The organism is Streptomyces sp. NPDC031121, assembly GCF_055570615.1.
In genome coordinates this window covers 56,647-113,025 of sequence record NZ_JBVIGV010000018.1, presented here as the reverse complement: position 1 = coordinate 113,025, position 56,379 = coordinate 56,647, and the positions used below count along the sequence as shown (strand labels likewise).

Genomic DNA, 56,379 nt, shown 5'->3' with positions numbered 1-56,379 from the left:
GGGTCACAACGCCCGTCACGTCCGTGGTACGGAAGTAGAACTGCGGACGGTAGTTGTTGAAGAACGGCGTGTGGCGGCCACCCTCGTCCTTGGACAGGATGTAGGCCTGCGCCTCGAACTCGGTGTGCGGGGTGACCGAGCCCGGCTTGATGATGACCTGGCCGCGCTCGACGTCCTCGCGCTTGATGCCGCGGAGCAGCAGACCGACGTTCTCACCGGCCTGGCCCTCGTCGAGCAGCTTGCGGAACATCTCGATGCCGGTGACCGTGGTGGTGGTCTTCTCCGGGCGGATACCGATGATGTCGACGGTCTCGTTGACCTTCAGGACACCGCGCTCGATACGGCCGGTGACGACCGTACCGCGACCGGTGATGGTGAAGACGTCCTCGACCGGCATCAGGAACGGCTTGTCGGTGTCGCGCGGCGGGGTCGGGATCGACTCGTCGACGGCAGCCATCAGGCCGAGGAGCTTCTCGCCCCACTCCTTGTCGCCCTCGAGCGCCTTCAGCGCCGAGACGCGGACGACCGGGAGCTCGTCGCCCGGGAACTCGTACTCGGAGAGGAGCTCGCGCACCTCGAGCTCGACGAGCTCCAGGATCTCCTCGTCGTCCACCATGTCGGCCTTGTTCAGGGCGACGACGATGTACGGAACGCCGACCTGGCGGGCCAGGAGCACGTGCTCCTTGGTCTGCGGCATCGGGCCGTCGGTGGCGGCGACCACGAGGATGGCGCCGTCCATCTGCGCGGCACCGGTGATCATGTTCTTGATGTAGTCCGCGTGACCCGGGCAGTCGACGTGGGCGTAGTGACGCGCCTCGGTCTGGTACTCGACGTGCGCGATGGAGATGGTGATACCGCGCTGGCGCTCCTCGGGAGCCTTGTCGATCTGGTCGAAGGCCGAGGCCTCGTTCAGGTCCGGGTACGCGTCGTGCAGCACCTTGGTAATGGCGGCCGTGAGGGTCGTCTTACCGTGGTCAATGTGACCGATGGTGCCGATGTTGACGTGCGGCTTAGTCCGCTCGAACTTCGCCTTCGCCACGGGGGTCCTCCTGGAGAGTGGTTCTGTACGCCTTACTCATCGGCGCCAGGTGATCTTTGCTGGAAAGCCGGTCCCCGGGGCAACAGGTTTTTCGGAGAATCTCCTGCTGCCCCGGAGGTTCCGGTGACAAGCCTAAAGCGTGTACTCGGGAGAGTTACTCGCCCTTGGCCTTCGCGATGATCTCCTCGGCGACGTTCCGCGGAACCTCGGCGTAGGAGTCGAACTGCATCGAGTAGCTGGCGCGACCCGAGGTCTTGCTGCGGAGGTCTCCGACGTAGCCGAACATCTCCGACAGCGGCACGAGGCCCTTCACGACGCGGGCGCCGTGACGCTCCTCCATGGCCTGGATCTGGCCACGGCGGGAGTTGATGTCGCCGATGACATCGCCCATGTAGTCCTCGGGCGTGGTGACCTCAACGGCCATCATCGGCTCGAGGAGCACGGGGGACGCCTTGCGCGCGGCCTCCTTGAAGGCCTGCGAACCGGCGATCTTGAACGCGAGCTCGGAGGAGTCGACCTCGTGGAAGGCACCGTCGAGAAGCGTGACGCGGACGCCCGTCATCTCGTAGCCGGCCAGGATGCCGAACTGCATGGCCTCCTGCGCACCGGCGTCGACCGAAGGGATGTACTCCTTCGGCACGCGGCCACCGGTGACCTTGTTCACGAACTCGTACGCCGGACCGTCGGTCTCGGTGATCGGCTCGATCGCGATCTGCACCTTGGCGAACTGACCGGTACCACCGGTCTGCTTCTTGTGCGTGTAGTCGTGGCGCTCGACCGACTTGCGGATGGTCTCGCGGTACGCGACCTGCGGCTTGCCGACGTTGGCCTCGACCTTGAACTCGCGCTTCATGCGGTCGACCAGCACCTCGAGGTGCAGCTCGCCCATGCCGCCGAGGATGGTCTGGCCGGTCTCCTCGTCCGAGTGGACGTGGAAGGAGGGGTCCTCCTCCGCGAGACGCTGGATGGCGACACCCAGCTTCTCCTGGTCACCCTTGGACTTGGGCTCGATGGCGACCTGGATGACCGGCGCCGGGAAGTCCATGGACTCCAGGATGACCGGCTGCTTCTCGTCGCACAGCGTCTCACCGGTGGTGGTCTGCTTCAGGCCCATCACGGCGACGATGTCGCCGGCGCCCACCGAGTCGATCTCCTCACGCTTGTTCGCGTGCATGCGGTAGATCTTGCCGATGCGCTCCTTCTTGCCCTTGACGGAGTTCAGCACCGCGGTGCCGGCCTCCAGGCGGCCCGAGTAAACCCGGACGAAGGTGAGCTTGCCGAGGTGCGGGTCGCTCATGATCTTGAAGGCGAGCGCGGCGAGGGGCTCCTCGTCCGACGGCTTGCGCTTCACGACGGTCTCGGCGTCCTTGACGTCGTGGCCCTCGATGGCCTCGATGTCGAGCGGCGACGGGAGGTAGCGGACGACCGCGTCGAGCAGGGGCTGGACACCCTTGTTCTTGAACGCGGTACCGCAGAACACCGCGGTGATCGTCGAGCCCTCGCCCTTGCCGGAGCCCAGGATGATGCGGCGCACGGCGGCGTGCAGCTGCTCCTCGGTCGGCTCCTCGCCGTTGAGGAAGAGCTCCATGATCTCGTCGTCGTTCTCGGCGACGGTCTCGACCAGCTTGCCGCGCCACTCCTCGGCGGCCTCGGTGTGCGTGTCGGGGATGTCGACGACGTCGTACATCTCGCCCTTGGTCGCCTCGGCGGACCAGACCAGCGCCTTCATGCGGACCAGGTCGACAACGCCCTGGAAGTCCGCCTCGGCGCCGATCGGGAGCTGCATGACGATCGGAACCGCGCCCAGGCGGTCCTTGATCATGTCGACGCAGCGGTGGAACTCGGCGCCTGTGCGGTCGAGCTTGTTGACGAAGCAGATGCGCGGCACGCCGTAACGGTCGGCCTGGCGCCACACCGTCTCGGACTGCGGCTCCACACCGGCGACACCGTCGAACACGGTGACGGCACCGTCGAGGACGCGGAGCGAACGCTCCACCTCGACCGTGAAGTCCACGTGGCCCGGGGTGTCGATGATGTTGATGGTGTGGTCGACGTCCTCGAGCGGCCAGTGGCAGGTCGTCGCGGCAGACGTGATCGTGATGCCGCGCTCCTGCTCCTGCTCCATCCAGTCCATCGTGGCAGCGCCGTCGTGGACCTCACCGATCTTGTAGGAGACACCGGTGTAGAACAGGATGCGCTCGGTGGTGGTCGTCTTGCCCGCGTCGATGTGGGCCATGATGCCGATGTTGCGCACCTTGGCCAGGTCAAGCGAAGTGGTAGCCATAAGGCTTCAGTCTTCTCTCGGTCTCGATGTGGGTTGCGACTACCAGCGGTAGTGCGCGAAGGCCTTGTTGGACTCGGCCATCTTGTGCGTGTCCTCGCGCTTCTTGACGGCCGCACCGAGGCCGTTCGAGGCGTCGAGGAGCTCGTTCATGAGGCGCTCGGTCATGGTCTTCTCGCGGCGGGCGCGGGAGTAGCCCACGAGCCAGCGCAGCGCGAGGGTCGACTGGCGACCCGGCTTGACCTCGACCGGAACCTGGTAGGTCGCACCACCGACGCGGCGGGACTTGACCTCCAGCGACGGCTTGACGTTCTCCAGCGCGCGCTTCAGCGTGATGACCGGGTCGTTGCCGGTCTTCTCGCGGAGGCCTTCCATGGCGCCGTAGACGATGCGCTCGGCGGTGGAGCGCTTGCCGTTCAGCAGGATCTTGTTGATCAGCGAGGTGACAAGAGGAGACTGGTAGACCGGGTCGATGATGACCGGGCGCTTCGGGGCGGGGCCCTTACGAGGCATTCTTACTTCTCCTTCTTGGCGCCGTAGCGGCTGCGGGCCTGCTTGCGGTTCTTGACAGCCTGGGTGTCAAGCGCACCGCGGATGATCTTGTAACGAACACCCGGCAGGTCCTTCACACGGCCACCACGCACGAGCACGATCGAGTGCTCCTGCAGGTTGTGTCCCTCACCCGGAATGTAAGCGGTGACCTCGATGCCGGAGGTCAGACGCACACGCGCGACCTTGCGGAGCGCCGAGTTCGGCTTCTTCGGGGTGGTCGTGAACACACGCGTGCAGACGCCGCGGCGCTGGGGCGAAGCCTCGAGCGCGGGCGTCTTCGTCTTCTCGACCTTGTCCTGCCGGCCCTTCCGGACCAGCTGCTGGATCGTAGGCACTACTTCTCCGGTTTCTGTGTGCCGTGTAGTGAAGCTAACCTGGAACGTTCCCCGACCCACGCGGTCGGGTGTGTCGGATCCGGCAGACCTCCGCGCAAGCGCGGAAGGACGTGGATCGCGGCGGCTTGTGCGGCCCGCGTGCGGTTGATGGACACGCACGGGAGCCCAGGCACACCCCAGGCACAAGGTCTGAGCGTACCCACCCCATCCACTCCGGTCAAAACAAAGGCCCCGCGCCCGCCCCGCCTGCGGGCCCGCGGCCCGTGTCCCGCCTGGCCTGCGGCCTCCCGGGCGGCGCCGGGCGCCGGGGTGTGGTATGAGCCGGCCGGCTCCGGACGGTCCCCCGCGCCGGTCCCGCGCCGGTCCCGCGCCGGTCCGCGGCCGTCGGGCCGGACCCCTCCGGACCACTACACTGCCCACCGATTCCCCCCGAAAGGCACGACCAGCAGGGAGCGCGACATTGCGGACGGTCACCCCGGAGCCGACGGCGGCGGACAGCCCGGCCCGGCCGCCGGCCGCCGCCCGCAGGAACCCGGCCCTCGCCCGCCTCCCCTCCCCGCTGCTGGCCTTCCTGCTGACCGCGGCCGCCGTCTGCACGGCGTGGGCGGCCCGGGACGCCCACCCCTTCGGCACCCGCGCCCGGGCCGTCAACGACCAGGCCAACCAGTACGTCCCCTTCCACCGCGCGCTGTGGGACCTCGTCCACGGGCAGGCCGCCGGCGACCTGCTGTTCACCTGGCGCGGCGGCTTCGGACAGCAGTTCCTCTCCGACTACCACACCTACCTCGGGAACCCGTTCTCCTGGGTGGCCGTCCTCGTCCCCCGCGCCCATGTCGACCTGGCCGTCTTCGCGGTCACCCCGCTGACCACGGGCACCGCCGCCGCGGCCATGGCGGTCTACCTCGGCCGGCTCCGGCCCGGCCCCTGGTGGCAGCGCGGCGTCCTCGGCGCCTGCTACGGGCTGTGCGGCTGGGCGCTCAGCGACGCCGCGTACATCCCCATGTGGCTGTGGGGCCTCGTCGCGCTGCCGCTGCTCGGCATCGCCGTCGAATGGTGCGTCCAGGGGCGCCGCTGGCCCGGCGCCGCCCTGCTCGTCGCCCTCGCCTGGCTGGGCAACTTCTACACCGCGATGATGGCGACGATGGCCGCCTGCGTCCTCCTCGCGGTCCGCCTGGGCACCCTGGACACCACCGGACGGCAGCGGCTGCGCGCGCTGGGGCGGGCCGCCGGCGCCGCCGCCACCGGGATCCTGCTGACCCTGCCGCTGCTGCTGCCGTCGTTCCTGTCGAGCGGCGGCGCCCAGCCGACGGAGGCCGAGGCGTTCCAGCCCGTGGGACTGGACGTCCTGCTGTCCGGGATGCTCCCGGCCACGCACCTGTGGGGCGGCAGCCCCCGCCTGTACGTGGCCTCGCTGGGCACGGTCCTCGCGCTGACGTTCTTCGTCCACCCGGCGATCGCCCGCCGCACCCGCCTGGCGTGGGGCGCCGCGACCGTGCTCGTCCTCGCCTCCTTCCAGTTCCCGCCCACCCAGTACGTCTGGCACGGGCTGGCCGTGCCCAACGGCAACCCCTACCGCGAGACCTTCGTCTTCAGCGCCCTGCTGACCATCCTGGCCTGGCTGGCCCTGGCCCACCGGCCCCGGCCCCTGCACGCCGCGGCGGCGGCCGCCGTGCTCGCCGCCGCCGCGTTCCTGCTGCGCCGCACCGACGACTTCGGCGGCTGGACCTGGCCCGCCGTCCTGGGCGGCGGGGCCCTGTCCGTCCTCGCCGTGGTCCTGCTGCACCTCGGCGCCAGGCACCGCCTCCTGATCCCGGCGGCGGCCGTCCTGATGGCCGGCCTGGTGTTCGCCGAGTCAGCGGCGGCCGCCTGGAACGCCGACGTCCGCCGCGCCCGGGAGCGCTGGGCCAAGCCCGCCGCCACCAGCAGCCCGTCGATCGCCGCGCACACCGGCGCCGTCCGGCAGGTGAACGGCTGGCCCGCATACCGGACCGACTCCGGCGCGCCGCAGACCTCGTACAACGACGCGCTCGCGCTGGGCGCCGAGGGCCCGCAGTACTACAGCAGCTACCTCCCCGAGGCCACGTACCGGGCGCTGGAGCCCCTCGGCTACGGCTTCAAGAACGACGGCCGGACCTTCTTCGGCGCGGACAGCCCCGTCCTCGACGCGGTCTTCGCCATCGGCGCCCGCGTCCGCCCCGGCCCCGCCCCGGGCACCTGGACGGCCTCCCGCTTCCCCGCTCCCCCGCTGGTGACGGTCCGCACCGCCCCCTTCACCTCCCCCCACCCCGCGGACAGCGTGTACTCCCGCCAGGAGAACGCCCTCGGCGCCGCCGTCTACCAGGTCCCGGACACCGCCGCGGACGGCACGCCGCAGCAGCGGACGTACACCGCCCGCTGCACCCCGGGCTCGGAGGCCTACTGGTACTCCCCGCGCCTGACCGGCACCCTCGCCCACCCCGGCGGGCAGCGCCGGCTGGACGGCCGCATCACCGGCGTGGTCCGGCTCGGCCCGGTCCCGGCGGACGGCACGCTCACCGCGACCGTCCGCACCCAGGGCCGGAACACCGCCGCGGCGTCGGCCCCCGAATCCCACCCGATCGGGTGCCTGGACCGGCCCGCCCTGGACGACGCGGTCGCCCGCCTCACCCGTACGGGCGCCACCGCGGTCCGCGCCGGCGGCCACTCCCTCCGGGCCGACCTCCCGCCGGGCGCCGCGGGCACGGCGGTCGTCGCCACCACGGCCATCCCGGGCTGGCGGTGCACCGCCGACGACCGACCCGCCCCCCTGACCGGGTTCCACGGCCTCCTGTCCCTCCGCCTCCCCCCGGACACCCGCACCCTCGCCTGCACGTACACCCCGCCGGGCCTCCACCAGGGCCTGGCCGGCGCCGCCCTGGCCGCCCTCACCCTGACGGCCGCCACCACCCTCCCCCACCTCCGCCGCCGCCTCCGCCCCAGCGGGCGGGCGTAGCCGAGCGCCCCTGAGTCCCGGAAACGGCGAAGCCCCCCGCCGCTCCTCTCGGAGCAGCGGGGGGCTTCTTCGCGACCCTTAGCCGTTGTACGGGCCGTAGTCGTAGTCCTCCAGCGGGACCGCCTGGCCGGAGCCGGTGCCGAAGGGCGAGTAGTCGATGTCGTCGTAGCCGACGGCCGAGTACATCGCGGCCTTCGCCTCCTCGGTCGGCTCGACCCGGATGTTGCGGTAGCGGGCGAGACCCGTACCGGCCGGGATGAGCTTGCCGATGATGACGTTCTCCTTGAGGCCGATGAGGCTGTCGGACTTGGCGTTGATCGCCGCGTCCGTCAGGACTCGGGTCGTCTCCTGGAAGGAGGCGGCCGACAGCCAGGACTCCGTCGCCAGCGAGGCCTTGGTGATACCCATCAGCTGCGGGCGGCCGGAGGCGGGGTGACCGCCCTCGGTGACCACACGACGGTTCTCGGTCTCGAAGCGCGAGCGCTCGACGAGCTCGCCCGGCAGCAGCTCCGCGTCGCCGGACTCGATGATCGTCACGCGGCGCAGCATCTGCCGGATGATGATCTCGATGTGCTTGTCGTGGATCGACACGCCCTGCGAGTTGTAGACCTTCTGGACCTCGCCGACCAGGTGCACCTGGACGGCGCGCTGGCCGAGGATGCGCAGCACGTCGTGCGGGTTGGTGGCACCCGCGGTGAGCTTCTGGCCCACCTCGACGTGGTCGCCCTCGTGGACGATGACCTTGGCGCGCTTCGAGATCGGGTACGCCGTCTCGTCGCTGCCGTCGTCCGGAGTGATGACGATCTTCTTGGTCTTCTCGGTCTCCTCGATCCGCACGCGGCCGGCGGCCTCGGAGATCGGGGCGACACCCTTCGGGGTACGGGCCTCGAAGAGCTCGACGACACGCGGCAGACCCTGCGTGATGTCGTCACCGGCCACACCACCGGTGTGGAAGGTACGCATCGTCAGCTGGGTGCCGGGCTCACCGATGGACTGGGCGGCGATGATGCCGACCGCCTCGCCGATGTCGACCAGCTTGCCGGTGGCCAGCGAGCGGCCGTAGCAGAAGGCACAGGTGCCCACCGCGGACTCGCAGGTCAGGACGGAGCGGGTCTTGACCTCCTCGACGCCGTTGGCGACGAGGGCGTCGATCAGGACGTCGCCGAGGTCGACGTTGGCCGGCGCGATGACCTTGCCGTCGACGACCACGTCCTCCGCCAGCATGCGGGCGTAGACCGAGGTCTCGACGTCGTCGGCCTTGCGCAGGACGCCGTCCTCGCCGCGGGACGCGATCTTCAGCTTCAGGCCGCGGTCGGTGCCGCAGTCCTCCTCGCGGATGATCACGTCCTGCGAGACGTCCACCAGACGACGGGTCAGGTAACCCGAGTCGGCGGTACGCAGGGCGGTGTCGGCCAGACCCTTACGGGCACCGTGGGTCGAGATGAAGTACTCGAGCACGGACAGGCCCTCGCGGAACGAGGCCTTGATCGGACGCGGGATGGTCTCGTTCTTCGCGTTCGACACCAGACCGCGCATACCGGCGATCTGCCTCATCTGCATCATGTTTCCTCGGGCACCCGAGTCAACCATCATGAAGATGGGGTTGGTCTTGGGGAAGTTCGCGTTCATCGCCTCGGCGACCTCGTTGGTCGCCTTGGTCCAGATCGCGATGAGTTCCTGCGTGCGCTCGTCCTTGGTGATCAGACCGCGCTCGTACTGCTTCTGGACCTTCTCGTCCTGGGCCTCGTAGCCCGCGACGATCTCCTTCTTGGCCTCGGGGACCACGACGTCGGAGATGGCCACGGTGACGCCGGAACGGGTCGCCCAGTGGAAGCCGGCCGCCTTCAGGTTGTCGAGCGTCGCCGCCACGATGACCTTGGGGTAGCGCTCGGCCAGGTCGTTGACGATCTCGGAGAGCTGCTTCTTGCCCACCGAGTAGTCGACGAACGGGTAGTCCTCGGGCAGCAGCTCGTTGAAGAGCGCACGGCCCAGCGTGGTCTTCAGGCGGAAGCTGTCTCCCGGCTGGAACTCCTGCTCGCCCTCCTCGGCCACCGGCGGGACCCAGCCGCGCGGCGGGATGGTGCCCACCGGGAAGCGGATGTCCACCGACGCCTGGAGCGACAGCTCGCCGGCGTCGAACGCCATGATCGCCTCGGCGGTGGAGCCGAACGCGCGGCCCTCGCCCTTGACGTCGCGGAGCTCGCCGTCCGTGGTCAGGAAGAACAGGCCGAGGACCATGTCCTGGGTCGGCATCGTGACCGGGCGGCCGTCGGCCGGCTTGAGGATGTTGTTCGAGGAGAGCATCAGGATGCGCGCCTCGGCCTGCGCCTCCGCGGAGAGCGGCAGGTGGACGGCCATCTGGTCACCGTCGAAGTCCGCGTTGAACGCGGTGCAGACGAGCGGGTGGATCTGGATGGCCTTGCCCTCGACCAGCTGCGGCTCGAAGGCCTGGATGCCGAGGCGGTGCAGCGTGGGCGCACGGTTCAGCAGCACCGGGTGCTCGGCGATGACCTCTTCGAGGACGTCGTACACGACGGTGCGGCCGCGCTCGACCATGCGCTTGGCCGACTTGATGTTCTGCGCGTGGTTCAGGTCGACCAGGCGCTTCATCACGAACGGCTTGAAGAGCTCCAGCGCCATGGCCTTGGGCAGACCGCACTGGTGCAGCTTCAGCTGCGGGCCGACGACGATGACGGAACGCGCCGAGTAGTCGACTCGCTTGCCGAGGAGGTTCTGGCGGAAGCGGCCCTGCTTGCCCTTGAGCATGTCGGACAGCGACTTCAGCGGACGGTTGCCGGGGCCCGTGACCGGGCGGCCGCGGCGGCCGTTGTCGAAGAGCGCGTCGACGGCCTCCTGGAGCATGCGCTTCTCGTTGTTCACGATGATCTCGGGGGCACCGAGGTCGAGGAGGCGCTTCAGGCGGTTGTTGCGGTTGATGACGCGGCGGTACAGGTCGTTCAGGTCGGAGGTCGCGAAGCGGCCACCGTCCAGCTGCACCATCGGACGCAGGTCCGGCGGGATGACCGGCACGCAGTCGAGCACCATGCCCTTGGGGCTGTTGCTGGTCTGCAGGAACGCGGAGACGACCTTGAGGCGCTTGAGCGCACGGGTCTTCTTCTGGCCCTTGCCGGTGCGGATGATCTCGCGGAGGCGCTCGGCCTCCTCCTCGAGGTCGAAGGACTCCAGGCGCTTCTGCAGCGCCGCGGCACCCATCGAGCCGTCGAAGTACGTGCCGAAGCGGTCGCGCAGCTCGCGGTAGAGCAGCTCGTCGCCCTCGAGGTCCTGGACCTTGAGGTTCTTGAAGCGGTTCCACACCTCGTCGAGGCGGTCGATCTCGCGCTGCGCGCGGTCGCGGAGCTGCTTCATCTCGCGCTCGGCGCCCTCGCGCACCTTGCGGCGCACGTCGGCCTTGGCGCCCTCGGCCTCCAGCTCGGCCAGGTCGGACTCGAGCTTCTTGGCCCGGCCCTCCAGGTCGGCGTCGCGGCGGTTCTCGATCTGCTGGCGCTCGACGGAGACGTGGGCCTCCAGCGACGGCAGGTCGCGCTGGCGGCGCTCGTCGTCGACGAACGTGATCATGTACGCGGCGAAGTAGATGACCTTCTCGAGGTCCTTCGGCGCGAGGTCCAGCAGGTAGCCCAGGCGCGACGGAACGCCCTTGAAGTACCAGATGTGGGTGACGGGGGCGGCGAGCTCGATGTGGCCCATCCGCTCGCGGCGCACCTTGGCGCGCGTGACCTCGACGCCACAGCGCTCACAGATGATGCCCTTGAAGCGGACACGCTTGTACTTGCCGCAGTAGCACTCCCAGTCCCGGGTGGGGCCGAAGATCTTCTCGCAGAAGAGTCCGTCCTTCTCGGGCTTCAGGGTGCGGTAGTTGATGGTCTCCGGCTTCTTGACCTCGCCGTGCGACCAGGTACGGATGTCGTCCGCGGTGGCAAGGCCGATCCGCAGCTCGTCGAAGAAGTTGACGTCGAGCACTGTGCGTCAATCCCTCTTTCGGGGTCGTGTCTCAATCATGGTCTGAACGGTCCCGGGGACGGCCGGGGCTCCTCGCGGGAGCCCCGGCCAGGCCCGTCAGACCTCTTCGACGCTGCTCGGCTCGCGCCGGGACAGGTCGATACCGAGCTCCTCCGCCGCGCGGAAGACGTCCTCGTCGGTGTCGCGCATCTCGATGGACATGCCGTCCGAGGACAGCACCTCCACGTTGAGGCAGAGCGACTGCATTTCCTTGATGAGCACCTTGAAGGACTCGGGAATGCCCGGCTCGGGGATGTTCTCGCCCTTGACGATGGCCTCGTAGACCTTCACGCGGCCGGTGACGTCGTCGGACTTGATGGTCAGCAGCTCCTGGAGGGCGTAGGCGGCGCCGTACGCCTCGAGCGCCCACACCTCCATCTCACCGAAGCGCTGGCCACCGAACTGCGCCTTACCACCCAGCGGCTGCTGCGTGATCATCGAGTACGGACCGGTCGAACGGGCGTGGAGCTTGTCGTCGACCAGGTGGTGGAGCTTGAGGATGTACATGTACCCGATCGAGATCGGGTCCGGGAACGGCTCGCCGGAGCGGCCGTCGAACAGGCGCGCCTTGCCGGACGGGAGGACCAGGCGGTCGCCGTCGCGGTTCGGGATGGTGTGCTCGAACAGGCCGGCGAGCTCGTCCTCGCGGGCGCCGTCGAACACGGGGGTGGCGACGTTGGTGCCGGGCTCGACGCGGTCGGCGCCGATGGCCTTCAGCCGCTCGGCCCACTCCTCCGCCAGGCCGGAGACGTCCCAGCCGCGGCTGGCGAGCCAGCCGAGGTGGATCTCCAGGACCTGTCCCGGGTTCATTCGGGACGGGACACCCAGCGGGTTCAGGATGATGTCGACCGGGGTGCCGTCCTCCAGGAAGGGCATGTCCTCGATCGGGAGGATCTTGGAGATGACACCCTTGTTGCCGTGGCGGCCGGCGAGCTTGTCACCGTCGGTGATCTTGCGCTTCTGGGCGACGTAGACGCGGACCAGCTGGTTCACGCCCGGGGGAAGCTCGTCCCCCTCCTCGCGGTCGAAGACGCGGACGCCGATGACCTTGCCGATCTCGCCGTGCGGGACCTTGAGCGAGGTGTCACGCACCTCGCGGGCCTTCTCACCGAAGATCGCGCGGAGCAGGCGCTCCTCGGGGGTCAGCTCGGTCTCGCCCTTGGGCGTGACCTTGCCGACCAGGATGTCGCCGGCGACGACGTCCGCACCGATGCGGATGATGCCGCGCTCGTCGAGGTCGGCGAGGACCTCCTCGGAGACGTTCGGGATGTCCCGGGTGATCTCCTCGGGGCCCAGCTTGGTGTCACGGGCGTCGACCTCGTGCTCCTCGATGTGGATCGAGGAGAGGACGTCGTCCTGCACGAGGCGCTGCGACAGGATGATCGCGTCCTCGTAGTTGTGGCCCTCCCACGGCATGAACGCGACGAGCAGGTTCTTGCCCAGCGCCATCTCACCGTTCTCGGTGGCCGGGCCGTCGGCGAGGACCTGGGCCTCGACGACGCGGTCGCCCTCGTTGACGATGACCTTCTGGTTGACCGAGGTGCCCTGGTTGGAGCGGGAGAACTTCGCGACGCGGTACGTGGTGTACGTGCCGTCGTCGTTGGCGACGGTGATGTAGTCGGCCGAGACCTCCTGGACGACACCGTCCTTCTCCGCCTTGATGGAGTCGCCGGCGTCGACGGCGCAGCGGTACTCCATGCCGGTGCCGACGAGCGGGGCCTCCGCCTTGATGAGCGGAACGGCCTGGCGCATCATGTTCGCGCCCATGAGGGCGCGGTTGGCGTCGTCGTGCTCCAGGAAGGGGATCATCGCGGTCGCGACGGACACCATCTGGCGCGGGGAGACGTCCATGTAGTCGACGTCCGTGCCGGGCACGTAGTCGACCTCGCCGCCGCGGCGGCGGACCAGGACGCGGCCCTCCTCGAAGCGCAGGTTCTCGTCCAGGCGCGCGTTGGCCTGGGCGATGACGAAGCGGTCTTCCTCGTCGGCGGTCAGGTAGTCGACCTCGTCGGTCACCTGGGCGTCGACGACCTTGCGGTACGGCGTCTCGACGAAGCCGAACGCGTTGACGCGGCCGTAGGAGGCGAGCGAGCCGATCAGACCGATGTTCGGGCCTTCGGGGGTCTCGATCGGGCACATGCGTCCGTAGTGGGACGGGTGCACGTCGCGGACCTCGAAGCCGGCCCGCTCACGGCTCAGACCGCCGGGGCCGAGCGCCGAGAGGCGGCGCTTGTGGGTCAGACCAGAGAGCGGGTTGTTCTGGTCCATGAACTGCGACAGCTGGCTGGTGCCGAAGAACTCCTTGATGGAGGCGACGACCGGCCGGATGTTGATCAGGGTCTGCGGCGTGATCGCCTCGACGTCCTGGGTGGTCATGCGCTCGCGGACGACGCGCTCCATACGCGCCAGGCCGGTGCGGACCTGGTTCTGGATGAGCTCGCCGACGTTGCGCAGGCGGCGGTTGCCGAAGTGGTCGATGTCGTCGGTCTCGACGACGATCGACCGGCCGGACTCGCCGATGGTCTCGGTCTCGCCCGCGTGGAGCTTCACGAGGTACTTGATCGTCGCGATGATGTCGTCGACGGTCAGCACGCCGGCGTCGAGCGGCTCGTCGGCGCCGAGCTTCTTGTTGACCTTGTAGCGGCCGACCTTGGCGAGGTCGTAGCGCTTGGGGTTGAAGTAGAGGTTCTCGAGCAGCGTCTGCGCGGCCTCGCGGGTCGGGGGCTCGCCCGGACGCAGCTTGCGGTAGATGTCGAGCAGCGCGTCGTCCTGGCCCTGGGTGTGGTCCTTCTCCAGGGTGGCGCGCATGGACTCGTACTCGCCGAACTCCTCCAGGATCTGCTCGGTGGTCCAGCCGAGGGCCTTGAGGAGGACGGTCACGGACTGCTTGCGCTTGCGGTCGATGCGGACACCGACCATGTCGCGCTTGTCGACCTCCATCTCCAGCCAGGCACCCCGGGAGGGGATGATCTTGGCGGAGAAGATGTCCTTGTCGGACGTCTTGTCGATGGAGGAGTCGAAGTAGACGCCGGGGGAGCGCACCAGCTGCGACACCACGACACGCTCGGTGCCGTTGATGACGAAGGTGCCCTTGTTGGTCATGAGCGGGAAGTCGCCCATGAAGACCGTCTGAGACTTGATCTCACCGGTCTCGTTGTTCGTGAACTCGGCGGTGACGAAGAGCGGCGCCGCGTACGTGAAGTCGCGCTCCTTGCACTCGTCGACGGAGTTCTTCGCCGGCTCGAACCGGTGGTCGCGGAAGGTCAGCGACATCGACCCGGAGAAGTCCTCGATCGGCGAGATCTCCTCGAAGATCTCTTCCAGACCGGACTTGGTGGGGACATCGAGTCCACTCTCGAGCGCCGACTCGACGCGGGACTTCCAGGCGGCGTTGCCGAGCAGCCAGTCAAAGCTCTCGGTCTGCAGCGCCAGGAGGTTCGGAACCTCGAGCGGCTCCTTGATCTTTGCAAAGGAGATGCGCAGCGGGGCGGTGCTGGCACCGTTGTTCGTATTGGTCGAGGCGTTGCGCGAGGCGGCCAAGAGGGGGTCCTTCCGAGGGCTCGGACTCACTACGCGCGTACCGGTCCCAGCTGACACATAGACCAAAACCCCAGGTCAGGGCGCATCAATCGTGTGTGTTCCAGCGTGGGCATGCCCCTGGCGACGGGCAGGGGGCAGCTAACAGGCAGCGCAAAGGGTCAGTGTAGCCACTCGGCTCACTGATGTCCAGACCAGGTTTCCGGCAACCGGCAACAGGCCTTCCCCTTGTAGATCAACGCCGCGGCTCTCGTACACAGAGCGCGTATCAGTACTGCCCTCTTCGTAGTCGATCCATGCCTCGGATCCCCGACCGGAGCCCCGGACCGCGGATCGAGCTGGCGACGGTCCTGAGAATTGCGCGCCGCGTGCCGTTCGTCAAGGCCCCCTGCTCCGTGCGGATCATCTCGGACACCCGGCACGGGGCAACGATGATCACCCTACTCCCCAACGGGAGCTGGGCAAATCAGGCACCGCGGATACGCCGAAGGGCGACCACCCGTGCGGGTGATCGCCCTTGGCAGGGGCCCTGAGGGGCCCCGGGGTGTTACTTGACCTCGACGGAGGCGCCGGCGCCCTTGAGGGCCTCGGCGGCCTTGTCAGCGGCCTCCTTGTTGACCTTCTCGAGGACGGGCTTCGGGGTGCCGTCGACGAGGTCCTTGGCCTCCTTCAGACCCAGGGAGGTCAGCTCGCGCACGACCTTGATGACCTGGATCTTCTTGTCGCCGGCGCCGGTGAGGATGACGTCGAACTCGTCCTTCTCCTCGACGGCCTCGGCGGCCGGGGCACCCGGGACACCGGCGGCAACGGCGACCGGAGCGGCGGCGGTGACGTCGAACTTCTCCTCGAAGGCCTTCACGAACTCGGCGAGCTCGATGAGGGTCATCTCCTCGAACTGAGCGAGCAGGTCGTCCTGAGACAGCTTCGCCATGATGGGCGATCCTTCCACTAATTCGGCTGGTGCCGAGATGTATCGAAAGGCGGGCGTAACGGCCCGCTACGACCCGCGCACTAGGCGGCGCGGATCAATGCGCGAGCCGAATTACTCGGCACCGCCCTGCTCGTCCTGCTTGGCACGAAGCGCTTCCACGGTGCGGACGAGCTTCGAGGGCAGCGCCTGGAAGAGCGCGGCAGTCTGGGACTGCTTGCCCTTCATGGCACCGGCCAGCTTGGCGAGCAGAACCTCGCGGGACTCGAGGTCCGCAAGCTTCTTGATCTCGTCGGCGGACAGCGCCTTGCCGTCAAGGACACCGCCCTTGATGACGAGCTTCGGGTTGTCCTTGGCGAAGTCACGCAGAGCCTTCGCCGACTCCACCGGGTCACCGGTGACGAAGGCGACCGCGGTCGAACCAGCAAGGTGCTCGTCCAGCGCGGTGATCCCGGCCGAGTTGGCCGCAATCTTGGTCAGCGTGTTCTTCACCACGGCGTACTGGGCGTTCCCACCGAGCGAACGGCGCAGCGTCTTGAGCTGCGCAACGGTGAGCCCCGTGTACTCGGTCAGCACAGCGGCGTTCGAGCTGCGGAACATGTCCTCCAGCTCGGCTACCGCGGCAGCCTTGTCGGGCCTTGCCATAGAGCGTCGGCCTCCTTCCGGGTGATGAGGACCGCGCAGAAGGGGCTGGACAAAACAAAGCGCCCCGGGCGCAGGCGCACGGGGCAACGCTCGACCAGGATCGAAATCCTGGGAGCCTTTCCACAGTCACCTGCGCGGGTCGCCCGCTTTCAGCGGATCCTTCGGCCACCGCCCCCTTGCGGGCGCGGCAACGACCAGCGGTCTTTGGCTTCCGTGGAACTGTACGTGACCGCGTCCCGGGAGGGCAAATCACCCTCCCGGGCCGCCACCGGGCCCCGGCCCCGGGCCGGGGGCAGGGCGCGGACGGCGAGGGCCCGTACGGGCGGCGGTCAGCCCTCCTGGGCCAGCTGGGCGAGGTCCACGACCTGGTCGGCCGGCGGGGCCGGGATGTCGACCGGCTTGTTCACGTCGAGGAACTTGACGGTCATGTCCATCGGCCCCGAGGTGCCCTCGCCCCGGGTGCGGAACTGCCTGGTCTGGTGGTTCTCGTCGATCCAGATGTCCATGACGAGGCTCTTGATGCCCTGGGCCTCCAGCGCCTGCAGGTTCTTGCCCCGGCGCTCCTTGGTCTCTGGCGTGCCCGCGGCCGCCTGGGCGGCGCGCAGCTCGTCCAGCGTGACGGTGCCGCTGAGGTGGGTGGTCTTCTGCCCGTCGACGGTCTCCTCGCCGACCGTCTTCAGGTCCTTGGAGGCGCTCATGTCCCCGGCCCTGTCGCCCGGGTTCTCGCCCTGCTGGGCGCCGCCGAGCCGGTCGAGCTTCTTCGCCGTCTCCGGGTCCAGGGACTTGAGGTCGAACTTCAGGTACTTGCCCTCGGAGCCGAGGTACATGGCGCCGTCGAGGAGGCGGACGTCCACGTTCTCGCCGGGCTTCTGGGGGTTGGCCATCTTCATGGACATGGCCACGGAGGGCTTGAGGCGCATGGCGGCCTCGCCGGAGACGGCCTGTCCGCCGACCGTGCCCGCCATGGTGTAGCGGAGGGAGGTGATCTCCGCCGACTTCGCCCTGGTCTTCTCCAGGAGGGCCGCCGGAGTGACCTCGGCCGGCTTCGGCGCGGCCGCGGAGGGCGCTGCCGCGGCGCCGTCCTTCCTGGCGTCCCCGGCGCCCTTGCCGTCCCCGCACGCCGTGGCGCCGCCGGCCAGCAGGACGGCTGCCAGGACCGCCCCGACGGCCTTCTTGCGGTACGCGTTCATCTCTGTTTCCCCACCCCTGATGCAGTTGATCGTCAACCCGCAGGCCGGTCGCACCGGCCACGGGACAGCAGTGACCCTACGCCATGCCTCTGACACTCCTCGCACAGGGATCGGGCGGGAGAAAGCGGAACGGGCCCTCCGCCCCGGTGAGGGGGCGGAGGGCCCGTTCAAGGTGCCACTGGCGGGCCGCAGGGGCGGCCCGGAGCCGTCAGGCTCAGACCGCGGCCGGGTCCTCCTCGACGAGGAGGTTGCGGGTGCGGTTCGGGTCCAGCTGGATGCCGGGGCCCATGGTGGTGGTCAGGGCGGCCTTCTTCAGGTAGCGGCCCTTCGCGGCGGACGGCTTCAGGCGGAGGATCTCCTCCAGGGCCGCACCGTAGTTCTCGACCAGCTGCTCATCGGAGAAGGAGACCTTGCCGATGATGAAGTGCAGGTTCGAGTGCTTGTCGACGCGGAACTCGATCTTGCCGCCCTTGATCTCGGTGACGGCCTTGGCCACGTCCATGGTGACGGTGCCGGTCTTCGGGTTCGGCATCAGGCCACGGGGACCGAGCACGCGGCCGAGGCGGCCGACCTTGCCCATGAGGTCCGGGGTGGCGACAACCGCGTCGAACTCGTTCAGGCGGTTGCCCTTGGCGATCTCGTTGATCAGCTCGTCGTCGCCGACGATGTCGGCGCCGGCGGCAGTCGCGGCCGCAGCACGGTCACCGGTCGCGAAGACCAGGACCCGGGCGGTCTTACCGGTGCCGTGCGGGAGGTTCACGGTGCCGCGGACCATCTGGTCGGCCTTGCGCGGGTCAACGCCCAGGCGGAAGGCGACCTCGACGGTGGCGTCGAACTTGGTGGCGGACGTCTCCTTGGCGAGACGGACGGCCTCGAGCGGGGCGTACAGCTTCTCCCGGTCGACCTTGGCGTCCGCAGCGCGGAGGGTCTTGCTGCGCTTCACTTCTGCTCCTGTTTTTTCGCTTCAGGCATGGAGTCGTGGTCCGGGCCAGCGCCTGGCCCTGCCACTGGGTGGTGCGGGAAGGGGGCTGGTCAGCCCTCGACCGTGACGCCCATCGAGCGCGCGGTGCCGGAGATGATCTTCACGGCGGCGTCGATGTCGTTGGCGTTGAGGTCGGGCATCTTCAGCTCGGCGATCTCGCGGACCTGGGCGGCCGTCAGCTTGGCGACCTTGGTCTTGTGCGGCTCGCCGGAGCCCTTGTCCACGCCCGCGTGCTTCAGGATGAGGCGCGCGGCCGGCGGGGTCTTGGTCACGAAGGTGAAGGAGCGGTCCTCGTAGACCGTGATCTCCACCGGCACGACCATGCCGCGCTGCGACTCGGTCGCGGCGTTGTAGGCCTTGCAGAACTCCATGATGTTGACGCCGTGCTGACCCAGCGCGGGGCCGACCGGCGGGGCCGGGTTGGCGGCACCGGCGTTGATCTGGAGCTTGATAAGCCCCGTGACCTTCTTCTTCTTGGGAGGCATTGCTCTCTCCGGGTCCTAGTGAGAGTTTTCGCCGCCGATCCGGTCATCCGGATGGAGGCATACCGCACCACGATAGCGGGTATCGGTGCGGGGCTCGAAACCGAGCAGGTCAGACGAGCCCCGAGGGGGCTGTCTGACCTGTCCGGAAGCTGTGGTTCAGAAGATCAGTTCTTCTGGATCTGGTCGAAGCTCAGCTCGACCGGGGTCTCGCGGCCGAAGATCTCGACGAGGCCCTTGACCTTCTTCGAGTCCGGGTTGATCTCGTTGATGGTCGCCTGGAGCGTCGCGAACGGGCCGTCGGTCACGGTGACCGAGTCGCCGACCTCGAAGTCGAGGACCTCGATGGTGCGCTTGACGGCGGGCGCGGGCAGCCCGGCCTCCTCGGCGGCCTGCTTGGCGGCCTTCTCCTGCGCCTCCGGGGCGAGCATCTTGACGATCTCGTCCAGGGTCAGCGGGTACGGGTCGTAGGCGTTGCCCACGAAGCCGGTGACGCCGGGGGTGTTGCGGACGACGCCCCAGGACTCGTTCGTCAGGTCCATGCGGACGAGCACGTAGCCGGGCAGCTTGTTCTGCCGGACGTTCTTGCGCTCGCCGTTCTTGATCTGGACGATCTCTTCCTCGGGCACCTCGGCCTGGTAGATGAACTCCTCGACGTTCAGCGAGACGGCGCGCTGCTCCAGGTTGGCCTTCACGCGCTTCTCGTAGCCCGCGTAGGTGTGGATCACGTACCACTCGCCGGGCAGCAGGCGCAGCTCGTCGCGGAGCGCCTGGACCGGGTCGACCGGCTCGGCCTCCTCGGCGGCGCCGGCCTCGTCCTCGGCCGGGGCCTCGGCGGCCTCCTCGGCCGGGGCGGCCTCGTCCTCGGCCTCGACCTCGTCCTCGGCGTGCAGCGCGGCGTCCTCGGTGTCGGCGAGCTCGGCCTCGTCCGGCTCCACAGCGTCTGCCGCCTCGACGGTGTCGAGCTCGTCCTCGACGGACTCGACGGAGTCGTGGCTCGCGTTCAGGTTCGGGTCAGACACGGTGGCTGCTTCTTCCTGGATACAAAAGGTGGTGGAACATGCGAAAAGGGGCGGCACCCATCAAGGCGCCGCCCTCCGCGGGGATCAGCCGAAGACGAACTTGATGGCTTCCTGGAACCCATAGTCAATCACGGTCACCAGACCGATCATGATGACGACGAAGACAATCACCACGGTGGTGTACGTCGAGAGCTGCTTGCGGGTGGGCCAGACGACCTTGCGGAGTTCCGCGACGATCTGGCGGTAGAAGAGCGCGAGCCGGCCCAGAGGACCCTTCTTGCCGCGCTTGCCGCCCTTGCGGGCCTTCTTCTCGCGGGCTTCGTCCTCGGCGTCAGGCTTGTCGATGGAGCCCAGGGCGTCCGTCACGTCTCTCACCTGAATCCGGGTCGGGGCCGTGGCCGCGCCCGGTTGCGCCGCACGGCGTTGCATCGAAGTACGTACCTGCGCACACATCCGAGAAGGAGTGTGGAGCAGGGCCGGAGGGACTCGAACCCCCAACCGCTGGTTTTGGAGACCAGTGCTCTACCAATTGAGCTACGACCCTTTGTGCACCCCAACCTACCGCATCCGGGCGGGTGCACGGAGTGCTCACGCTCTGGAGTGGTCGGCGAGGTCCAACGACAGGTGAGTGTACGTGCTCGAGGCCCTGGCGTCGAACAGAGCGCGTGATCCGGCCGGTCGGTCCGATGTCCGGAACGGTGTGCCGCCGCCGCAGGCGGTCTGGGACGATGGCCGCATGACCTCTGCAACGCCTTCCTCCGAGCGCCGCGTGTCCGCCCGTATCGGCGCCATCTCCGAGTCCGCCACCCTCGCCGTCGACGCCAAGGCCAAGGCCCTGAAGGCCGCCGGGCGCCCGGTCATCGGCTTCGGTGCGGGCGAGCCCGACTTCCCGACCCCCGACTACATCGTCGAGGCGGCGGTCGAGGCCTGCCGCGACCCGAAGTTCCACCGCTACACGCCGGCGGGCGGCCTGCCCGAGCTGAAGAAGGCCATCGCCGAGAAGACCCTGCGCGACTCCGGCTACGAGGTCGACGCCTCGCAGGTCCTGGTCACCAACGGCGGCAAGCAGGCCATCTACAACGCCTTCGCCGCGGTCCTCGACCCGGGTGACGAGGTCATCGTCCCGGCCCCGTACTGGACCACCTACCCGGAGTCCATCCGCCTGGCGGGCGGCGTCCCGGTCGAGGTCGTCGCCGACGAGACCACCGGCTACCGGGTCTCCGTCGAGCAGCTGGAGGCGGCACGCACCGAGCGCACGAAGGTCCTCCTCTTCGTCTCCCCCTCCAACCCGACCGGCGCGGTGTACAGCGAGGAGGACGCGAAGGCGATCGGCGAGTGGGCCGCCGAGCACGGCCTGTGGGTCCTGACGGACGAGATCTACGAGCACCTGGTCTACGGGGACGCGAAGTTCACCTCCCTGCCCGTGCTGGTCCCGGCGCTCCGCGACAAGTGCATCATCGTCAACGGCGTGGCGAAGACGTACGCGATGACCGGCTGGCGCGTGGGCTGGGTCATCGGCCCGCAGGACGTGGTCAAGGCCGCGACCAACCTCCAGTCGCACGCCACCTCCAACGTCTCCAACGTGGCGCAGGTCGCGGCGATCGCCGCCGTCTCGGGCAGCCTGGACGCGGTCGCGGAGATGCGGAAGGCCTTCGACCGCCGCCGCCAGACGATGGTGCGGATGCTGAACGAGATCGACGGCGTGTTCTGCCCGGTCCCCGAGGGCGCCTTCTACGCGTACCCGTCGGTCAAGGAGCTGCTCGGCAAGGAGATCCGCGGCAAGCGCCCGCAGACCTCCGTCGAGCTGGCCGCGCTGATCCTGGACGAGGCCGAGGTCGCGGTCGTCCCCGGCGAGGCCTTCGGCACCCCCGGCTACCTGCGCCTGTCGTACGCCCTGGGCGACGAGGACCTGGTCGAGGGCGTGTCCCGCATCCAGAAGCTCCTGGCCGAGGCCAAGGCCTGACACCCCTCCGGAGCGGCGCCGTCCCCACGAGGGGGCGGCGCCGCTCCGTCGTTTCACCTCCAACCCCGCCAATCCGGCCCCGCAGGCGTTTGAGGCGCGGGGCGGGGGCGAGGCCCCGGGCATTCGAGCCCCGCCGGCGTTTGAGGCGCGGGGTCCGGGGCGGAGCCCCGGGCGGGGGCCGGGGCCGCAGGCCCCGGTTTCGGGAAGGGGGCGGGGTGGGGCACGGCTCCGCGCAGCGGCCCGGCCACCGCCCCCGGTCCTCCGTTCGGGCGGGACCCCGATCGGGAAACCCCTCCCGCAGAGCGCCGCGGTACGGCAGGATCTCCGGATGGAGCACGTACGCGACCTCACGCTTCTGCCGAAAGCCCATCTGCACCTGCACTTCACCGGGTCCATGCGCCCGTCGACCCTGCTGGAGCTCGCCGACAAGTACGGCGTCCGCCTGCCCGACGCGCTGACCGCCGGGGAGCCCCCCAAACTCCGCGCCACCGACGAGCGCGGCTGGTTCCGCTTCCAGCGGCTGTACGACGCCGCCCGGTCGTGCCTGCGGCGTCCGGAGGACATCCACCGGCTGGTGCGGGAGGCGGCGGAGGAGGACGTCCGCGATGGGGCCGGCTGGCTGGAGATCCAGGTCGACCCGACCTCGTACGCCCCGCACCTGGGCGGGCTGATCCCGGCGGTGGAGGTGATCCTCGACGCGGTCGAGTCGGCGTCGCGGGACACGGGGCTCGGGATCCGGGTCCTGCTCGCCGCGAACCGCATGAAGCACCCCCTCGACGCCCGGACGCTGGCCCGCCTCGCCGTCCGGTACGCGGACCGGGGCATCGTCGGCTTCGGGCTGTCGAACGACGAGCGCCGCGGCATGGCCCGCGATTTCGACCGGGCGTTCGCGATCGCCCGGGAGGGCGGTCTGCTGGCGGCGCCGCACGGCGGCGAGCTGACGGGCCCGGCTTCGGTGCGGGACTGCCTGGACGACCTGCACGCCGCGCGGATCGGGCACGGGGTGCGGGCCGCGGAGGATCCGGTGCTGCTGCGGCGGCTGGCGGACGCGGGGGTGACGTGCGAGGTGTGCCCCGCGTCGAACGTGGCGCTCGGGGTGTACGAGCGGCCGGAGGACGTGCCGCTGCGGACGCTGTTCGAGGCGGGGGTGCCGATGGCGCTGGGTGCGGACGACCCGCTGCTGTTCGGGTCGCGGCTGGCCGCGCAGTACGAGATCGCCCGCCGGCACCACGGGTTCACGGACGCGGAGCTGGCGGAGCTGGCCCGCCAGTCGGTGCGGGGGTCGGCCGCGCCGCACGAGGTGCAGGAGAAGCTGCTGGCGGGGATCGACCACTGGCTGGCGCAGTAGCGGCCGCGGGCGGGGTCAGCGGGCGCGGGTGAGGCGGAGGTCGCCCTGCCGGCAGTCGGCGCGGACGCGTGCGCCGTCGTCGAAGGAGAGCTCCAGGCGGGCGCGTCCGGTGCCGGGCCCGGCGAACTCGGCGACGCCCGCGACGGTGGCGCCGGCGTGGGGCAGGAGGGCGTGGTCGCCGAGGTCCTCGCCGACGTCGACGCGGCCCCACTCCCCCACGTCGTACGGCGCGTGGGGGGCGGCGGACTCGACGATGAGGCACCGGTCGGAGCCGGTGCTGATCCGGGTGGAGTCGCCTTCGCTGTCGATGAGCCAGACGTCGAGGGGGGCCTCGGAGCGCTCACCCTCGTAGACGTGCCAGGACGCGACGATCCGGCGGATCGTGCGTCCCACCAGGCGGGCGGGGTCCGTTCCGGCCCCGTGCAGTGGGCAGTGCATGGCGGCGCCGGGGCTCCTTCAGAGGCTGACGCCGACCGTCACCGGCTCGTTGACCAGGGTGACGCCGAAGGCCTCGCGGACGCCGGCGACGACCTCGCGGGCGAGGGCGAGGAGGTCCTCGGTGGTGGCCTCGCCGCGGTTGGTGAGGGCGAGGGTGTGCTTGGTGGAGATGCGGGCGGGGCCGGTGCCGTAGCCCTTGGTGAAGCCGGCCCTGTCGATCAGCCAGGCGGCGCTGGTCTTGGTGCGGCCGTCGCCGGCGGGGTAGGCGGGCGGGACGGTGCCGGTGCCGAGGCGGGCCTCGACGCGGGTGAGGAAGGCTGCGAAGGCCTCGTCGCCGAGGATCGGGTTGTGGAAGAAGGAGCCGGCGGACCAGGTGTCGTGGTCGTCGGGGTCGAGGACCATGCCCTTGCCGGCGCGCAGCCGCAGCACGGTCTCGCGGGCGGCGGCGGCCGGGACGCGGTCGCCGGCCTCGACTCCGAGGGCGCGCGCGGTCTCCGGGTACTTGATCGGCGCGGACATCCCGCCGGCATCCTCCAGGGCGAAGCGGACGCGGAGGACGACGTACCGGTCGGGCTCGTGCTTGAAGAGGCTGTCGCGGTAGGCGAAGGCGCACTGGGCGGCGGTCAGCGTGACCGTCTCGCGCAGGACGCGGTCGTAGGCGACGACCTCCGTGACGGTGTCGCAGACCTCCTGGCCGTACGCGCCGACGTTCTGGATCGGGGTCGCACCGGCGGAGCCGGGGATTCCGGCGAGGCATTCGATGCCGGCGAGGCCGGCGTCGACGGCGCGGGCGACGGCGTCGGACCAGTTCTCGCCGGCGGCGAGCTCCAGGCGGGTGCCGTCGAGGTGGAAGCCGGTGGTGGCGATGCGCAGGGCGGTGCCGTCGAAGCCGCGGTCGCCGATGACCAGGTTGCTGCCGCCGCCGATGACGAGGAGCGGGGTGCCGCTCTCGTCCGCGGCGCGGACGGTCTCGACCACTTCGGCGTCGGTGGTCGCGGTGACCAGCCGGGTGGCGGGGCCGCCGAGGCGGAAGGTGGTCAGGGGGGCGAGGGGGGCGTCGTGGAGTTCCTGCACGGGGACAAGAGTACGGTCCGTGCCCTCCGCATCCCTGCGGGGCCACGGACCGTACGGGTGCCGGGCGGCGGCGCCTCCGCCGGTCAGGCGAGGGCGACGACGGCGCGGGAGCGGCCGAGGACCTTCTGGCCGGCGGCGGTGGCGACGAGGTCGACGCGGACCTGGTTGCCGTCGAGCTTGGCGGCCACCTTGGCGGTGACGTCGATCACGGCGCCGGTGCCGTCGTCGGGGACGACGACGGGGTTGGTGAAGCGGACGCCGTACTCGACGACGGCGCCCGGGTCGCCGGCCCAGTCGGTGACGACGCGGATCGCCTGGGCCATGGTGAACATGCCGTGGGCGATGACGTCGGGCAGGCCGACCTCCTTGGCGAACCTCTCGTTCCAGTGGATCGGGTTGAAGTCGCCGGAGGCGCCGGCGTACTGCACGAGGGTGGCGCGGGTCACGGGGAAGGACGCGGCGGGCAGCTCGGTGCCGACCTCGACGTCGTCGTACTTGATCTGCGCGGTCATCGTCAGGCCTCCTCGGGGGCGCGGGAGACGAGCTTCGTCCACGCCGTCACCACGTGCTCGCCGGTCTCGTCGTGGACCTCGCCGCGGATGTCGATGATGTCGTTGCCGGCCATCGTCTTGACGGCCTCGATGGTGGAGGTCACCGAGAGGCGGTCGCCGGCGCGGACGGGGCGGGTGTAGGCGAACTTCTGGTCGCCGTGCACGACGCGGCTGTAGTCGAGGCCGAGCTGCGGGTCGGCGACGACCTGCCCGGCGGCGGCGAAGGTGATCGCGAACACGAAGGTCGGGGGGGCGATCACGTCCGGGTACCCGGCGGCCTTGGCCGCCTCGGGGTCGGTGTAGACGGGATGGGCGTCCCCGACAGCCACCGCGAATTCGCGGATCTTCTCCCGGCCGACCTCGTAGGGATCGGTGGGCGGGTAGCTCCGCCCGACGAAGGACTGGTCGAGCGCCATGGCTCCCTACCTCCTGGTTGAACAAGTGGAAATGATCGCGGAAACGACACGAGGCCGCCCCCCTTTGCAGGGGACGACCTCATGACGGTGCCTGAATCGGAGACTTCGCCGGTGTCAGCGGGTCTCGCGGTGCGCCGTGTGCGAGTTGCAGCGCGGGCAGTGCTTCTTCATCTCAAGACGGTCCGGGTTGTTGCGCCGGTTCTTCTTGGTGATGTAGTTCCGCTCCTTGCACTCCACGCAGGCCAGCGTGATCTTCGGGCGGACGTCGGTGGCAGCCACGTGAGTGCTCCTTGACGGACTAATGGACGGATCGAACGCATAAAAGAGTAGCCGATCGGGAGACCGACCCCGCAATCGGCTACTGTGGGTAGCGGCGACCGGACTTGAACCGGTGACACAGCGATTATGAGCCGCTTGCTCTACCGACTGAGCTACGCCGCTTTGATGTGATCGGCTCCCCGCCCGAAAGCGGGGGGCCTCTCTCACCAGAGCCCCAATGCGGAATCGAACCGCAGACCTTCTCCTTACCATGGAGACGCTCTACCGACTGAGCTATTGGGGCGAGCGAGGAAGACATTACACGCTTGCCAGCCGATCGCCCAAATCCATTGCCGGGGCCCGCCCGCGGGGGCGTCCGGCGCCGTGCAGCGCAGGGCCGAGGCCGCCCGCGCACCGGCCGTACGGGGGCGGCCCGCCGACACGGCGCGGCCCGGTCCCGGACGGCGTGGGTCAGGCACGATCCGCAGGAGACGCCCTAGGCTCGCCGGAACGCGTGATCTCGGACCGCGGGCCGAAGCCGACCGGTCCAGGACCGCCCCGAGCCCCCCGCAGGAGCGCGATGTCCGACAGCCAGCCGCCGCAGCCGCCCCCGTCCCCCCGCAACGGCCGCGGCGACGGCGGCGGCCAGGCCCCCCGGCCCCCGGGCGGCGGCGCGCCCTCCCCCGGCACCCCGCCCGGCCGCGGCCAGGGGGCGGGGCCGGGGCGCCCCCCGGGCCCCGCGGCGCCCGCCTCCGCCGAGTCCGCCGCCCTGCTGCTGGCCGGCGCCCGCCTTGCCGACGGCCGCCTCGTCGACGTACGGCTCGGCAGCGGCCGCATCCAGGCCGTCGAGCCCGCCGGCAGCCTGCCCTCCGGCGCGTCGGCCCGCGTCGACCTCACCGGCTGGCTGCTGCTGCCCGCCCCCGCCGAGCCGCACGCCCATGGGGACACCGCCCTGACCGCCGACTGCGCCGGGCCCGTCTCCTACGCCCCCGAGGAGGTGCAGCGCCGGGCCACCGAGGCCGCCCTGCTCCAGCTCGGCCACGGTGCCACCGCCGTCCGCTCCCACGTCCGGATCGGCGGCGCGCACGGCCTCGGGCCCCTGGAGGCCGTCCTCCAGGCCCGGCGCTCGCTGCGCGGCCTCACCGACCTGACCGCCGCCGCCGTGCCCCGGCTGCTGACCGGCACGGCCGGCGCGGACGGCCGCGCCATGCTGCGGGACGCCGTCCGCATGGGCGCCGCGGTCGTCGGCGGCTGCCCCGACCTCGACCCGGACCCGGCCGGCCACCTCGAAGCCGTCCTGGACCTCGCCTCCGAGCACGGCTGCCCCGTGGACCTGCACACCGACGGCGGCGACCCGGACCGCCTCGCCCGGATCGCGGCGATGGCCCGCGGGCTGCGGCCCGGCGTGGTGATCGGCCCCTGCGGCGGGCTGTCGCGGCTGCCGCTGGAGGCGGCGCACCGGGCCGCCGACCGGCTGGCCGAGGCGGGCGTACGGGTGACCTGCCTGCCGCAGGGCGACTGCGCGGCCCTGCAGCGGCGCGGATTGCGCACCGCGCCGGTGCGGCTGCTGCGGGCCGCCGGGGTGCGGGTCGCGGCCGGCAGCGGGGCGCTGCGCGACGCCGGGAACCCGGTCGGCCGCGGCGACCCCCTGGAGGCCGCCTACCTGCTGGCCTCGCAGGGCGGGCTGCGGCCCGCGGAGGCGTACGAGGCGGTCGGCTCGGCCGCCCGGGAGGCGATGGGCCTGGCGGAAGTGCGGGTGGAGCCCGGGGCCCCGGCGGAGCTGCTCGCGGTGCGCGGGGACCGGATCGCCGGGGTGTTGTCGCTGGCGTACAGCCGGATCGTGGTGCACCGGGGGCGCGTGGTTGCCCGTACGAGCGCCGTGCGGGAGTACTGCGACTCGGCGGTCGCGGCCGCCCTCGACCTGCCCCGCCAGGGCCGGATGGAGCCGGGCCCCTGAGCGCGCGGCGGCCGTGCGCGGGCGGCCGGGCCCGGCTCGTCGTACGGTCGCCTCATGCGCATCGTCATCGCGGGTGGACACGGTCGGATCGCGCTGCGGCTGGAGCGGCTGCTCGCCGCGCGCGGGTACGGGGTCGCGGGCATCGTCCGCGACCGCACGCAGGAGGACGACCTGCGCGAGGTGGGCGCCGAACCGGTGCTGTGCGACCTGGAGTCGGCCACCGTCGACCACGTGGCGGGCATCCTGGCGGGCGCCGACGTCGCCGTCTTCGCAGCCGGCGCCGGGCCGGGCAGCGGCGCCGCCCGCAAGGACACGGTGGACCGCGGTGCGGCGGTCCTCTTCGCGGACGCGGCGGAACGGGCCGGTGTGCGCCGCTTCCTGATGGTCTCCTCGATGGGCGCGGACGCCCGCCACGAGGGCGACGAGGTGTTCGACGCCTACCTGCGGGCGAAGGGCGAGGCGGACGACCACCTGCGCACCCGCCTCGGCCTAGAGTGGACGGTGCTGCGGCCCGGCTCGCTGCTGGACGAGCCGGGGACCGGCCTGGTGGATTTGGAGGCCGCGACGGGCCCCGGGGCGGTCCCCCGGGACGACGTGGCGGCGGTGCTGGCCGAGCTGGTGGAGACGCCGGCGACGGCGGGCCTGACGCTGGAGCTGGTCTCCGGCCAGGTGCCGGTGCCGGTGGCCGTGAAGGCGGTAGCGGGCAACTGATCGCCGTTTTCTGCCGCCTGAGGGCGGCTCAGAAGTCCGCGGTGACCTTGCCGTCGGAGCGGCCGACGGGGTCCAGCCGGTACGGCTCCTGCGCCGGCCCGCCCAGGATCGCCCCTACGATGGCTGGGATGCCCGCGCCGAGGAGAGCGGCGAGCACACCCACGGCGGGTGAAACGACCAGGGGGCGGGGACGGTGCGGACAGGCCCTGAAGGCTCCGACGTCGAACGGGCGGCGGCGGCAATGGTGTCGGTCCTGACGCCGCACGCCGGCCGGGACTGGACGGTGCGGGCGGGTTCACTCGAATGGTCGTGCTGGACGACGGCGGCGCACGTCGCCCACGACCTGCTCGCGTACGCGGCCCAGGTCGCCGCCCTCCCGACCGGCGGCTACCTCCCCCTGGACCTGCGCGTCCGGCCCTCCGCCCCGCCGGAGGAGGCGCTGCGCGCGGTGGCGGTGTCCGCCCGGCTGCTGCGCACGGCGGTCGACGCGGCAGACCCGGACGCCCGCGCCTGGCACTGGGGCCCCTGCGACCCGGCCGGCTTCGCGGCGATGGGCGTGGCGGAAGTCCTGCTGCACACGTACGACATCACGCGGGGGCTCGGCCTGGCGTGGCTCCCGCCGGCCGACCTGTCGGCGCTGGTGCTGGCCCGCCTCTTCCCGGACGCCCCGGCCGAGGGCCCGCGTCCGGACGCCCTGCTGTGGTCGGCGGGCCGCACGGCCCTCCCGGACCGCCCGCGCCGCACGACCTGGTCCTGGCAGGCGGCCCTGCCGGAGGCCGCCTACGACGTGTCCGGCGGATCAGGGCCTAGGCGGAGTCCATGACGGCCTCGACGATGTTCGAGATCCAGTGCCTGATCCGGTGCCACCGGCTGCAGAACCGCTTCGGCCTGCGCCGCCCACCGCCGACCAGCGGCTTCCCGCACCGCCGGCACAGCCCCGCCCTGTACGTCCTCCCACCCATGGCCCTGACCCTAACGCGCCGCCCCGGAACGCAGAACGGCCCCTGATCGCGTTTCCGCAGATCAGGGGCCGTTCCTCCAGTGTGGCGGCGCCAGGATTCGAACCTGGGTAGGCTACGCCGACGGATTTACAGACTCCTGACGCAGCCCCTTCTGCACCCCCTTTGACCTGCTACTAAGGCCGCTTGGCTGCCCGGGGCGGGAGCCGCCGTCCATGCAGCGTCCTGATCTTGCCGCTCGCAACGGGCCGCCCAGGAGGCACGAAACACGGCAATAAGCCCCCGCGCCTCAGCGCCCGGTGAGAGACTGCCTGCCAACTTGGTCGACCAACGAGGAACCAACCGGTGCGTCGCCATCACGCATAGGGGGGGCGCGTGATCATTCTCGATACGAACGCTGTAAATGATCTCGACCCGCACGGAAGTCGAGCAGACCTGATTCGCATGCTGCGCAAAGCAGGACTCCGCATAGCCGTACCTTGGGTCGTAATTGAGGAACTTACAGCGCACAAGCTGTACGACTATCAGCGACACTTCGACCTCATGTCGCGCAATCACGAGGCCCTTTCGGCACTGGAACCGAATCTCGCCGGCTCACCCCCCACCTACGAAGGCGAGAAATTTGCGAAATATTGGAGGGCCCAGTATTCCGAAATCTTTGCAACAATACCCACGAAAGAAAGTGCACTGAGGGCCGCGGTACTCCGCGAAGCCGCCTGCATGAAGCCAGCCAAAGTGGACAGGAGCAAGAAGTCCGGGGGGAGGGATGTGGCAGTTTGGTTCTCCATCCTGGACTACCTGGATGAGAACCCCGAAGAGTCCATTGATTTCGTCACAAACAACACCAAGGATTTCGGCGACCAGAACGAGTGGCCATTCCCTCTCAACGTAGACCTGAAGGGGAAATCTCATCGAGTACGGCAACTGCTAGATTTCGAGGACGTGCTAAAGCAGTTTGCCGCAGAAGCAGAAGCGCCCCCGCGCATCAGCGAAGAACTGACTAAGCGACTCGCCACCCGTGAAGCCACTTCCGTGATCCATGAAGAGATCAGGAAGATGCTTTCAGGGACTCACCCAAGCCGTACCGTTCGCGACACACTTACGCACGCGACCTTGACTTCGGAACTACAGTCCCTGGGCCCAGTGGAGTGTCGCAAAATCGGGGATTCTCTCTGGTACTGCGCCCCCGCGACGTGGCATCTCTACGTCATTGGGAGCAGCGTAAGCGCTCCATTCATCGCCCAGTGGGACACGTCTGTGCTTTTTCCAGAACAAGAGAATGGAGGGGTTTCTATTCTACGCAGAGGGCGCCTGGCCATGCTGTCTGCCAGCGACCTGACAGAGTCTATGGGGAACGCTCTCTCGAAGGATCTAGCATCACCCCTCGACCCCGAGAATCGAGACACGGTATCAGACAACCTCTCGGCGGATCTCGGTCCGGCATTCCTGCAACGACGCCGAGGACGTTTGGATGAGAGAAGGCCCCGACCCTCACGCCTCCACAACTCCCTTGCGTACACCAGAGGAGTCTTCGAAGCCCTCAAGGGTATCGTCGAGGACGTCGATTACATCTCGGGTCCAGTGGACTATGGCGCCGACATGTTGGTTACCACGCCCGAGGGAACCATCGCCGTGGTAACCAAGGTAGGATTTCAACAATTCACGATCGCCGATTTTCGCACATACGCCTCCGTTCCTCACGAACTTGGTGGCGCCGTACTTATCGTAACAAACCGGCCGACATCTCCGGCCCTTCTTCGATACGTACACGAAACACAGGAATCCCGACCGATCGAGCTTGCCTACTGGGACGGCACGGCAGACGACACAACACTCCGAAACTGTGTAGATTCCCTCAGAGATCTCTTGGACGAGCGCTAATTTAGGAAATGTGCACGCCCAGCGCCAGCATGTGTGCCCGGAAGTCGGCAGTCAGCGCTGCCAGCACCGCTTTCCCCTTTTCCCCCGAGGCCCGCGACGGAAATCCAATTACTCCGGTCTTGGTGTAGGCCCGCATTCCCAGCGTCAGCAGGAATTGGCGCTCGCTTGCATGGTGATCTGCAGCTTCGTAACCAGGTCGGACGAGATCGGGTTCAGCGTGGAGCAGGATCGAGGTTTCGATTTCGCCGGCGTGCATGTCGTCGTGGGCGCTGCTGGACAGGCCTGCGTGTTCGCGGGCCTGGTTCCACTCCCGGCTTTGGGGGAAGAGACTCATCCGCGGTTCGGTCAGGTTGGCTTCCTGAACGATGTTGGAGAGCACGTAGTTGCCGCCATGGGCATTGACCAGCACCAGTTTCCGGATACCGGAAGCTTCCAGGGATGCGGCAATGTCCGTGATGACCGCATGCAGGGTCCGGGCGCTGATGCTGACCGTGCCGGGCCACGTCCCGTGCTCGTGGCTGCACGCGATCGAGATGGGCGGCAGGCTCAGCACGGGGTAGGCGGCGGCGATTTCGCGCGCGATGATGCAGGCGATCGCCGTGTCCGTGATGAGCGGCAGGTACGGTCCGTGCTGCTCGTACGACCCAACCGGGAGTACGGCCACGCGCGGGGCCTGTTCCTGGACGTCGACGGTCGTGATGTTGGGAAGCAGGGTCACAGCTCTCCTCCGGTCGAGTCACCTCGCCCTCATAGTGCCCAGAAGCCGGTTCAGTTCAGCAATCTCCACCAGCTTCTTCCAGGGTTCGAGGAGCGGCTGAAGGCGGAGCAGCTCCGCCAGGATGCGCGCCGAGCCGGTGGCTTGTGCGATGGCCGCGGCTTGCGATGCGGCGTTCAAGGCGCCTTCGAGGTCTTCGAGCCGTGCGTACGCGGTGGATAGGCGAGCCAGGCACAGCCCGCGGTCGCGCTGCTGCTCTGCTGGCCACCGCGTCAGGCTCGCTTCGAGTGTCTGCACTGCTTGGTCCGGCCGGCCGAGCTGGAGCGCGCAGTTCGCCGCCTCCATGTCGATGTACGACAGCGAGCAGTACGGGGCGAGTCCCGCAGGGTCCTGCGCCTGGTCGGCAAGGCGCCGCGCTTCATCGAGCGAGCGAGCGCTCTCGTCGCCGTGCCCAAGCAGCGCGTCCGAGTAGGCACGCGCCCGGAGCGCGACGGCCCGGACGTCGGGGGGTAACTTGCCGGCCTGCCGCAGTGCGGCATTGGCGAGGCCGAGGGCATATCCAGCCTGACCGGCTTCCGCGGCGATGTTGCTCCGCCGCTGGAAAACGTAGGCGCTGAGGCCCGGGTCGTCCAGCTCGGCGGCGTAGTCCAGCGCTCGATTCGTCCACAACATGGCGGCTTGCGAGTCGCCCGTGTCCTGGTGCAACCACCCGAGGAGTTCCGAGTAGCGCGCGCCCACTCGGACCGCGTCGTCACGCAGCGGGCCCTGCGCTTCCTTGCACAGCTCCTCGATCAGCGGCAGCTGACTCTGAACGGCAGGCACAAGGAATCGTGCGCCGACGAGCGGCTCCGCCTGAACATGCTGGACGAAGACGGCCTGCAGGTAGGCCAGAACCCCCGGACTGGCTTCCGGTGAGGCAGAACGCGGGGCAGGAAGCGACGGCAGGGTGTCCAACTGGGAGGGCGCCACCTCCACAGCAAGGCCCAGCTCCATGCGGGTGGCCTGGTAGACCTCGCAGAAGAGCTGCTGGTAGTCCGACCCGGGCTCACGTCGTCCGTTCTCGAACATGGAGAGCTGTGTCTTCAGGCTGGTCCGGGAAGGCAGCTGGATGCCGAGCCGCGGGGCGGCGTCTTCCATGGCGTCCATCAGCTCCGCCTGAGTCCACCCCGCAGCAGCCCGTGCCGCCTGAAGCTTCGTCTTCATCGCTCCCCCGGTGCCGGTGACGCTCTGACGCCCATCATGCCCAAGCAGGCTGCTGACGTGGGGAGTTAACAGGTAACAGGGGCTGACTGTTAACCCTGTCCACTGTGGAACGGCGCGAAATGCGGCCTACTGATTCTCGTCAGACGGGCCCGACCGAGCGGCTTCCAGCCGCTCGACCCGGCCCTGGAGCTCGGAGAGCTGGGAGGTGAGATGAGCAACGTGTTCCTGGAGATCGCGCAGTCCAAGCGCGGTTTCCCGCGCGGTCGGGTCGCCCTTCTTGGGGTCCAGCACGTACGTCCCGCTGCCCTGCCGGCCGACGACCAAGCCGTCTTCGGCGAGCTGCTTGTAGGCGCTCTGGACGGTCATCAGGCCAACCCCGAGTTGCTTCGCAAGCCCCTTCGCTCCAGGCAGGGGGGAGCCGGTCGGGTAGACGCCGGCGCCGATGTCCTTGCGGAACTTCGCGGCGATGTCCTTGGCAGACGGGGGCTTCTCCGGGTTCCAGTCCATGACTAGAGCCTAACCAACCTAGGTCATTTCCAGCACTCGCCGCGGGCCGCTTGACCCAACCAAGCGACCTAGGTAACTTCATCTCAGGCGGGTAACCTAGGTAACTCGCCCCGGTCTCGCATGCCTGGGACCGCAGATCAAGGCGGGGACGCTGCAATCCCGCTGAAGGCCAGGGGACAGGGCTTAGGCCCGACTGGCGAGGTCGCCCGGTGACCGCGAGCAACGGCCGGAGGGTGGGGACACAGGTCCCCCTTGCAGTGCAACTCATGTGCACATCGTCTTTGGAGGTTCGAAGTGATCCGTTCAAGACCCTCGGCCGCTGACCTGCTGGACCGGCGAGTCAGCGTCGCCCTTCGCGTCTTCCCGATCCGCCGCGCAAGCGCACCGGAAACGCCGGTGATTCGCGGAGTCGGGACGCCTCGGCTCTAGAGCCGCGGCCGGTTGCCTCTTCCGCCCGTCCGTCGCTTCGGCGGCGTACGGGCGGGGTGGGGGAGCTGGAGTCTTCCTGCTTCACGGCGAAGCCCCGGTGCGCGAACACCGGGGCTTCTGTTCGGGCCCGTTCCTGGGTGAGAGGAGCAAGACCCAATGAAGTCCATCGTTGCATGTCAGATGCCCGTTACCGCGCTGCCGCCGGAGCTGGAGCCGACGAACGCGGAGCTGGACGCGATCGAGGCGGAGATGCCGATCATCTCGGCCGAGGTCGAGCTGTTGGACGCCCTGATCGCGCTGCTGGACCGGCCGGCGTCGGAGTTCGACGGCCGCCGGATCCGCCGGGCCCACCGGCGGGTACTGGCGGCCCGTCGAGCCGCGGCGAACAAGGCGCCCAGGTCCGCCGGGGAGGTGGCGTGATGGCGCGGGCGCAGATGGTCTGCCGGTCCGGCCAATGGCGCCTGTACGTCATCGAGCACGACCGGTCGGAGTGGCCGACGCACACGTTCACCGGGGCCGCGGTGCCCACACTCGCGGAGCGCTCTGGAGCCCTGGGGGCCCTGGGCTTCGCGTTGCCGGGCGCGGCTGGGTGGTCGTGGGTGGAGGACGCCGAGCAGTACGGCGACCCGGACTCGCCCGTGCTCCTGATCGCCGCGGCGGACGTCGTCCCGGCTGTCGGGGGTGCGGCGTGAGTGCGGGCCAGGTGCTGACCCGGCCGCAGAAGCTGGTTTTGGGGGCGGCGTTCGTGCCGATGCTGGCCACCGGCGCGGCCGGCGGGGCGGGCACGTTCTCCAACATCAAGGGCGCCTACGGCTCCGGGACCGCGCTCGGCGCGGTCGCCGCGGGCGAGGGTGCGACTGCCGTCCTGGCGATCGTGCTGCTCGGCCTGACGCTGCTGGGGCAGTCGGCGCCGCTGGTCATCCGGGCGGGGCTGTGGGCTCTTCCCGCCGCCGCCTCCGTCATGTCGGCGATGGCCGCCACCACACCGGGCGAGATGGTGATCTACGCCCTGACCCCGCTGGGCATGACGGCCAGTGCGGAGGGCGCCGCGTTCCTCGCCCGGCGGATCGTCGTCTACCGCGACGGCCGCGACGCCGAGGCCGAACGCCGGGCGGCCGAAGTGGTGCAGGCGTTGGCCTACCACCGGGCCCGCGCGGCGAACCACCCGGACGAGAAGGTGCGGCGCAGGTCCGACCTTGAGTCGTGGAAGCTGGCGCGGAAGGTCGGCGCCGGTGACCTCGCCTTGGGCGAGAAGCTGCTCGACGTCCAGCGCGACCAGCTCACCGCCGGCGCCGAGGCGGCCCTGTCCGCCATGTTCGCCCCCGCCCCAACCGGGTCGGCCGATCGGGTCCTTCCGGCCGGACCGGTCGAGCCCGGGAGCGGGGTGACGGTGGAGCTGGAGGTCGACCGGTCCACCCGACCGATCGCCCCCGCATATGCGGAGGAACCGGAACAGACCGGCACGGAACGGTTGACCTCTGGCCAGCCGCTTCCCGCCCTTGCCCCCGCCCCCGCCGACCCGGTGCCGGTCGAGGAATCCACCCCGCTAGCTGCGGTCGGGTCGACCGGTCGGGCCGTCGCCGCCGAGCAGTCACCCGCGCGGGTCACCCGCCGGGTCCCGGACGCGGCGAAGTCGACCCAGCCGCGCCGCACCCGCGATGAGCTGCTTGCCGAAGCACGGCAGTTGACGGAGTCGTGGCCGGTGGAGAACCTGACGGCCGACCGGATCCGGCGGGCGGTTCGCACCTCGCCGGAGAAGGGCCGGTGGCTGCGCGAGACCCTGCGGACCGAGCGGGGTGGGGCAGCGTGAGCGGGCTGCGGATCGGTTCCCTGTGTACCGGTTACGGCGGGCTGGACATGGCGGTCCAGTCCGTGTTGGGCGGGACGCTCGCCTGGGTCGCGGACAACGACCCGGGCGCCTCTGCCATCCTCGCCCACCGCTTCCCCCGGGTGCCCAACCTCGGCGACCTGACCGCCGCGGACTGGGGCGGGGTGGAGCCGGTCGACATCGTGTGCGGCGGCTACCCGTGCCAGCCCTTCTCCACTGCCGGCAAACGGAAAGGAACCGCAGATGAGCGGCACATCTGGCCCCGCATCGCGGACGCCCTTCGCGTACTACGACCCCGAGTCGCAGTCTTTGAGAACGTCGCAGGGCACCTTCGACTGGGATTCGACACCGTCCTCGCCGACCTTGCCCGCCTCGGGTTCGATGCGCGGTGGTGCCTTGTACGCGCATCCGAGGTCGGTGCTCCCCACCAGCGCCAGCGGCTCTTCATCCTCGCCGCTGCTCAAGACCCCGACCGCGAACCTCGCGGTCAACGGGGGATCGCAGCACCCGGACAAGCGGAAAGCCGGGGGACACGGCCCGACGCTCGCCGACGAGGTGGAGCACCTGCTGCCGACCCCCGCAGCCCGGGACTGGAAGTCAGGGGAGTCGAACCTCATCGGGACGAACTCCCGGCCGCTGAACGAAGTGGCGACCAACCTCCTGCCGACACCGACGGCGTCCGACGGCGAACGGGCGAGCACGGTCTACGGCCGGGGCAACCCGACGCTGACTGGGGCCGTTTCGCCCCCGCGATCCACCGCTGGGAACACTCCATCGGACGACGTGCCCCCTGGGCAACTGACGATCGCAGTCGCCTGAGCCCCGCCTTCGTCGAGTGGCTGATGGGCCTGCCCGCCGGCCACGTCACCGGCGTGCCCGGCCTCTCCCGCACCGCCCAGCTCAAGGCCCTGGGCAACGGCGTCGTCCCCCAGCAGGCCACCGCCGCTCTTCACGCCCTGCTCGGCGCGAACCCGCTGCCGATGACCGCCTGACCCCGGAAGGGAGTCCCGTGAACCACCTTCCCGAACCCGCCCAGCCGCCCACTGTGATCAAGCTCCCGGACGGCACGCACGTCTACGCCGACCAGCTCCCCGCCACGTTCCAGACGCCGCAGGTCGTGCACCAGCACATCCACCAGGCCCCGCCCGACCGGACCGTGCAGCGGATCGCGCTCGGCGCCGGGGTCGGCGCCGGCGCGGTCACGGCCGGCGTCTACTTCGGCCCCCTCCTGATCGGCGCCCTGACCGCGATCGCCGCCAACCTCGCGATGCTCGCCTTCCTCGCCCTGGTCCTCGGCTGGGGTGTCCACACGGTTGTGAAGTCCGTCGGCGGCCCGGAGGGCACGCAGGCCGCGAAGAACATCGCCAAGGCCAGCCGAAGGGGGAAGTGATGTTCGCTGCCGGAGACCGCGTGCTCGTCGTCGCGTGTGAGGACGACCCGCGGGCCGTGGGCCGGACGGGCCGGATCCTCGACGAGGTCCCGCCCGGCCCGCTCACCAACGGCCGGTGGACGGTCGCCGGCCTCGGCTTCCTGATCGCCCCGGTCCTCTGCCACGCCCACGAGCTGAAGAAGACCCGCTGACGCAGGCCTGACGGCTGCCCGATCCGCCCGGCCCCGGTGCCGGGTGGTGAGGGGAGCCGGGACAGCCCCGGCCCCGGAAGGAGCCCCGTGATGGGTCAGGACCCGAAGTTCACGCCCGGCGAGGTCGCGCAGCTCGCCTGGTACACCGCCCGCATGGCCAAGCGCGGTATCGCCTCGCAGACCGTCTACCAGGGCGACCTTGAGCGCAAGGTCGACCGGATCATCGACGCCGCCCGCGAACGCACCGACCGCGAAGCGGCCGAAGCGCGGGAGAACGGCAAGCGCAAGTAGCTGTGCCCCGGGGCGGCCGTCCCGGCCAAGGAAACCGGCCGCCCCGGGCCCCTGCCCATCCCGTTGAGACGACAGGACATCCAGCATGCCCGAGAACGTCGTACCCCTCTTCAAGAACCCCCAGCCCACCACCCCCGAACCGCTCGCCCTCGTCCCGCCCGCCCCGGACCCGACGCTGACCGCCAAGTCGATCCGGGTGCTCAAGCAGACGCTGCGGGCGATGGCGGCCGCGGTCACCGCGGACCGCACGCGTACCGCGGCGCGGATGCTCGCCCGGCACGGCCTGTACGTGCTCGGCGGCGCCCGGATCGCGGCCCGCCGGGCGTGGGACGGGCGGACCGCCTCCCGCTACGAACGCATGTGGCGCGCCGCCGAAGCGGCCGGCCACTGGGAGGAAGCCAAGGAGTGGGAGGACCGCCTGCACCGCTTCCGCTCCGACCGGCACCGCCGCCGCATGGACCTGATCAAAGCCCCCCAAGACCTCGCCAAGAGCGCGCTGATCGGCACCGGCCTGACGATCGGGTCGCTGCTCGCGCTGGGGATCGTGCTGGCCATAGCGAACAAGGACATCAGCTACGTCGTCGGCCCGCTCGCCTGGGCGATCGAGCTGATCCGCCTGGTCACCGTGGTCGCGACGGTGGTGTGGGGGCCGCTGCTCACGATCGGCCCATGGGCGGCGCTTGCCGCCCTGTGGGCGCTTGGCCGCAACCGGCAGACCGCCCCCGCATGGGCGATGCCCGCCCGCCAGCGCGACGACGCCGGCGCACCCATCACCCCGTCGATCGTGGTCACCGCCCTTCGCGACCTCGGCATCGCACCCCTGAGGAACGCCATCAAGGAGATGGGCGACGCCGGAGCGGCGATGCTCGGGCCGATCCGGATCGCCGGATGCGGCGTCGAGGTCGACGTCACCCTGCCGTCCGGCGTCTCCACCGCCGAGGTCCAGGGCCGACGGCGCAAGCTCGCCGAGAACCTCGCCCGCCACGAACACGAGGTGTTCATCACCCTCCCGACCAAGGCCCGCACCGTCCGGCTGTGGATCGCCGATTCCGGCGCCCTGGACGAGCCGATCGGCCCGTCCCCGCTGGCCACCGACGAGACCATGACCGCGAACTACAAGACCGGCCGGGCGCCGTGGGGGCAGGACCTGCGCGGCGACAAGGCCCTGATCAGCCTGTATCAGCGGATGCTCCTGATCACCGGCCTGTCGAACCAGGGCAAGACCGCCGCCCTGCGCGCACTCGCCCTGTGGCTGGCCCTCGACAAGACGGTCGAGTTCCGGATCGCCGACCTGAAGGGCGTCGGCGACTGGGCGATGTTCGACGGGCTCGCCACGGTCCTGATCCAAGGCCCGACCGACGAACACGTCATCGACGCAACCGAGATGGTCGAGGGCATGGTCGCCGAGATGGAACGCCGCATCCAAGCCCCGCCCGGCACCGTCTTCACACCGCTGATCGGCATCGTGGATGAGGCACAGGTCGCGTTCATGTGCCCCGCGGTCGGCGAGGACAAGCGGCCCTACGGCGGCAGCAAGGCCACGTCCCGCTACTTCATGGCCGCGCGGAAGCTTCACAACCAGGGCCGGGCCGTGGACGTGCTGCTGTGGGAGGGCACACAGGACCCCACCGACCAGAACCTGCCCAAGCTCGTCCGCGAGGGCGCCCACACCCGCGTCTCCCTCGCCCTCGGTACTGAGTCGCAGTCCCGGATGGCGCTGGGCGACAAGGCCGTCGACGGCGGCGCCGCCCCCCACCTGCTCCGCCAGGGCCTGGACAAGGGCACCGTCGTCGTCGCCTCCGACGGCATCACCATCCCGGCCGGACAGGCCTCCATCACGGTCCGCACCCACTACATCGACACCGACGACGCCACCGCCGTCGCCGACCGCGCCAAGAAGCTGCGCGGGGCCGTCACCACCGCCACCGCGACCGAACAGCCGGCCGCCGCAGTCGACGCGCTCGCCGACATCGCCACCGTCATCGGCGACGAACCGCGGATGCGGACCCAAGAGGTCCTCGCCGGCCTCGCCGCGCTGAACCCCGGCGAGTACCGGGAGTGGACCTTCAGCGACCTCAAAGACGTCCTCGAAGGCACCGGCGCCGACCCGTACAAGTCCGACGGCCGCATGACCGTCAGCCGCGACAAGGTCCACGCCGCCCTCACCAACCGCGGGGACGACGGTTCCGCTTCCGCCGCCGAGTAGAGGGAGCCGAACCCCGCACAGGCCAGGGAGGCAGGGAGAACTCCCTGCCAACCTCCCTGACCCGCCTCCCTGGCACTGACCTGCACAAACGATCGGTCAGAGAGCCAGGGAGGCGCCGCAGGCCAGAAATCCGAACCCTGCGCTGCAGCCACCCCGCCAGGGGGTGGACCCTCCTCCCTGCCAAACGCCCGGGAGGGCTTCCGCTTAACCGCCACAAGCCGAGAGCGGCCCCCTCACGCCAATGACCGGGGCCGCTCCCATCCAGCACAACTGGAGGCACCCAGCATGACCCAACCCAACGACATTCCGCGAGCCCCCGACCGCACGGCCTCACCCGCCCACCTGCGCACCGCGCTCTGGCTCGCCGGCATCGGCCTGCCCGTCATGCCGCTGCGGGCGGGCAAACTGCCCTTCGGGAACTGCCCGACCTGCACCCGCTCGGCATGCGGGGACCGCCCCCACATGAAGGCGGCCGGGCCCTGCCAGTGCCCCGCCCCCTGCCACGGCTGGGGCGCCGCCACCACCGACCAGAGCGTCCTCACCTCCCCCGCGTGGGCGAGGGCCTGGCAGCAGGCGCACGCCGTCGCGTATCACCCCGGCGGTGCGAGGCTCACCGTCGTGGACCTCGACGACACGGACGCGATCGCGTGGGCCCGCCAGAACCTGCCCGCGACCAAGGTCGTGGCGACCACCCGCGGCGAGCACTGGATCTACTCCGGCACCGTCCGGTCGGTGAACGGGGTCCGTGAGGGCGTGGACATCAAGTCGAGCATGTCGTACGCCCGGTGGCTGGGCCCCGGCACCGGCGCCATGGTGGCGGTGCCCTCACTCGTGCACGAGCTGGTCGAGAAGAAGCCCGCCGCCGGGCCGGCGCCCCGCCCGGTCGCGGTGCCCGCTCCGGCCGGGGGCGGGCGGTGCCCGCACCGCTCGCCCGCCTACCTGGAACGCGGCATCGCGATGGCGGAGCAGCGGATCACCGCCGCCACCAGCGCGGTCCACAGCACGGTGTACGCCACGTTTCTCGCGGTGCTGTCCGCTCACGGCCGGTGCGGCTGCCTCGCCGACACCCACATCGGCCGCCTGTTCGCCGCCGCGCAGGGCAAGGGCGAATCCCCGCGGCACTGCACGGTCGCCTGGACCAACGCCCTCGCTGCTCTGGGGATGTGACATGGCCGAGGACGAGAAGAACCCGGCCCGCGAGGTCATCACGAACTACGCACAGGCCAACTTCCGGTACTTCCGGACCGCCGACGGCACCGTCTACGCCCAGCGCAACGGCCAGCCCGTCGCCCGACCGATTCGCTCGCAGGGCACCACCGGGAGCCACCGTCAGGAACTCATGGTCGGCCTGTTCCGTGACGGCTTCGGCGTCTTCAACGGCACTGCCCTCAAGGAGGCCTTGGACTTGATCGAAGCACTCGCGATGACCGAAGAAGTGCAGCCTGTCCACATCCGGGTATCCCCCGGCTCTGACGGAGCGACGTGGCTGGACCTTGGGCGCGACGACGGCAAGTCCGTCAACATTCACCCCACCGGCTGGGACGTCGTCACTCCCGAACCGCGCGAGGTGTGCTGGCGCCGCACGCAGCTCACTGGGGAGTTGCCGCTGCCTGCGAAGGACACGGAAGGCAAGGGACTGGACCTGCTGCTGCGCCTGTGCAACTTCGCCGATGCTCGCACCGAGGCTCTGGCCATCGCCTGGCTCGTCGGGTGTCTTGGCCCGTCCGTCCCCGTCCCCGCCCCGTTCCTCACCGGCCCCCAGGGCGCCGGCAAGTCCACCGGCGGCCGGATGCTCGTCCGGATCATCGAGGGCATGAGCGCGGACCTGCGGCGCTCCCCGAAGGATGAGGAGAGCCTGATCGCGGCCGTGGCGGCCGGGTGGGTCACCGCCCTAGACAACCTCTCCCACCTCGGCCCCGACCTTTCCGACTTGATGTGCTGCATCGTCACCGGCGCGGAGACCGTGAAGCGGGCCCTGTTCACCGATGGGGACGTCGTCCGCGCCCGCTACCGCAGGCCGCTGCTGCTGACCGGCATCGACGTCGGCGTCATCCGCCCGGACCTCGCCGAACGACTCCTGCCGCTGCGGTTGGAGCGCCCCAGGGTACGGCGGACCGAGGAAGAGCTGTGGGCAGAGTTCGAAGAGGCCCTGCCGGTGATCCTCGGCTCCCTGCTCGATCTCACCGTCAAGATCCGGGCCACGCAGGCAGACATCCCCACCGACCTGCGCATGGCCGACTTCGCCCACCTGTGCGCGCAGCTCGACGCCGCCACCGGCCTGGGGGCGCTCACCGCCTACCGGGCCGTCCTGGACGACCTCAACGACGACGTCATCGAGGGCGACCTCCTGGCGCAGACCGTCCTCAAGCACGCCGCCGGCATCGCCCCCGGAGCCGAGGTCCGCATGACCTCGGCAGAGTGGCTGCACGCCCTCACCCAGCTCTACACCGGCGAGGGGGAATTCCGCCCGCTGCCCAAGGGCTGGCCGACCACCGGCAAAGTCCTCTCCGACCGCCTCAAGCGGCTCCAGCCCGTTCTGACCGCCCGCGGTGTCTACGTCGACTGGGGCCGCACCAACGCCGCCCGCTACATCGAGATCGCCCGCCCCGCGCCCCCGCAGGGCGAGTCGCAAGAGATGTTCTAGACCGAGCACCACCCGGTTGCGGCCGCACAAGCAAGAGGAGCACCCCCGGCCCGGCGCGGCGGTGCTCCTCTTGCTCTTCGGCGGCTTGCCGCCGCCAAAGGGCGTGCCGCTTGCGGCTCCTCATTCACGCCTGAAGGCCAGGGCCCAACAGACATAGCCCCTCCCCCTTTTTCCTAAGTAGGAACTGCTGCGTCACCTGCGTCACCGCGGCCCTGAAAACGCTGTCTGACCTGCATCAACAGAGGTGACGCAGAGCCCGAAATCCTGCGTCACCTTGCGTCACCTGCGTCACCCCGTGACAGACGGCTGCGTCACCGGTGACGCAGCCTGTCCCCTCCTGCGTCACGGTAACCCGCAGGTCAGCGGCCTGAGTGACGCTGATGACGCAGTGACGCAGGAATCCCGACTTCGGACACATCCGCCCACCCGACTCCGAAAGGGAGACCCGATGGCTCGTCCTGTCCGCCGCCGTCAGCCCGTCGACGAGTGGCTGCCCCTGACCGACGTCCTCGCCGAGATCGGCATCACCCGAGCCACCTGGTACCGCTGGCGCAACCGCGGCTACGGGCCCGAGGTGAAGCGCCTGCCCAACGGGCACCTGCGGGTCCGCCGCAGCGCGCTCGACACCTTCCTGAACGAACTGGAGACTGCGTGACCGACTGGAGCTACACCGTGCGGATCTGGAGCATCCGCAAGCGGCCCTACCGCAAGCCGTACCAACTTCGCTGGCAGGTGGGGACGAAGCCACACTCCGAGTCCTTCCTGACCCTCGGCCTCGCCGAGAGCCGGCGGGCGCAGTTCATCACCGCGGCCCGCGAGGGCGAGCCGTGGGACGCCGAGAGCGGGCTCCCCAAGTCCCTGCTGCAAAAGGCCAAGGACATCTCCTGGTACGAGCACGCCAGGAAGTACGTGGAGATGAAGTGGCAGCACTCCCCCGCCTCCACGCGTCGGAACCTCGCCGAGGCAATGGCCACCGTGACCCTGGCGCTGGTGAAGGACACGAAGGGCATGGCGGACCACCGGGCCGTGCGTCGCGCGCTCTACACGTGGGGCTTCAACGTGAACCGGTGGGATGAGGACGCGCCGGACGACGTCGCCGCACTCCTGGCCTGGGTCGAGCGGAAGTCGGTCCCCACGTCCACCCTGGCGGACCGGATGGCCGTACGGCGGGCGCTCGACGCGTGCGCCCGCCGGCTGGACGGCAAGACGTCGTCCGGCGCCGTCATCGCCCGGAAGCGTGCGATCTTCCACCAGGCGCTGGGGCTGGCCGTGGACGCCGGCCTGCTGGGCGAGAACCCGCTCACCGCGATGAAGTGGACTGCGCCGGAGAAAGTCGAGGAGGAGGTAGACCCGGAAGCGGTGCCGGATCCCGGGCTGGTCGCCTCTCTCCTCGCCGCCGTGCGCAGGCAGGGGGCCCGCGGGCGGCACCTGGAAGCGTTCTTCGGGTGCATCTACTACTCGGCCGCCCGGCCGGGCGAGCTGGTCGGCTTACGGCTCCAGGACGTCGACCTGCCCCGGCGCGGGTGGGGGATGATCCGGTTGCGCGAGAGCCGGGCCCGCTCCGGCACCGCCTGGACGGACACGGGCGAGGCCCACGACCGGCGCGGGCTCAAGCACCGCGCCCGCAAGACGGTCCGGCACGTGCCGATTCCGCCCGAACTCGTGTCGATGCTGCGGTGGCACGTTACGGCGTACGGCACCCATGAGGACGGTCGGCTGTTCCGGACCGCCCGCGGCGGGATGGTCCAGGAGAGTGGCTACGGGGCCGTCTGGGCGGCTGCCCGGGAGGACGTTCTGACCGTCGCGGAGCGCGAGTCCAAGCTGGCCAAGCGCCCTTATGATCTCCGTCACGCGGCGGTGTCGACGTGGCTCAGCTCCGGGGTGGAGCCCCAGCTCGTCGCCCAGCGGGCCGGCCACTCCGTCGGCGTCCTCTTCCGGGTGTACGCGAAGTTCCTCAAGGGCGGCGACGAAGCCGCCAACGCGAAGATCTCGGCGCTCCTGAGTCGACACCGCACTTCGGCCCGCTGAACGCCCACCCGGCCACAACCGCAGGTCGGGCCCGGGAATCCCGTCCACAGCCCGTCCACACGCCCTGGTAGAGAGGGTGATCGAGCGAGATGCGGTGAGACAGTTCGCCCTGTCCGGGCCCGGAACGCAGAACGGCCCCTGATCGCGTTTCCGCAGATCAGGGGCCGTTCCTTCAGTGTGGCGGCGCCAGGATTCGAACCTGGGTAGGCTAAGCCGACGGATTTACAGTCCGCTCCCATTGGCCACTCGGGCACACCGCCATGGGATGTCGCCTTCCGAGACCGCTTTGCGGCGGTGCTCCCTGGCAACGACGTAAACAATACCCGATGCTCCGGGGTGCTCCGCCACCGGATTGATCAGCGCTTGCGCCGTGCGCGGTGGCCAGTGCCGGGCGCCGCGACCCGGTGAACCTTCCCGGTCACAGCACTAGGCTTTGCGGAGCGGGCCGGGCATGGCCGGCCGCGGCCCCCCGGGGCACCGACAGCCGACTTCAAGGAGCCACAGCACATGGCCGACTCCAGTTTCGACATCGTCTCGAAGGTCGAGCGGCAGGAGGTCGACAACGCCCTCAACCAGGCCGCCAAGGAACTCTCGCAGCGCTACGACTTCAAGGGCACCGGCGCGAGCATCGCCTGGTCGGGCGAGAAGATCCTGATGGAGGCGAACTCCGAGGACCGCGTGAAGGCCGTCCTGGACGTGTTCGAGACCAAGCTGGTCAAGCGCGGCATCTCGCTGAAGGCGCTCGACGCCGGCGAGCCGCAGCTGTCCGGCAAGGAGTACAAGATCTTCGCCTCGATCCAGGAGGGCATCTCCCAGGAGAACGCCAAGAAGGTGGCGAAGATGATCCGCGACGAGGGCCCGAAGGGCGTCAAGGCGCAGGTGCAGGGCGACGAGCTGCGCGTCAGCTCCAAGAGCCGCGACGACCTGCAGGCCGTCCAGGCGCTGCTCAAGGGCAAGGACCTGGACTTCGCGATCCAGTTCGTGAACTACCGCTGAGCCGGGTGGCCGCCCGGACCGGCAGGCGCCTCCCGCCGTCGTGGACGGCCGGGGGGCGTTCTCGCGTTCCGGTGCGGGCGGGCGGGCGAGGGGGTGTTCACCGGGGCCGGTTACCCTCCGGGGCGTGACGGGTGAATTGAAGCGCACGCTCGGGGTGTCCGACGCCGTGGTGGTGGGGCTGGGGGCGATGGTCGGGGCCGGCGTGTTCGCCGCGTTCGCCCCGGCGGCGCGGGCCGCGGGCCCGGCGGGCGGCGCGCTGCTCGCCGCGCTCGCGCTGGCGGGCGTCGTCGCGTACTGCAACGCGGACTCCTCGGCCCGGCTGGCGGCCCGTTATCCGGCGTCGGGCGGGACGTACGTGTACGGGCGGGAGCGGCTCGGGCCGTTCTGGGGGCATCTGGCCGGGTGGGGGTTCGTCGTCGGGAAGACCGCCTCGTGCGCGGCGATGGCGCTGACCGCGGGGGCGTACCTGTGGCCGGGGCGGGAGCACGCGGTGGCCGTCGCGGCGGTGGTGGCGCTGACGGCGGCGGGCTACGGGGGTGTGCAGAAGTCTGCGCGGATCGCGCGGGTGATCGTGGCCGCGGTGCTGGCGGTGCTTGCGGGGGTCGTCGTGGCGTGCCTGTCGTCGGGTGCGGCGGACGCGGGGAACCTGGCCGGCGGGCCGTGGGCGGGAGGGGACTCCGGGGGTTCGTGGGGCGGGCTGCTCCAGGCGGCGGGGCTGCTGTTCTTCGCGTTCGCGGGCTATGCGCGGATCACCACGCTGGGCGAGGAGGTGCGCGACCCGCAGCGGACGATCCCGCGGGCCGTGCCGATCGCGCTGGGGATCGCGCTGGCGGTGTACGCGGCGGTGGCGGTGGCCGTGCTGGCGGTGCTGGGGGCGGACGGTCTGGCGGCGTCGGCGGCGCCGCTGGCCGATGCGGTGCGGGCGGCGGGGGTGCCGTGGCTGGCGCCGGCGGTCCGGGCGGGGGCCGCGCTGGCGGCTCTGGGCTCGCTGCTGGCGCTGGTGCTCGGCGTGTCGCGGACGGTGCTCGCGATGGCGCGGGACGGCCACCTGCCACGGGCGCTGGCCGCCGTCCACCCGCGGCGCGCGGTGCCGCACCGGGCGGAGCTGGCGGTGGGCGCGGTGGTGGCGGTGCTCGCGGCGACGGGTGATCTGCGGGGTGCGATCGGCTTCTCGTCGTTCGGGGTGCTGGTGTACTACGCCGTCGCGAACGCCTCGGCGTGGACGCTCGGCCCCGGGGTGCGGGGGCGGGCCGTGGCCGCGGCGGGGCTGGCGGGGTGCGTGGCGCTGGCCGTGTCGCTCCCGGCGGGGTCGGTGGTCGCGGGTGCGGGCGTCCTGGCGCTGGGCGCGCTGTCGTACGGCGTACGGGCCCGGCAGCGGGCCGGCGTACGGTGACGCGGGCGCGGCGGCGGCGTCAGCCGCGGCCCGTCTGGCCCGGCTCCCGGCCTCCCGCGCGGTCGGCGTCGGAGCCGGCGCCGGCTCCCGCGTCGGCGGAGTCGTAGCCGACGAAGTACGTGGGGCGGCGCTGGACGGCGGTGTAGATGCGGCCGATGTACTCGCCGAGGAGGCCGACGCAGATCAGCTGGACGCCGCCGAGGAACAGCATCGCGACGAACAGCGAGGTCCAGCCGGGCACGGTCCGGCCGAGCAGGAACACCACGAGGCTGGCGCAGATCAGCAGGAGGCAGGCGACGAAGCTGACGACGCCGAGCCATGTCGCGATGCGCAGTGGGGCGGCGGAGAAGTTGGTGATGCCGTCCACGGCGAGGCGGATCATCTTGCTGAGCGGGTACTTGGTCTCGCCCGCGACGCGCTCGCCGCGCCGGTAGGCGACCTGGCCGCTGGGGAAGCCGAGCCAGGGCACGAGGAGCCGGTAGACCTGCTGCTGGTCGGGCAGGGCCTTGAGGGCCTCGACGGCCTCGCGGCTGAGCAGCCGGAAGTCCCCGGCCTGTGCGGGCACCTGCTTGCCGACGAGGCGCCGCATCAGCCAGTAGTAGGCGCCCGCGGTGCGGCGCTTGAAGCCGGTGTCGGTGCTGCGGTCGGAGCGGACGCCGTAGACGATGTCGAGGTTCTCGGCGCGGGCGAGTTCCAGCATCTCCGGGACCTTCTCCGGCGGGTCCTGGAGGTCGGCGTCGAGGCTGGCCACGTAGGCGCCGCGGGAGCGGTGCAGTCCGGCGCGGAGGGCGGCCTGGTGCCCGGAGTTGCCGCGGAGCCGGATGATCCGCAGCTCGGGCCAGTCGGCTCGGTGCTTCTCCAGGAGTTCCGCGGTGCCGTCGGTGCTGCCGTCGTCGACGGCGAGGACCTCGTAGGAGGCGCCGGTGCCGTCGAGGACCGGGCGGAGCCGGGCGACGAGGGCGGGGAGGGCCTCCTCCTCGTTGTACATCGGCACGATGACCGACAGGGTCGTGCCCGTGCGCGCTGCCGACACTGGTTCTTCCTGACCGTGGGTTGCTTCGGTTCCGGGCGCCTGCGCGCCGCCTAGCGGGAGGCGAACGGGGCGTCGGTGGGGACGATCTCGCGGCCCAGCGGGAGCAGGGAGAGCGGGACCATCTTGAAGTTGGCGATGCCGAACGGGATGCCGATGATCGTGAGGCACAGCGCGATGCCGGTCGCGATGTGGCTCAGGGCCAGCCACCAGCCGGCGAGGACGAGCCACAGCACGTTGCCGACGCAGGACGCGGCGCCGGCGTCGCGCCGCTCGACCGCGGTGTACCCGAAGGGCCACAGGGCATAGACGGCGATGCGGAAGGCGGCTATGCCGAAGGGGATGCCGATGATCGTGATGCACAGGAGCACGCCCGCGAGGCAGTAGCCCAGGAACAGCCAGATGCCGCTGAGGACGAGCCAGATGACGTTGAGGATGGTCTTCACTGTCTGCGGCCTGCCATCTGTTCGAGCCGAGCGATGCGCTCGGCCATCGGGGGGTGGGTGGAGAACATCTTAGAAAGGCCCTGGCCTGGGCGGAACGGGTTGGCGATCATCATGTGGCTCGCCGTCTCCAGCCGGGGCTCGGGGGGCAGCGGGAGCTGCTTGGTGCCGGCGTCCAGCTTGCGCAGGGCGCCGGCGAGGGCGAGGGGGTCGCCGGTGAGCTGGGCGCCGGAGGCGTCCGCCTCGTACTCACGGGAGCGGCTGATGGCGAGCTGGATGACGGAGGCGGCGAGCGGGCCCAGGATCATGACGAGCAGCATGCCGAAGAGGCCGGGGCCCTCGTCGTCGCTGGACCGGCCGACCGGGATCAGCCAGGCGAAGTTCACCAGGAACATGATCACGGAGGCGAGCGCTCCGGCGACGGACGAGATCAGGATGTCGCGGTTGTAGACGTGGCTGAGCTCGTGTCCGATCACGCCGCGCAGCTCCCGCTCGTCGAGTATGCGCAGGATGCCGTCGGTGACGCAGACGGCGGCGTTGCGCGGGTTGCGGCCGGTGGCGAAGGCGTTCGGCGCGGCGGTCGGCGAGATGTACAGCCGGGGCATGGGCTGGCGCGCGGAGGTGGAGAGCTCGCGCACGATCCGGTAGAGCGCGGGGGCCTCGAACTCGCTGACGGGGCGGGCGCGCATCGCGCGTAGAGCCAGCTTGTCGCTGTTCCAGTACGCGTACGCGTTCGTGGCGAGGGCGACGAGGACGGCGATGACCAGGCCGCCCCGGCCGAAGAGGCTTCCGATGACGATGATGAGTGCGGACAGCCCGCCGAGGAGTGCGGCGGTCTTCAGCCCGTTGTGCCGGCGGTGCACGGTACGCCCTCCAAGTGGTGCGGCGGGGACCTGGCGGGGGGTCCACGGTCCAGTGGACCCTCCCTTCAAGGTCAACGCGAGGTGGCGGCGCGTGGTTCCCGGGCCGTGCGGGGCGGGGCGCGGCGGCGGCCGCCCCCGCGGCCGGGCCGTGGCGGCGGCGGGCTGGCCGCGCGGGCGCTGCTCCATACGGGTGAGGCCGGGGCGGGCGGGGTCGCGGCCGGGCGGTGGCCGCCGCCGGGAGGCCGCCGGTCAGTTCGGGAAGAGGGTGCCCGAGGCGAAGCGGAGGACGGCCTGCGGGGCGCCCGAGAGGGCGACGGAGACCACGGCCGTGACGGCGATCGCGGCGGTGACGGGCCACGGGGACCGGCCGCTCGCACCGGCCGCCCCGCCGGCTCCTTCCGCGGCGCCTTCCGGGGTCCGGAAGAGCAGGGCGGTCCAGCGCAGGTAGTAGTACAGGGCCACGACGACGTTGACGGCCATCACGACGGCCAGCCAGCCCAGTCCCGCGTCGACCGCGGAGCCGAAGACGGCGACTTTCGCGAACAGCCCGATGATGCCCGGCGGGAGGCCGGCCAGGCAGAGCAGGAAGAACGCGAGCGCGAGGGCGGCGGCGGGCCGCTCGGCGTACAGGCCGCGGTAGTCGGCGATGCGGTGCAGCGGCTTGGTGCGGGCGACGAGCGCGGCGACGGCGAAGGCGCCGAGGTTCGCGGCGGCGTACATGAGCGCGTAGGCGACGGTGGCGCCGACCTGGTCGCGGCCGGAGTAGGCGGCGGCGGCGATCGGCACGAGGAGGTAGCCGGCCTGGCCGACGGAGGACCAGGCGAGCAGCCGCACCGCGCTGTGGGCGCGGCCGGGGTCCTGCCGGACGGCGGCCGCGTTGCCGAGGGTCATGGTGAGCGCGGCGAGGACGGCGAGGGCCGGGCCCCAGATGTCGGAGTACGCGGGGAACGCGATGACGGTGACGAGGATGAGGCCGGTGAAGCCGACGGCCTTGCCGATCACGGAGAGGTATCCGGCGATCGGCAGGGGCGCGCCGACGTAGGTGTCCGGCACCCAGAAGTGGAAGGGCACGGCCGCCGTCTTGAAGGCGAAGCCGACGAGGGTGAGCGCGACGCCGGCCATCGCGAGCGTGTCGAGCTGCCCGGGCACGTGGTCCAGCCGGTCGGCGACCTGCTCCAGGTGGAGGGAGCCGGTGGCCGCGTAGACGAGGCTGATCCCGAAGAGGGAGACGGCGGTGGCGGTGACGGAGGAGAGGAAGAACTTCAGGGCCGCCTCGGAGGACAGCCGGTCGCCGCGCCGCATGCCGACGAGGGCGAAGGCGGGCAGGGAGGCGACCTCCAGGGCGACGATCAGGGTGGCGAGGTCGCGGGAGGCGGGCAGCAGGGCCGCGCCGGCGGCGGAGGAGAGCAGCAGGAACCAGTACTCGCCGTCCGGCATGCGGGCCTCGCGGACTGCGGTGACGGACAGCAGGGCGGTGACGAGGGCGCCGGCCAGCACCAGGAACTGGATGACGAGGGTGAAGTGGTCGGCGGTGTAGCTGCACGCGCCGGGGTCGCCGGTCAGGCAGAAGGTGCTGCGGTCGCCGGCGCGCAGGGGCAGCAGGAGGGCGGTGGCGGCGGCGAGGCCGGCGGTGGCGAGCCAGCCGAGGAGCCGCTTCGTCCGCTCGGTCGCGAACAGGTCGGCGACGAGGACGGCGAGGGCGACGGCGGCCGGGACGACGACGGGGGCGATGGCGAGCCAGTCGATGCTCTGGACGAGGCTGGCCGCGGGCTCGGCGGCGGTCGGGGCGGCGGTGGCCCGGTCGGCGCCGCCGGTGGTGGTGGCCGCGTGCAGGGCCGTCATGCTTTGCCTCCTGCGAGGAGCTTCTGGACGGCCGGGTCGGTGAGGCCGAGGAGGACCGCGGGCCACAGGCCGGCGAGGACGGTGAGGGCGACGAGCGGCGTCCAGGCGGCGAACTCGTAGCCGCGGACGTCGGCGACCGCCGGTGGCGCGGCGGGGTTGGCCGGCCGGGCCGCGGGGTCGCCCATGCAGACGCGCCGTACGACGACCAGCAGGTAGGCGGCGGTCAGGAGGGTGCCGAACGCGCCCATCGCCGTCCAGGTGAGGAACGCGGGCCGGGACAGGCCCTCGGCCGGGTCGAAGGCGCCGAACAGGGCGAGCATCTCGCCCCAGAATCCGGCCAGTCCGGGCAGGCCGAGCGAGGCGACCGCCGCGAAGGCGAGGAGCGCGCCGAGGCGCGGGGCGCGGCCGTAGAGGGCTGCTCCGGTGGCGCCGGCGAGGGTGTCGAGGTCGGCGGTGTTGTAACGCTCTTTGAGAGAACCGACAAGAAAGAAGAGAAGGCCGGTGATGAGGCCGTGGGCGATGTTCGCGAACAGCGCGCCGTTCACACCGGTGGGGGTCATGGATGCGATGCCGAGGAGGACGAAGCCCATGTGGCCGACGGAGGAGTACGCGATGAGCCGCTTCAGGTCGCCCTTGTTGCCCTTGCGGGCCAGCCACAGGCAGGCGAGGGACCCGTAGAGGATGCCGACCGCGCCGAAGGCGCCCAGGTACGGGGCGATGTCCGCCATGCCGTCGGGGGTGGCGGGCAGCAGGATGCGGACGAACCCGTAGGTGCCCATCTTCAGCAGGACGCCGGCCAGGAGGACGGAGCCGACGGTGGGTGCGGCGGTGTGGGCGTCGGGCAGCCAGCTGTGCAGCGGCCACATCGGGGTCTTGACGGCGAGGCCCGTGCCGATGGCGAGGACGGCCAGCAGCTGGGTGGTGGCGGTCAGTCCGCGGCCGCCGTCGGCGGCGAGCGCGGTCATGTCGAAGGTGCCGGCGTGCAGGCCGAGGAGGAGCAGGCCGAGCAGCATCACGACGGAGCCGAGGAGCGTGTACAGGATGAACTTCCAGGCGGCGGCCTGCCGCCGCTCGCCGCCCCAGCGGGCGATGAGGAAGTACATGGGGATGAGGACCGTCTCGAAGGCGAGGAAGAACAGCATCAGGTCGAGGACGGCGAAGGTGGCGAGGGTGCCGGTCTCCAGGACGAGCAGGAGCGCGGTGAAGGCCTTCGCGGAGGGGCCTTCGGGGAGCTTGAAGTAGCTGTAGAGCGCGCACAGGAAGAACAGCAGCGCGGTCATCACGAGGAGGGGGAGCGAGATGCCGTCGACACCGAGGTGGATCCGGACGTTCAGTGCGGGGATCCAGCTGATGTCCGTGGTCGCCTGGAAGCGGGAGGGCTGGTCGTGGTCGAAGCCGGCGGCCAGGGCGAGGACCGCGGCGAGGACGGCGCCGGTGACGGTCACGCCGTGGCGGAGCACGGCCTGCGCGGGGTTCCTGCCCTTGAGGCCGGGCGGGGCCGGCAGCAGGGCCGCCGCGGCACCGAGGAGGGGCGCGGCGACGGCGAACGCCAGCAGGAACTGCATCACGGACGGGCTGATATCGATCACGGCTGACTCACGGCTCACGATCCGGCGTTGAGGTTGGCGAGGACGGCGGTGGCGATCGCCAGGACCACGGCGCCGGCGAACAGGGCGCTCAGGTAGCTCTGCACGTTGCCGGTCTGGGCGCGGCGGACGAGGCTGCCGAGGAGCCGGGTCCCGGCGCCGGCCCCGCCGACGTACGTGTCGACGACCTCGCGGTCGAGGAAGCGGACGAGGCCGGCGGCGGCGCGGACGGGCCGGACGAACAGCCGGTCGTAGGCGGCGTCGAGGTGGAAGCCGGCGGCGGCGTGCCGGTACAGCGGTCCGAGCAGGGCGCGGCCCGGGTCGGGGGCGGGGCCGGCGGGGACGGCGGGGTGGTCGTGGGTGACCTCGGCGACCTCGGGGGCCTCGGCGGCGGATTCGGCGGCGGCGACGGAGGCGGGCACGGGTTCGGCGCTGCGGTAGGAGCCGGCCGCGGCGGCGGCGACGGCGCGCTGCCACAGGCCGTAGGTCAGCAGGGCGCCGACGGCGGCGGCGCCGGTGCCGAGGACGGTGGTGGCCGCGGTCGGGGTGAGCTGTCCGCCGTCGAACCAGTCGGCGAGCGGGACGGCGGCGAGTCCGAAGGCGAGGGAGGGGAGGGCCAGCAGCCACAGGACGCCGGTCATGGCGAGGGGCTGCCTGCCGTGGTCGGGGGCGGCGGCGCCGCGGCCGCGGAAGGCCATGAGCCACAGGCGGGTCGCGTAGGCGGCGGTGAGGAGGGCGGTCAGCACGCCGGAGGCGAGGACGAGCCAGCCGGCGGCGGCCGGGACGGCCGCGGTGTGGCCGGCGGCGGCGTTCTCCGCGGCGACGAGGACGGCTTCCTTGGAGAAGAAGCCGGCGAAGGGCGGGATCGCGGCGAGTGCGAGCAGGCCGATCGTCATGGTCCAGAAGGCGTCGGGGACGCGTCGGGCGAGGCCGTCCATGCGGGCCATGGCGGCGAGGGAGTTGGTGCCGGCGGCGTGGATGATCACGCCGGCGCCGAGGAAGAGGAGCGCCTTGAAGGCGCCGTGGGACAGGAGGTGGAAGACGGCGGCGCCGCGGTCGCCGACGGCGAGGGCGCCGGTCATGTAGCCGAGCTGGCCGATGGTGGAGTAGGCGAGGACCCGCTTGATGTCGTCCTGGGCGAGGGCGGCGATGGCCGAGCCGGCCATGGTGACGGCCGCCATGGCGGCCATGACGAGGAGCGCGGCCCGGGAGGCCGTGAAGACGGGGAGGAGGCGGGCGATGAAGTACACGCCGGCGGCGACCATCGTCGCCGCGTGGATCAGCGCGGAGACGGGGGTGGGGCCGGCCATGGCGTCGGGGAGCCAGGTGTGCAGCGGGAACTGCGCGGACTTGCCGGCGACGCCGGCGAGGAGCAGCAGGGCGATCACGGTCGGGTGGTCGAGCCGGCCCGCGGCGACGGAGCCGAGGATGTCGGTGATCTGGAAGGAGCCGGTGTCGGCGGCGAGCGCGAACAGGCCGATCAGGAAGGGGACGTCGCCGAGCTTGGTGACGAGGAAGGCCTTGAGGGAGGCGGAGCGGGCCGCCTCGGTCTCCCAGTAGTGCCCGACGAGGAAGTAGGAGCAGATGCCCATGACCTCCCAGCCGACCAGCAGCACCATCAGGTCGCCGGAGTAGACGACGACGAGCATGGCGGAGGTGAAGAGGGAGACGAGAGCGGCGTACGAGGGGTAGCGGGGGTCCTCGCGCAGGTAGGCCGTCGAGTACAGCTGGACGCAGGTGGCGACGGTGGTGACCAGGACGGCGGTCAGGGCGGCGAAGCCGTCGAGGTGCAGGGACAGCTCGATCGGGACGGAGCCGGTGGGGGTCAGCTCGGTGGCGGCGTCGAGGGCGGGGCCGCCGCCCTGCCGGACGGCGACGAGGACGGCGAGGACGGCTGAGGCCAGCGCCGGGAGGACGGCGAGGGGGCGGACGAATCCGGGGGCGGTGCGTCCGAGGAGGAGGCCGGCGGCGGCGCCGAGGAAGGGGAGGAGCGGGACGAGGACGGCGAGGGTGGTGGTGCTCACGCGGCGACCTCCGGCCGGGCGGTGCCGGTCGTGCCGGTCGTGTCGGGTTCGCGGGCTTCGGCGGTGTCGCGCAGCCGGTCGACGTCCGAGGTGCCCCGGTTGCGGTAGACCATCAGCACGATCGCGAGGCCGATGCCGATCTCGGCGGCGGCGATGGCGATGGTGAAGAGGGTGAGGGCCTGGCCGGCGTGGAGGGTGTCGCGCAGCCAGACGTCGAAGGCCACCAGGTTGAGGTTGACGGCGTTGAGCATGAGCTCGACGGACATCAGGACCAGGATGGCGTTGCGGCGGGCCAGGACTCCGTAGAGGCCGGTGCAGAAGAGGAGCGCCGCGAGCACGGCGGGGTAGGCGAGGTGCATCAGCTCTCCCCCTGGTCGGTGGCGTCGGCGGGTGCGGCGGCGGTGTCCGCCGTGTCCTTGCGGGAGAGCACGATGGCGCCGACGAGGGCCGCGAGGAGGAGGACGGACAGCGCCTCGAACGGCAGCACCCAGTGCCGGAAGAGGATCTCGCCGGTGACCTGGGTGGAGCCCTGGACGGGGCCGTCGAGGTCGATCCAGGTGGTGCGGAAGGCGTCGACGACCACCCAGACGAGGGCGGCGGCGGCGACGGCGGCGACGCCGAGGGCGACCCACCGGTTGCCGGAGTCGGCGTCCGGGGAGCGGCCGATGGGGGCCTTGGTGAGCATGAGGCCGAAAAGGAGGAGGACGATGACGGAGCCGAGGTAGATGAGGACCTGCACCCAGGCGATGAACTCGGCGGTGAGCAGCAGGTACTCGACGGCGATCCCGCCGAGCGCCACGACCAGCCACAGGGCGGCGTGGACGAGCTGTCGGGTGGTGACGGTGACGACGGCCGCGCCGAGTGTGGCGAGGCCGACGAGGACGAAGGCGATCTCGACGCCGGTCGGGGAGAGGAAGCCGCGCTCGGCGGCGGCCGTCGCCGCGGTGGCGAGGGCGGTGGATGCGGAGGTCACGCGTCCGCCTCCCCCGGGGTGCCGGTACCGGGGGCGGTTCCGCCAGGGGCCGGGCTGTCGGAGGCCGGTTCGGCGGGGGCCGGGTCGGCGGCCGCGGCTGCTGCCGCGGCGGCGGCAGCGGCTTCGGCCTTGTCCGCCGCCTTGCGGGCCGCGGCGAGTTCCTTGGGCTCCTCGGCCGCGGGGTCGAGTGCGGGCGGGGCGGGCACCGTCCACATCCACTGGCGCAGCTTGTCGCGCTCGTGGGTGAGGTCGAGGATGTC

Annotated in this window: 53 protein-coding genes, 4 tRNA genes and 1 pseudogene (2 of these 58 cut by a window edge); 23 read left to right on the top strand and 35 right to left on the bottom strand. The window is 70.8% G+C overall.

Features of this window, described 5'->3' with window-relative positions; all coding sequences use genetic code 11:
- The 4 genes from tuf to rpsL form a co-directional block, all read right to left on the bottom strand.
- Positions 1-1,039 carry the 5' portion of an elongation factor Tu gene (tuf, locus tag ACZ462_RS28905; protein WP_114053726.1) on the bottom strand. Its footprint begins 155 nt before the window's first position, so only the first 1,039 of its 1,194 coding nucleotides appear in the window; its start codon is at positions 1,037-1,039; the stop codon falls past the left edge of the window.
- Positions 1,040-1,193: 154 nt separating this feature from the next.
- Complete coding sequence (gene fusA, locus ACZ462_RS28900) at positions 1,194-3,323, bottom strand: elongation factor G (RefSeq protein ID WP_125540854.1); 2,130 nt, start codon at positions 3,321-3,323, stop codon at positions 1,194-1,196.
- A 39-nt stretch (positions 3,324-3,362) separates the two neighbouring features.
- Positions 3,363-3,833, bottom strand: a complete 471-nt coding sequence (rpsG, locus tag ACZ462_RS28895; RefSeq protein ID WP_114053724.1) for a 30S ribosomal protein S7 — start codon at positions 3,831-3,833, stop codon at positions 3,363-3,365.
- A 2-nt stretch (positions 3,834-3,835) separates the two neighbouring features.
- Positions 3,836-4,207 carry a 30S ribosomal protein S12 gene (gene rpsL / locus ACZ462_RS28890; protein ID WP_007265893.1) on the bottom strand — a complete coding sequence of 124 codons (372 nt, stop codon included), beginning with the start codon at positions 4,205-4,207 and terminating at the stop codon, positions 3,836-3,838.
- A 460-nt stretch (positions 4,208-4,667) separates the two neighbouring features.
- Between rpsL and ACZ462_RS28885 the strand changes: the two genes are divergently transcribed.
- Positions 4,668-7,178 carry a YfhO family protein gene (locus ACZ462_RS28885; RefSeq protein WP_467808416.1) on the top strand — a complete coding sequence of 837 codons (2,511 nt, stop codon included), beginning with the start codon at positions 4,668-4,670 and terminating at the stop codon, positions 7,176-7,178.
- 78 nt (positions 7,179-7,256) lie between these two features.
- Here the strand turns inward: ACZ462_RS28885 and ACZ462_RS28880 are convergent, their stop codons facing one another.
- The 10 genes from ACZ462_RS28880 to ACZ462_RS28835 form a co-directional block, all read right to left on the bottom strand.
- Positions 7,257-11,156 carry a DNA-directed RNA polymerase subunit beta' gene (locus tag ACZ462_RS28880; RefSeq protein WP_114053723.1) on the bottom strand — a complete coding sequence of 1,300 codons (3,900 nt, stop codon included), beginning with the start codon at positions 11,154-11,156 and terminating at the stop codon, positions 7,257-7,259.
- A 96-nt stretch (positions 11,157-11,252) separates the two neighbouring features.
- Complete coding sequence (rpoB, locus tag ACZ462_RS28875) at positions 11,253-14,735, bottom strand: DNA-directed RNA polymerase subunit beta (protein ID WP_467808415.1); 3,483 nt, start codon at positions 14,733-14,735, stop codon at positions 11,253-11,255.
- Between the two features lie 544 nt (positions 14,736-15,279).
- Positions 15,280-15,663, bottom strand: a complete 384-nt coding sequence (gene rplL / locus ACZ462_RS28870; RefSeq protein WP_114053721.1) for a 50S ribosomal protein L7/L12 — start codon at positions 15,661-15,663, stop codon at positions 15,280-15,282.
- Positions 15,664-15,774: 111 nt separating this feature from the next.
- Complete coding sequence (gene rplJ, locus ACZ462_RS28865) at positions 15,775-16,305, bottom strand: 50S ribosomal protein L10 (protein ID WP_114053720.1); 531 nt, start codon at positions 16,303-16,305, stop codon at positions 15,775-15,777.
- A gap of 329 nt (positions 16,306-16,634) precedes the next feature.
- Positions 16,635-17,495 carry an SCO4651 family lipoprotein gene (locus ACZ462_RS28860; protein WP_467808413.1) on the bottom strand — a complete coding sequence of 287 codons (861 nt, stop codon included), beginning with the start codon at positions 17,493-17,495 and terminating at the stop codon, positions 16,635-16,637.
- Positions 17,496-17,709: 214 nt separating this feature from the next.
- Positions 17,710-18,438 (bottom strand): 50S ribosomal protein L1, encoded by a 729-nt coding sequence (gene rplA / locus ACZ462_RS28855; protein WP_114053718.1) that lies wholly within the window; start codon positions 18,436-18,438, stop codon positions 17,710-17,712.
- Positions 18,439-18,527: 89 nt separating this feature from the next.
- Positions 18,528-18,962 (bottom strand): 50S ribosomal protein L11, encoded by a 435-nt coding sequence (rplK, locus tag ACZ462_RS28850; protein ID WP_467808412.1) that lies wholly within the window; start codon positions 18,960-18,962, stop codon positions 18,528-18,530.
- Between the two features lie 164 nt (positions 18,963-19,126).
- Positions 19,127-19,981 (bottom strand): transcription termination/antitermination protein NusG, encoded by an 855-nt coding sequence (nusG, locus tag ACZ462_RS28845; protein WP_467808411.1) that lies wholly within the window; start codon positions 19,979-19,981, stop codon positions 19,127-19,129.
- A gap of 84 nt (positions 19,982-20,065) precedes the next feature.
- Positions 20,066-20,347: a preprotein translocase subunit SecE gene (secE, locus tag ACZ462_RS28840; protein ID WP_114053715.1), complete on the bottom strand. Its 282-nt coding sequence runs from the start codon at positions 20,345-20,347 to the stop codon at positions 20,066-20,068.
- Between the two features lie 105 nt (positions 20,348-20,452).
- Positions 20,453-20,525 (bottom strand) — tRNA-Trp (locus ACZ462_RS28835).
- A gap of 192 nt (positions 20,526-20,717) precedes the next feature.
- Here ACZ462_RS28835 and ACZ462_RS28830 point away from each other — a divergent pair.
- A complete protein-coding gene (locus ACZ462_RS28830) occupies positions 20,718-21,944 on the top strand; it encodes a pyridoxal phosphate-dependent aminotransferase (protein ID WP_467808409.1) in 1,227 nt (408 codons plus the stop codon).
- Between the two features lie 328 nt (positions 21,945-22,272).
- Positions 22,273-23,292: an adenosine deaminase gene (locus ACZ462_RS28825; RefSeq protein WP_467807162.1), complete on the top strand. Its 1,020-nt coding sequence runs from the start codon at positions 22,273-22,275 to the stop codon at positions 23,290-23,292.
- Positions 23,293-23,307: 15 nt separating this feature from the next.
- On the opposite strand, the gene ACZ462_RS28820 is transcribed toward ACZ462_RS28825, so the two are convergent.
- From ACZ462_RS28820 to ACZ462_RS28790, 7 genes are all read right to left on the bottom strand, one after another.
- Positions 23,308-23,730, bottom strand: coding sequence for a hypothetical protein (locus ACZ462_RS28820; protein WP_467807161.1), 423 nt, complete (start codon positions 23,728-23,730; stop codon positions 23,308-23,310).
- 18 nt (positions 23,731-23,748) lie between these two features.
- Positions 23,749-24,891: a UDP-N-acetylmuramate dehydrogenase gene (locus ACZ462_RS28815; RefSeq protein ID WP_467807167.1), complete on the bottom strand. Its 1,143-nt coding sequence runs from the start codon at positions 24,889-24,891 to the stop codon at positions 23,749-23,751.
- Positions 24,888-25,316: a MaoC family dehydratase gene (locus tag ACZ462_RS28810; protein WP_114053710.1), complete on the bottom strand. Its 429-nt coding sequence runs from the start codon at positions 25,314-25,316 to the stop codon at positions 24,888-24,890. Before ACZ462_RS28810 ends, ACZ462_RS28815 begins: the two co-directional genes overlap by 4 nt.
- Before the next feature lie 2 nt (positions 25,317-25,318).
- A complete protein-coding gene (locus ACZ462_RS28805; RefSeq protein WP_437083951.1) occupies positions 25,319-25,771 on the bottom strand; it encodes an FAS1-like dehydratase domain-containing protein in 453 nt (150 codons plus the stop codon).
- Positions 25,772-25,885: 114 nt separating this feature from the next.
- Positions 25,886-26,050, bottom strand: coding sequence for a 50S ribosomal protein L33 (rpmG, locus tag ACZ462_RS28800; RefSeq protein WP_003956487.1), 165 nt, complete (start codon positions 26,048-26,050; stop codon positions 25,886-25,888).
- Positions 26,051-26,139: 89 nt separating this feature from the next.
- Positions 26,140-26,212, bottom strand: a tRNA-Met gene (locus tag ACZ462_RS28795).
- A gap of 48 nt (positions 26,213-26,260) precedes the next feature.
- Positions 26,261-26,333, bottom strand: a tRNA-Thr gene (locus tag ACZ462_RS28790).
- 276 nt (positions 26,334-26,609) lie between these two features.
- On the opposite strand from ACZ462_RS28790, the gene ACZ462_RS28785 reads away from it, so the two are divergent.
- Together ACZ462_RS28785 and ACZ462_RS28780 are read left to right on the top strand one after the other, a co-directional pair.
- Positions 26,610-27,986, top strand: coding sequence for an amidohydrolase family protein (locus ACZ462_RS28785; protein WP_467807159.1), 1,377 nt, complete (start codon positions 26,610-26,612; stop codon positions 27,984-27,986).
- 54 nt (positions 27,987-28,040) lie between these two features.
- Positions 28,041-28,697, top strand: coding sequence for an SDR family oxidoreductase (locus tag ACZ462_RS28780; protein ID WP_467807158.1), 657 nt, complete (start codon positions 28,041-28,043; stop codon positions 28,695-28,697).
- Between the two features lie 28 nt (positions 28,698-28,725).
- Here the strand turns inward: ACZ462_RS28780 and ACZ462_RS28775 are convergent, their stop codons facing one another.
- A complete protein-coding gene (locus ACZ462_RS28775) occupies positions 28,726-28,854 on the bottom strand; it encodes a hypothetical protein (protein WP_467807157.1) in 129 nt (42 codons plus the stop codon).
- 36 nt (positions 28,855-28,890) lie between these two features.
- Between ACZ462_RS28775 and ACZ462_RS28770 the strand changes: the two genes are divergently transcribed.
- From ACZ462_RS28770 to ACZ462_RS28760, 3 genes are all read left to right on the top strand, one after another.
- Positions 28,891-29,520 (top strand): maleylpyruvate isomerase N-terminal domain-containing protein, encoded by a 630-nt coding sequence (locus ACZ462_RS28770; protein ID WP_467807156.1) that lies wholly within the window; start codon positions 28,891-28,893, stop codon positions 29,518-29,520.
- A complete protein-coding gene (locus ACZ462_RS28765) occupies positions 29,517-29,705 on the top strand; it encodes a hypothetical protein (protein WP_467807154.1) in 189 nt (62 codons plus the stop codon). Before ACZ462_RS28770 ends, ACZ462_RS28765 begins: the two co-directional genes overlap by 4 nt.
- A 326-nt stretch (positions 29,706-30,031) precedes the next feature.
- Positions 30,032-31,537 (top strand): PIN domain-containing protein, encoded by a 1,506-nt coding sequence (locus ACZ462_RS28760; RefSeq protein WP_467807153.1) that lies wholly within the window; start codon positions 30,032-30,034, stop codon positions 31,535-31,537.
- Between the two features lies 1 nt (position 31,538).
- Here the strand turns inward: ACZ462_RS28760 and ACZ462_RS28755 are convergent, their stop codons facing one another.
- The 3 genes from ACZ462_RS28755 to ACZ462_RS28745 form a co-directional block, all read right to left on the bottom strand.
- Positions 31,539-32,255, bottom strand: coding sequence for a creatininase family protein (locus ACZ462_RS28755; protein WP_467807152.1), 717 nt, complete (start codon positions 32,253-32,255; stop codon positions 31,539-31,541).
- An 18-nt stretch (positions 32,256-32,273) separates the two neighbouring features.
- Positions 32,274-33,455, bottom strand: a complete 1,182-nt coding sequence (locus tag ACZ462_RS28750; protein ID WP_467807151.1) for a hypothetical protein — start codon at positions 33,453-33,455, stop codon at positions 32,274-32,276.
- Positions 33,456-33,581: 126 nt separating this feature from the next.
- Complete coding sequence (locus tag ACZ462_RS28745) at positions 33,582-33,962, bottom strand: GntR family transcriptional regulator (RefSeq protein ID WP_030773723.1); 381 nt, start codon at positions 33,960-33,962, stop codon at positions 33,582-33,584.
- Positions 33,963-34,547: 585 nt separating this feature from the next.
- Here ACZ462_RS28745 and ACZ462_RS28740 point away from each other — a divergent pair.
- The 13 genes and pseudogenes from ACZ462_RS28740 (at position 34,548) to ACZ462_RS28680 (ending at position 44,969) form a co-directional block, all read left to right on the top strand.
- Entirely contained in the window at positions 34,548-34,811 is a 264-nt protein-coding gene (locus ACZ462_RS28740; protein ID WP_467807150.1) for a DUF6284 family protein, read from the top strand.
- Complete coding sequence (locus tag ACZ462_RS28735) at positions 34,811-35,083, top strand: DUF6303 family protein (RefSeq protein ID WP_467807149.1); 273 nt, start codon at positions 34,811-34,813, stop codon at positions 35,081-35,083. The genes ACZ462_RS28740 and ACZ462_RS28735 overlap by 1 nt, the downstream gene beginning before the upstream one ends.
- Positions 35,080-36,201, top strand: coding sequence for a conjugal transfer protein (locus ACZ462_RS28730; RefSeq protein WP_467807148.1), 1,122 nt, complete (start codon positions 35,080-35,082; stop codon positions 36,199-36,201). The genes ACZ462_RS28735 and ACZ462_RS28730 overlap by 4 nt, the downstream gene beginning before the upstream one ends.
- 47 nt (positions 36,202-36,248) lie before the next feature.
- A pseudogene (locus ACZ462_RS28725) lies at positions 36,249-36,632 on the top strand (DNA cytosine methyltransferase); the annotation flags it as partial.
- Between the two features lie 429 nt (positions 36,633-37,061).
- Entirely contained in the window at positions 37,062-37,211 is a 150-nt protein-coding gene (locus tag ACZ462_RS28720) for a hypothetical protein (protein WP_467807168.1), read from the top strand.
- Positions 37,212-37,228: 17 nt separating this feature from the next.
- Positions 37,229-37,609, top strand: coding sequence for a DUF6251 family protein (locus tag ACZ462_RS28715; protein WP_467807147.1), 381 nt, complete (start codon positions 37,229-37,231; stop codon positions 37,607-37,609).
- Entirely contained in the window at positions 37,609-37,800 is a 192-nt protein-coding gene (locus ACZ462_RS28710; RefSeq protein ID WP_467807146.1) for a hypothetical protein, read from the top strand. The genes ACZ462_RS28715 and ACZ462_RS28710 overlap by 1 nt, the downstream gene beginning before the upstream one ends.
- 90 nt (positions 37,801-37,890) lie before the next feature.
- Positions 37,891-38,091, top strand: coding sequence for a DUF6257 family protein (locus ACZ462_RS28705; RefSeq protein WP_467807144.1), 201 nt, complete (start codon positions 37,891-37,893; stop codon positions 38,089-38,091).
- Between the two features lie 85 nt (positions 38,092-38,176).
- Positions 38,177-40,297 (top strand): FtsK/SpoIIIE domain-containing protein, encoded by a 2,121-nt coding sequence (locus tag ACZ462_RS28700; RefSeq protein ID WP_467807142.1) that lies wholly within the window; start codon positions 38,177-38,179, stop codon positions 40,295-40,297.
- A 285-nt stretch (positions 40,298-40,582) separates the two neighbouring features.
- On the top strand, positions 40,583-41,464 hold the full coding sequence (locus ACZ462_RS28695) for a bifunctional DNA primase/polymerase (RefSeq protein WP_467807141.1): 882 nt from the start codon (positions 40,583-40,585) through the stop codon (positions 41,462-41,464).
- A 1-nt stretch (position 41,465) separates the two neighbouring features.
- Positions 41,466-42,941 carry an ATP-binding protein gene (locus tag ACZ462_RS28690; RefSeq protein WP_467807138.1) on the top strand — a complete coding sequence of 492 codons (1,476 nt, stop codon included), beginning with the start codon at positions 41,466-41,468 and terminating at the stop codon, positions 42,939-42,941.
- A 448-nt stretch (positions 42,942-43,389) separates the two neighbouring features.
- Positions 43,390-43,596 carry a helix-turn-helix transcriptional regulator gene (locus tag ACZ462_RS28685; RefSeq protein WP_030773700.1) on the top strand — a complete coding sequence of 69 codons (207 nt, stop codon included), beginning with the start codon at positions 43,390-43,392 and terminating at the stop codon, positions 43,594-43,596.
- Positions 43,593-44,969 (top strand): tyrosine-type recombinase/integrase, encoded by a 1,377-nt coding sequence (locus ACZ462_RS28680; protein WP_467807136.1) that lies wholly within the window; start codon positions 43,593-43,595, stop codon positions 44,967-44,969. Before ACZ462_RS28685 ends, ACZ462_RS28680 begins: the two co-directional genes overlap by 4 nt.
- Positions 44,970-45,147: 178 nt before the next feature.
- Here ACZ462_RS28680 and ACZ462_RS28675 read toward each other — a convergent pair.
- Positions 45,148-45,229, bottom strand: a tRNA-Tyr gene (locus ACZ462_RS28675).
- A 247-nt stretch (positions 45,230-45,476) separates the two neighbouring features.
- Here ACZ462_RS28675 and ACZ462_RS28670 point away from each other — a divergent pair.
- Both ACZ462_RS28670 and ACZ462_RS28665 read left to right on the top strand, forming a co-directional pair.
- Positions 45,477-45,965 (top strand): YajQ family cyclic di-GMP-binding protein, encoded by a 489-nt coding sequence (locus tag ACZ462_RS28670; RefSeq protein WP_114053705.1) that lies wholly within the window; start codon positions 45,477-45,479, stop codon positions 45,963-45,965.
- Positions 45,966-46,089: 124 nt separating this feature from the next.
- Positions 46,090-47,358 carry an APC family permease gene (locus ACZ462_RS28665; protein WP_467807135.1) on the top strand — a complete coding sequence of 423 codons (1,269 nt, stop codon included), beginning with the start codon at positions 46,090-46,092 and terminating at the stop codon, positions 47,356-47,358.
- 19 nt (positions 47,359-47,377) lie between these two features.
- Here ACZ462_RS28665 and ACZ462_RS28660 read toward each other — a convergent pair whose 3' ends face one another.
- The 9 genes from ACZ462_RS28660 to ACZ462_RS28620 all read right to left on the bottom strand — a co-directional run.
- A complete protein-coding gene (locus ACZ462_RS28660; RefSeq protein ID WP_467807134.1) occupies positions 47,378-48,391 on the bottom strand; it encodes a glycosyltransferase family 2 protein in 1,014 nt (337 codons plus the stop codon).
- A gap of 50 nt (positions 48,392-48,441) precedes the next feature.
- A complete protein-coding gene (locus ACZ462_RS28655) occupies positions 48,442-48,834 on the bottom strand; it encodes a YccF domain-containing protein (RefSeq protein WP_467807133.1) in 393 nt (130 codons plus the stop codon).
- Positions 48,831-49,694, bottom strand: a complete 864-nt coding sequence (htpX, locus tag ACZ462_RS28650; protein ID WP_467807131.1) for a zinc metalloprotease HtpX — start codon at positions 49,692-49,694, stop codon at positions 48,831-48,833. The genes ACZ462_RS28655 and htpX overlap by 4 nt, the downstream gene beginning before the upstream one ends.
- A 249-nt stretch (positions 49,695-49,943) precedes the next feature.
- Positions 49,944-51,536 (bottom strand): NADH-quinone oxidoreductase subunit N, encoded by a 1,593-nt coding sequence (locus ACZ462_RS28645; protein WP_467807130.1) that lies wholly within the window; start codon positions 51,534-51,536, stop codon positions 49,944-49,946.
- Positions 51,533-53,125 (bottom strand): complex I subunit 4 family protein, encoded by a 1,593-nt coding sequence (locus ACZ462_RS28640; protein WP_467807128.1) that lies wholly within the window; start codon positions 53,123-53,125, stop codon positions 51,533-51,535. The genes ACZ462_RS28645 and ACZ462_RS28640 overlap by 4 nt, the downstream gene beginning before the upstream one ends.
- A gap of 14 nt (positions 53,126-53,139) precedes the next feature.
- The gene (locus ACZ462_RS28635; RefSeq protein WP_467807126.1) at positions 53,140-55,146 is read right to left on the bottom strand and encodes an NADH-quinone oxidoreductase subunit 5 family protein; all 2,007 of its coding nucleotides are present in this window, start codon (positions 55,144-55,146) and stop codon (positions 53,140-53,142) included.
- Positions 55,143-55,505, bottom strand: a complete 363-nt coding sequence (gene nuoK, locus ACZ462_RS28630; protein ID WP_365512067.1) for an NADH-quinone oxidoreductase subunit NuoK — start codon at positions 55,503-55,505, stop codon at positions 55,143-55,145. The genes ACZ462_RS28635 and nuoK overlap by 4 nt, the downstream gene beginning before the upstream one ends.
- Positions 55,505-56,119, bottom strand: coding sequence for an NADH-quinone oxidoreductase subunit J family protein (locus tag ACZ462_RS28625; protein WP_467807125.1), 615 nt, complete (start codon positions 56,117-56,119; stop codon positions 55,505-55,507). Before ACZ462_RS28625 ends, nuoK begins: the two co-directional genes overlap by 1 nt.
- Positions 56,116-56,379, bottom strand: partial view of a NuoI/complex I 23 kDa subunit family protein gene (locus ACZ462_RS28620; RefSeq protein WP_467807166.1) — the end only. Its footprint extends 378 nt past the window's final position; only the last 264 of its 642 coding nucleotides appear in the window; the start codon falls outside the window, past its right edge; its stop codon occupies positions 56,116-56,118. Before ACZ462_RS28620 ends, ACZ462_RS28625 begins: the two co-directional genes overlap by 4 nt.

Excerpts from the sequence above, each read along its gene's own strand:
- fusA (WP_125540854.1), bottom strand. The coding sequence starts at position 3,323 with ATGGCTACCACTTCGCTTGACCTGGCCAAGGTGCGCAACATCGGCATC.
- rpsG (WP_114053724.1), bottom strand. The coding sequence starts at position 3,833 with ATGCCTCGTAAGGGCCCCGCCCCGAAGCGCCCGGTCATCATCGACCCG.
- rplL (WP_114053721.1), bottom strand. The coding sequence starts at position 15,663 with ATGGCGAAGCTGTCTCAGGACGACCTGCTCGCTCAGTTCGAGGAGATG.
- rplJ (WP_114053720.1), bottom strand. The coding sequence starts at position 16,305 with ATGGCAAGGCCCGACAAGGCTGCCGCGGTAGCCGAGCTGGAGGACATG.
- ACZ462_RS28860 (WP_467808413.1), bottom strand. The coding sequence starts at position 17,495 with ATGAACGCGTACCGCAAGAAGGCCGTCGGGGCGGTCCTGGCAGCCGTC.
- rplK (WP_467808412.1), bottom strand. The coding sequence starts at position 18,962 with ATGCCTCCCAAGAAGAAGAAGGTCACGGGGCTTATCAAGCTCCAGATC.
- ACZ462_RS28830 (WP_467808409.1), top strand. The coding sequence starts at position 20,718 with ATGACCTCTGCAACGCCTTCCTCCGAGCGCCGCGTGTCCGCCCGTATC.
- ACZ462_RS28825 (WP_467807162.1), top strand. The coding sequence starts at position 22,273 with ATGGAGCACGTACGCGACCTCACGCTTCTGCCGAAAGCCCATCTGCAC.
- ACZ462_RS28820 (WP_467807161.1), bottom strand. The coding sequence starts at position 23,730 with ATGCACTGCCCACTGCACGGGGCCGGAACGGACCCCGCCCGCCTGGTG.
- ACZ462_RS28810 (WP_114053710.1), bottom strand. The coding sequence starts at position 25,316 with ATGACCGCGCAGATCAAGTACGACGACGTCGAGGTCGGCACCGAGCTG.
- ACZ462_RS28805 (WP_437083951.1), bottom strand. The coding sequence starts at position 25,771 with ATGGCGCTCGACCAGTCCTTCGTCGGGCGGAGCTACCCGCCCACCGAT.
- ACZ462_RS28785 (WP_467807159.1), top strand. The coding sequence starts at position 26,610 with ATGTCCGACAGCCAGCCGCCGCAGCCGCCCCCGTCCCCCCGCAACGGC.
- ACZ462_RS28780 (WP_467807158.1), top strand. The coding sequence starts at position 28,041 with ATGCGCATCGTCATCGCGGGTGGACACGGTCGGATCGCGCTGCGGCTG.
- ACZ462_RS28765 (WP_467807154.1), top strand. The coding sequence starts at position 29,517 with ATGACGGCCTCGACGATGTTCGAGATCCAGTGCCTGATCCGGTGCCAC.
- ACZ462_RS28750 (WP_467807151.1), bottom strand. The coding sequence starts at position 33,455 with ATGAAGACGAAGCTTCAGGCGGCACGGGCTGCTGCGGGGTGGACTCAG.
- ACZ462_RS28745 (WP_030773723.1), bottom strand. The coding sequence starts at position 33,962 with ATGGACTGGAACCCGGAGAAGCCCCCGTCTGCCAAGGACATCGCCGCG.
- ACZ462_RS28740 (WP_467807150.1), top strand. The coding sequence starts at position 34,548 with ATGAAGTCCATCGTTGCATGTCAGATGCCCGTTACCGCGCTGCCGCCG.
- ACZ462_RS28735 (WP_467807149.1), top strand. The coding sequence starts at position 34,811 with ATGGCGCGGGCGCAGATGGTCTGCCGGTCCGGCCAATGGCGCCTGTAC.
- ACZ462_RS28720 (WP_467807168.1), top strand. The coding sequence starts at position 37,062 with ATGGGCCTGCCCGCCGGCCACGTCACCGGCGTGCCCGGCCTCTCCCGC.
- ACZ462_RS28710 (WP_467807146.1), top strand. The coding sequence starts at position 37,609 with ATGTTCGCTGCCGGAGACCGCGTGCTCGTCGTCGCGTGTGAGGACGAC.
- ACZ462_RS28705 (WP_467807144.1), top strand. The coding sequence starts at position 37,891 with ATGGGTCAGGACCCGAAGTTCACGCCCGGCGAGGTCGCGCAGCTCGCC.
- ACZ462_RS28700 (WP_467807142.1), top strand. The coding sequence starts at position 38,177 with ATGCCCGAGAACGTCGTACCCCTCTTCAAGAACCCCCAGCCCACCACC.
- ACZ462_RS28695 (WP_467807141.1), top strand. The coding sequence starts at position 40,583 with ATGACCCAACCCAACGACATTCCGCGAGCCCCCGACCGCACGGCCTCA.
- ACZ462_RS28690 (WP_467807138.1), top strand. The coding sequence starts at position 41,466 with ATGGCCGAGGACGAGAAGAACCCGGCCCGCGAGGTCATCACGAACTAC.
- ACZ462_RS28685 (WP_030773700.1), top strand. The coding sequence starts at position 43,390 with ATGGCTCGTCCTGTCCGCCGCCGTCAGCCCGTCGACGAGTGGCTGCCC.
- ACZ462_RS28670 (WP_114053705.1), top strand. The coding sequence starts at position 45,477 with ATGGCCGACTCCAGTTTCGACATCGTCTCGAAGGTCGAGCGGCAGGAG.
- ACZ462_RS28645 (WP_467807130.1), bottom strand. The coding sequence starts at position 51,536 with ATGACGGCCCTGCACGCGGCCACCACCACCGGCGGCGCCGACCGGGCC.
- nuoK (WP_365512067.1), bottom strand. The coding sequence starts at position 55,505 with ATGCACCTCGCCTACCCCGCCGTGCTCGCGGCGCTCCTCTTCTGCACC.